47 protein-coding genes, 3 pseudogenes and 1 other annotated feature (1 of these 51 cut by a window edge) are annotated in these 57,671 nt (G+C 61.1%); of the genes and pseudogenes, 14 read left to right on the forward strand and 36 right to left on the reverse strand.

The window, feature by feature from the left end; genetic code table 11:
- Positions 1–350, reverse strand: partial view of an SH3 domain-containing protein gene (locus ACOJB8_RS15305; protein ID WP_342946468.1) — the beginning only. It extends 604 nt beyond the left edge of the window; the window shows 350 of its 954 coding nt (coding positions 1–350); it begins with the start codon at positions 348–350; its stop codon lies off the left edge, out of view.
- A 520-nt stretch (positions 351–870) separates the two neighbouring features.
- Here ACOJB8_RS15305 and ACOJB8_RS15310 point away from each other — a divergent pair.
- Positions 871–1,275, forward strand: a complete 405-nt coding sequence (locus ACOJB8_RS15310) for a DUF934 domain-containing protein (RefSeq protein WP_342946469.1) — start codon at positions 871–873, stop codon at positions 1,273–1,275.
- 4 nt (positions 1,276–1,279) lie between these two features.
- On the opposite strand, the gene ACOJB8_RS15315 is transcribed toward ACOJB8_RS15310, so the two are convergent.
- Positions 1,280–2,881, reverse strand: coding sequence for an MFS transporter (locus tag ACOJB8_RS15315; protein ID WP_342946470.1), 1,602 nt, complete (start codon positions 2,879–2,881; stop codon positions 1,280–1,282).
- 99 nt (positions 2,882–2,980) lie between these two features.
- On the opposite strand from ACOJB8_RS15315, the gene ACOJB8_RS15320 reads away from it, so the two are divergent.
- The 7 genes from ACOJB8_RS15320 (at position 2,981) to ACOJB8_RS15350 (ending at position 9,610) form a co-directional block, all read left to right on the forward strand.
- On the forward strand, positions 2,981–3,877 hold the full coding sequence (locus ACOJB8_RS15320; RefSeq protein ID WP_342946471.1) for a LysR family transcriptional regulator: 897 nt from the start codon (positions 2,981–2,983) through the stop codon (positions 3,875–3,877).
- Between the two features lie 126 nt (positions 3,878–4,003).
- Complete coding sequence (locus ACOJB8_RS15325) at positions 4,004–4,963, forward strand: AraC family transcriptional regulator (protein ID WP_475013190.1); 960 nt, start codon at positions 4,004–4,006, stop codon at positions 4,961–4,963.
- A gap of 105 nt (positions 4,964–5,068) precedes the next feature.
- A complete protein-coding gene (locus ACOJB8_RS15330) occupies positions 5,069–5,635 on the forward strand; it encodes a carboxymuconolactone decarboxylase family protein (protein WP_475013192.1) in 567 nt (188 codons plus the stop codon).
- Positions 5,632–6,735: an acyl-CoA dehydrogenase family protein gene (locus ACOJB8_RS15335; RefSeq protein ID WP_475013194.1), complete on the forward strand. Its 1,104-nt coding sequence runs from the start codon at positions 5,632–5,634 to the stop codon at positions 6,733–6,735. Before ACOJB8_RS15330 ends, ACOJB8_RS15335 begins: the two co-directional genes overlap by 4 nt.
- Positions 6,736–6,791: 56 nt before the next feature.
- The gene (locus tag ACOJB8_RS15340) at positions 6,792–7,556 is read left to right on the forward strand and encodes an ABC transporter ATP-binding protein (protein WP_475013293.1); all 765 of its coding nucleotides are present in this window, start codon (positions 6,792–6,794) and stop codon (positions 7,554–7,556) included.
- Positions 7,557–7,608: 52 nt separating this feature from the next.
- Complete coding sequence (locus ACOJB8_RS15345; protein ID WP_475013196.1) at positions 7,609–8,799, forward strand: ABC transporter substrate-binding protein; 1,191 nt, start codon at positions 7,609–7,611, stop codon at positions 8,797–8,799.
- Positions 8,800–8,851: 52 nt separating this feature from the next.
- Positions 8,852–9,610, forward strand: a complete 759-nt coding sequence (locus tag ACOJB8_RS15350; protein ID WP_475013294.1) for an ABC transporter permease — start codon at positions 8,852–8,854, stop codon at positions 9,608–9,610.
- A 72-nt stretch (positions 9,611–9,682) separates the two neighbouring features.
- Here the strand turns inward: ACOJB8_RS15350 and scpA are convergent, their stop codons facing one another.
- From scpA to ACOJB8_RS15395, 9 genes are read right to left on the reverse strand one after another with little or no spacing between them, the layout of a single operon-like run.
- Positions 9,683–11,746 (reverse strand): methylmalonyl-CoA mutase, encoded by a 2,064-nt coding sequence (gene scpA, locus ACOJB8_RS15355; protein ID WP_475013198.1) that lies wholly within the window; start codon positions 11,744–11,746, stop codon positions 9,683–9,685.
- A complete protein-coding gene (locus ACOJB8_RS15360) occupies positions 11,739–12,620 on the reverse strand; it encodes a Pnap_2097 family protein (RefSeq protein ID WP_475013199.1) in 882 nt (293 codons plus the stop codon). The genes scpA and ACOJB8_RS15360 overlap by 8 nt, the downstream gene beginning before the upstream one ends.
- Entirely contained in the window at positions 12,604–13,872 is a 1,269-nt protein-coding gene (locus tag ACOJB8_RS15365) for an MSMEG_0569 family flavin-dependent oxidoreductase (protein WP_475013201.1), read from the reverse strand. The genes ACOJB8_RS15360 and ACOJB8_RS15365 overlap by 17 nt, the downstream gene beginning before the upstream one ends.
- 53 nt (positions 13,873–13,925) lie before the next feature.
- On the reverse strand, positions 13,926–14,207 hold the full coding sequence (locus ACOJB8_RS15370; protein WP_342946478.1) for an MSMEG_0570 family nitrogen starvation response protein: 282 nt from the start codon (positions 14,205–14,207) through the stop codon (positions 13,926–13,928).
- A gap of 20 nt (positions 14,208–14,227) precedes the next feature.
- Positions 14,228–15,223 carry a sll0787 family AIR synthase-like protein gene (locus ACOJB8_RS15375; RefSeq protein ID WP_475013203.1) on the reverse strand — a complete coding sequence of 332 codons (996 nt, stop codon included), beginning with the start codon at positions 15,221–15,223 and terminating at the stop codon, positions 14,228–14,230.
- Positions 15,220–15,759, reverse strand: coding sequence for an MSMEG_0567/Sll0786 family nitrogen starvation N-acetyltransferase (locus ACOJB8_RS15380; protein WP_342946480.1), 540 nt, complete (start codon positions 15,757–15,759; stop codon positions 15,220–15,222). The genes ACOJB8_RS15375 and ACOJB8_RS15380 overlap by 4 nt, the downstream gene beginning before the upstream one ends.
- Positions 15,756–16,877, reverse strand: coding sequence for an MSMEG_0568 family radical SAM protein (locus ACOJB8_RS15385; protein ID WP_342946481.1), 1,122 nt, complete (start codon positions 16,875–16,877; stop codon positions 15,756–15,758). The genes ACOJB8_RS15380 and ACOJB8_RS15385 overlap by 4 nt, the downstream gene beginning before the upstream one ends.
- Positions 16,828–17,862: a Nit6803 family nitrilase gene (locus ACOJB8_RS15390; protein ID WP_475013205.1), complete on the reverse strand. Its 1,035-nt coding sequence runs from the start codon at positions 17,860–17,862 to the stop codon at positions 16,828–16,830. Before ACOJB8_RS15390 ends, ACOJB8_RS15385 begins: the two co-directional genes overlap by 50 nt.
- An 18-nt stretch (positions 17,863–17,880) precedes the next feature.
- Positions 17,881–18,363: an MSMEG_0572/Sll0783 family nitrogen starvation response protein gene (locus ACOJB8_RS15395; RefSeq protein WP_475013207.1), complete on the reverse strand. Its 483-nt coding sequence runs from the start codon at positions 18,361–18,363 to the stop codon at positions 17,881–17,883.
- Positions 18,364–18,729: 366 nt separating this feature from the next.
- Here ACOJB8_RS15395 and ACOJB8_RS15400 point away from each other — a divergent pair, with 366 nt between their 5' ends.
- Positions 18,730–20,121, forward strand: a complete 1,392-nt coding sequence (locus tag ACOJB8_RS15400; RefSeq protein WP_342946483.1) for an aminotransferase-like domain-containing protein — start codon at positions 18,730–18,732, stop codon at positions 20,119–20,121.
- A 64-nt stretch (positions 20,122–20,185) separates the two neighbouring features.
- Here ACOJB8_RS15400 and ACOJB8_RS15405 read toward each other — a convergent pair whose 3' ends face one another.
- The 3 genes from ACOJB8_RS15405 to nthA are packed head-to-tail and all read right to left on the reverse strand — an operon-like array spanning position 20,186 to position 22,784.
- Entirely contained in the window at positions 20,186–21,427 is a 1,242-nt protein-coding gene (locus ACOJB8_RS15405) for a GTP-binding protein (RefSeq protein ID WP_475013209.1), read from the reverse strand.
- A complete protein-coding gene (gene nthB, locus ACOJB8_RS15410; RefSeq protein ID WP_475013211.1) occupies positions 21,424–22,134 on the reverse strand; it encodes a nitrile hydratase subunit beta in 711 nt (236 codons plus the stop codon). The genes ACOJB8_RS15405 and nthB overlap by 4 nt, the downstream gene beginning before the upstream one ends.
- Before the next feature lie 50 nt (positions 22,135–22,184).
- Positions 22,185–22,784 carry a nitrile hydratase subunit alpha gene (gene nthA, locus ACOJB8_RS15415; protein ID WP_475013213.1) on the reverse strand — a complete coding sequence of 200 codons (600 nt, stop codon included), beginning with the start codon at positions 22,782–22,784 and terminating at the stop codon, positions 22,185–22,187.
- Positions 22,785–23,191: 407 nt separating this feature from the next.
- Between nthA and ACOJB8_RS15420 the strand changes: the two genes are divergently transcribed.
- Positions 23,192–24,589, forward strand: coding sequence for an amidase (locus ACOJB8_RS15420; RefSeq protein ID WP_475013215.1), 1,398 nt, complete (start codon positions 23,192–23,194; stop codon positions 24,587–24,589).
- A gap of 89 nt (positions 24,590–24,678) precedes the next feature.
- Here the strand turns inward: ACOJB8_RS15420 and ACOJB8_RS15425 are convergent, their stop codons facing one another.
- The gene (locus ACOJB8_RS15425; RefSeq protein ID WP_475013217.1) at positions 24,679–25,626 is read right to left on the reverse strand and encodes an AraC-like ligand-binding domain-containing protein; all 948 of its coding nucleotides are present in this window, start codon (positions 25,624–25,626) and stop codon (positions 24,679–24,681) included.
- 622 nt (positions 25,627–26,248) lie between these two features.
- On the opposite strand from ACOJB8_RS15425, the gene ACOJB8_RS15430 reads away from it, so the two are divergent.
- Positions 26,249–26,920 carry a GntR family transcriptional regulator gene (locus tag ACOJB8_RS15430; protein ID WP_342946489.1) on the forward strand — a complete coding sequence of 224 codons (672 nt, stop codon included), beginning with the start codon at positions 26,249–26,251 and terminating at the stop codon, positions 26,918–26,920.
- A gap of 97 nt (positions 26,921–27,017) precedes the next feature.
- Here the strand turns inward: ACOJB8_RS15430 and ACOJB8_RS15435 are convergent, their stop codons facing one another.
- A complete protein-coding gene (locus ACOJB8_RS15435) occupies positions 27,018–28,325 on the reverse strand; it encodes an MFS transporter (protein WP_475013219.1) in 1,308 nt (435 codons plus the stop codon).
- Between the two features lie 128 nt (positions 28,326–28,453).
- A complete protein-coding gene (locus ACOJB8_RS15440) occupies positions 28,454–29,296 on the reverse strand; it encodes a class II aldolase/adducin family protein (protein WP_475013221.1) in 843 nt (280 codons plus the stop codon).
- 182 nt (positions 29,297–29,478) lie between these two features.
- Here ACOJB8_RS15440 and ACOJB8_RS15445 point away from each other — a divergent pair, with 182 nt between their 5' ends.
- Positions 29,479–30,366: a LysR substrate-binding domain-containing protein gene (locus ACOJB8_RS15445; RefSeq protein WP_475013295.1), complete on the forward strand. Its 888-nt coding sequence runs from the start codon at positions 29,479–29,481 to the stop codon at positions 30,364–30,366.
- A gap of 65 nt (positions 30,367–30,431) precedes the next feature.
- Here ACOJB8_RS15445 and ACOJB8_RS15450 read toward each other — a convergent pair whose 3' ends face one another.
- The 16 genes and pseudogenes from ACOJB8_RS15450 to ACOJB8_RS15525 all read right to left on the reverse strand — a co-directional run bounded on the left by ACOJB8_RS15450 (position 30,432) and on the right by ACOJB8_RS15525 (position 53,206).
- Entirely contained in the window at positions 30,432–31,145 is a 714-nt protein-coding gene (locus ACOJB8_RS15450; RefSeq protein ID WP_475013223.1) for a GntR family transcriptional regulator, read from the reverse strand.
- A 77-nt stretch (positions 31,146–31,222) separates the two neighbouring features.
- Complete coding sequence (gene ilvC / locus ACOJB8_RS15455) at positions 31,223–32,236, reverse strand: ketol-acid reductoisomerase (RefSeq protein ID WP_475013225.1); 1,014 nt, start codon at positions 32,234–32,236, stop codon at positions 31,223–31,225.
- 105 nt (positions 32,237–32,341) lie between these two features.
- Positions 32,342–33,352, reverse strand: coding sequence for a PDR/VanB family oxidoreductase (locus tag ACOJB8_RS15460; protein ID WP_475013227.1), 1,011 nt, complete (start codon positions 33,350–33,352; stop codon positions 32,342–32,344).
- A gap of 86 nt (positions 33,353–33,438) precedes the next feature.
- Positions 33,439–34,983 (reverse strand): Rieske 2Fe-2S domain-containing protein, encoded by a 1,545-nt coding sequence (locus ACOJB8_RS15465; protein WP_475013229.1) that lies wholly within the window; start codon positions 34,981–34,983, stop codon positions 33,439–33,441.
- A gap of 592 nt (positions 34,984–35,575) precedes the next feature.
- Positions 35,576–40,075 (reverse strand): two-partner secretion domain-containing protein, encoded by a 4,500-nt coding sequence (locus ACOJB8_RS15470; protein ID WP_475013231.1) that lies wholly within the window; start codon positions 40,073–40,075, stop codon positions 35,576–35,578.
- Positions 40,076–40,249: 174 nt separating this feature from the next.
- Positions 40,250–42,028, reverse strand: coding sequence for a ShlB/FhaC/HecB family hemolysin secretion/activation protein (locus ACOJB8_RS15475; protein ID WP_475013233.1), 1,779 nt, complete (start codon positions 42,026–42,028; stop codon positions 40,250–40,252).
- Between the two features lie 203 nt (positions 42,029–42,231).
- Positions 42,232–43,056 carry an SDR family NAD(P)-dependent oxidoreductase gene (locus tag ACOJB8_RS15480; RefSeq protein ID WP_475013235.1) on the reverse strand — a complete coding sequence of 275 codons (825 nt, stop codon included), beginning with the start codon at positions 43,054–43,056 and terminating at the stop codon, positions 42,232–42,234.
- Positions 43,057–43,741: 685 nt separating this feature from the next.
- Positions 43,742–44,788, reverse strand: a complete 1,047-nt coding sequence (locus tag ACOJB8_RS15485; RefSeq protein WP_342946499.1) for an AraC family transcriptional regulator — start codon at positions 44,786–44,788, stop codon at positions 43,742–43,744.
- Positions 44,789–45,605: 817 nt separating this feature from the next.
- Positions 45,606–45,743: pseudogene (locus ACOJB8_RS15490) on the reverse strand (acetoacetate decarboxylase); the annotation flags it as partial.
- 353 nt (positions 45,744–46,096) lie between these two features.
- Complete coding sequence (locus ACOJB8_RS15495) at positions 46,097–47,716, reverse strand: GMC family oxidoreductase (protein WP_475013237.1); 1,620 nt, start codon at positions 47,714–47,716, stop codon at positions 46,097–46,099.
- Positions 47,717–47,740: 24 nt separating this feature from the next.
- On the reverse strand, positions 47,741–48,985 hold the full coding sequence (locus tag ACOJB8_RS15500) for an NADH:flavin oxidoreductase/NADH oxidase family protein (protein WP_475013238.1): 1,245 nt from the start codon (positions 48,983–48,985) through the stop codon (positions 47,741–47,743).
- Positions 48,986–49,236: 251 nt separating this feature from the next.
- Positions 49,237–49,416: a hypothetical protein gene (locus tag ACOJB8_RS15505; RefSeq protein ID WP_475013240.1), complete on the reverse strand. Its 180-nt coding sequence runs from the start codon at positions 49,414–49,416 to the stop codon at positions 49,237–49,239.
- A 52-nt stretch (positions 49,417–49,468) separates the two neighbouring features.
- Positions 49,469–50,518, reverse strand: coding sequence for an alpha/beta hydrolase (locus ACOJB8_RS15510; RefSeq protein WP_475013241.1), 1,050 nt, complete (start codon positions 50,516–50,518; stop codon positions 49,469–49,471).
- A complete protein-coding gene (locus ACOJB8_RS15515; RefSeq protein WP_475013242.1) occupies positions 50,515–51,978 on the reverse strand; it encodes a flavin-containing monooxygenase in 1,464 nt (487 codons plus the stop codon). The genes ACOJB8_RS15510 and ACOJB8_RS15515 overlap by 4 nt, the downstream gene beginning before the upstream one ends.
- Before the next feature lie 60 nt (positions 51,979–52,038).
- Complete coding sequence (locus ACOJB8_RS15520; protein WP_475013297.1) at positions 52,039–52,737, reverse strand: type 1 glutamine amidotransferase domain-containing protein; 699 nt, start codon at positions 52,735–52,737, stop codon at positions 52,039–52,041.
- 181 nt (positions 52,738–52,918) lie between these two features.
- On the reverse strand, positions 52,919–53,206 hold the full coding sequence (locus tag ACOJB8_RS15525) for a hypothetical protein (protein ID WP_475013244.1): 288 nt from the start codon (positions 53,204–53,206) through the stop codon (positions 52,919–52,921).
- 360 nt (positions 53,207–53,566) lie between these two features.
- On the opposite strand from ACOJB8_RS15525, the pseudogene ACOJB8_RS15530 reads away from it, so the two are divergent.
- Together ACOJB8_RS15530 and ACOJB8_RS15535 are read left to right on the forward strand one after the other, a co-directional pair.
- Positions 53,567–53,783, forward strand: a pseudogene (locus tag ACOJB8_RS15530) (transposase); the annotation flags it as partial.
- 5 nt (positions 53,784–53,788) lie between these two features.
- A pseudogene (locus tag ACOJB8_RS15535) lies at positions 53,789–54,187 on the forward strand (IS3 family transposase); the annotation flags it as partial.
- Positions 53,922–54,038, forward strand: a sequence feature (AL1L pseudoknot). Its footprint overlaps the pseudogene before it by 117 nt.
- 428 nt (positions 54,188–54,615) lie before the next feature.
- Here the strand turns inward: ACOJB8_RS15535 and ACOJB8_RS15540 are convergent.
- The 3 genes from ACOJB8_RS15540 to ACOJB8_RS15550 all read right to left on the reverse strand — a co-directional run bounded on the left by ACOJB8_RS15540 (position 54,616) and on the right by ACOJB8_RS15550 (position 57,643).
- Entirely contained in the window at positions 54,616–55,125 is a 510-nt protein-coding gene (locus tag ACOJB8_RS15540; RefSeq protein ID WP_475013246.1) for a peptidase dimerization domain-containing protein, read from the reverse strand.
- Positions 55,126–55,356: 231 nt separating this feature from the next.
- Positions 55,357–56,685 (reverse strand): DUF3100 domain-containing protein, encoded by a 1,329-nt coding sequence (locus ACOJB8_RS15545; RefSeq protein ID WP_475013248.1) that lies wholly within the window; start codon positions 56,683–56,685, stop codon positions 55,357–55,359.
- Positions 56,686–56,740: 55 nt separating this feature from the next.
- Positions 56,741–57,643 carry an NAD(P)-dependent oxidoreductase gene (locus tag ACOJB8_RS15550; RefSeq protein ID WP_475013249.1) on the reverse strand — a complete coding sequence of 301 codons (903 nt, stop codon included), beginning with the start codon at positions 57,641–57,643 and terminating at the stop codon, positions 56,741–56,743.
- Between the last annotated feature and the right edge of the window lie 28 nt (positions 57,644–57,671).

Raw genomic sequence — 57,671 nt, forward strand, 5'->3', positions numbered from 1 at the left:
ACGATCGGCAGGCCGATCTGCGCGCCATAGTCGGTGAGCGGCACGTAGCTGCCCTGATACGGATAACTGAGATACCCGCCGTAGACCCAGCCGCGCAGACCGGGCACGGTGACGTCACACCACGAATAGTCGCCCACGCAGCCCATCACGGTGACGGGCTGGCCGGGTCCCAGTTCGGCTACGACGGGATAGTCGCCTGAAGGCCCCGCGTACAGATCCACCGGTTCGCTCGTGTAGGCCGCGGATTGCGCGCTGGCGGCGGACGACGCGAGCACGAGACCGGTTGCGAGGCACGCGCCGGCGAGCGCAGGTACGACCGCGCGCAGGCGCGTGTTGAAGCGCTTGGACATCGTTTCTCCCTGTTCCAGCTAGTTTGTTTGCCGCTGCGCAATTGCCGTGCCCGGCCCGTCGTGACGACGATTCGAGGTTATTCGTTTTCTTCGAAGTAATGAAGCAGCTATGCCTGACGGCCCTCTGCTTGCAAACCTACGCCAAAGCTTACGCCGGACTACCTCGCAAGCCCTTTGTATATACGTGTTGCATTATCGCAACAGGGGAACGCGTTGACTTGCCGTTGCATGGTCAGGCGGTCGGGCACTGGGCCGAATGTGTTCGGCTAGGACTCGATACCCACTCGATTGTCAATCCAGTGGCTGGAGCCTTGTGTAGACGGCCTCTCCGTGTTTTGCCATTGTAACGATACCGCCAGCGATACCGAAAAACATGTCGACCGTCGCAAGCAGGTCCATCGCGTCCGCCGCCTTCGAAAGCGGTATCCAGTTGAATTGAACGTTGGTGCGTGTCGTGAAGTGGGCTCGAACCGTTCAAGGCGGCCGCCGATGGGATTCGAGCCACGACGGAGGGCACGGCATGAAAACCGCCTCACGCATACGTCTTCTGGACGCTGAGGCTCATGCCGGCGATGTTTCGGCATCCACCTTGATCCTCCCGAACGATGCCGATCCGCTTGCCTACGCCATCGAAATTGCAGCTGCGTCGTGCCTGGAACTTCAATTCCCGTCGTTCACCGATGGGCGCGCCTATAGCCAGGCCTACCTGATCCGGCGACGGCTCGGCTTCGAAGGCGACCTGCGCGCGACGGGCGAAGTGCTCGTCGATCAGTTGCTCCAGATGGAGCGCATGGGGTTTTCGAGCGCCGTGTTGAGCGCTGACGTGTCCATGGCGGATGCCCTTCGCCAGCTCGAACGCTTCCCCGCGTTTTATCAGGGTGATGCCCTGCGCGAGGCGCCGTGGCGCGGGAACGCGTTGGACTGACCGCCTAAAGTCGCAGTGCGTTTGAGCGCGCGGACGCCCTGTTGCGTCCTGCGAGCAGCCAGATCAGCGTGGCGACCGCCAACGCGAGGCAGCCGGCGACATCCAGCGCCGCAGCGAATCCTGTGGCGAAGCCGGCCGGCGCAATCGATGCCATCGCGAGACGAATATCGGGGGCGACACGCGCAAGCGCGTGACCGAGATCGCCCGCGAGCAGATTCGACATGAACTGCGGATCAGTACTCGCGTTCGCCGATCCATGACTTGCGATGGCGGCATCGATCGCTGCGCGCGTGCGCGTGGCGAGCACAGCGCCCAGCACGCCGACCGACGTGACGATTGCCGTGAAGCGCGTCGTCGTGCTGATGCCCGACGCCATGCCGGTGCGATGCGAGGGCACGCATGCCATGATGGCTTTCTGCGTATCGCCATTGAGCACGCCTGCCCCGAGGCCCGTCACGATCATGCCGAGCGCGACCCAGCCGTACTCGCCTGAAGGCACGACAGCGGCGGTAAGAAGATTGCCGGCGCCGACGAGACAGAGGCCAACCGGGAGCGTCGACGTGGCGCCGTCGAGGCGCCGCCCGATGCGTGCGCCCAGATACGGGCCAACGATCATCGAGAGCGCGAATGGGAGCATCCCGACGCCGGCGCGCACAGGCGTCCACTCGAACGCGTTTTGCAGATACAGCGGCAGAAACGTCATCATCACCTGCGCACAGGCTGCGTAGCCAAACATGCCGAGCACCGCAGCGACGAAACGGGCCTGCGAGAACAGCGACAAATCGATGACCGCATGCGCGAGCCGCTTTTCGACCGCGATAAAGCACCCGATCAATAGCACGCATGCGGCAAAGCGCGAACCAGTGGCCACGCTGTACCAACCGTTGTCCTGCGCGCCGATCAACGCCCAGATTCCGCTCGCGAGCCCGATGCCGAACAGCAGGCTTCCCGCAAAATCGACGCGTTGTGCGTGCGGATTGCGGGACTCCGTTACCGCACGCTGCGCGCAGAAGACCAGGCCGGCGCACACAGGCAGATTGAGCAGGAAAATCCACCGCCAGCCGACCCATTGCGTGATCACGCCGCCGACGAGCGGTGCGACGGTGGTCGAGATGCCCATCGTCATTCCCCAGATCGCCCATGCCCGGGCGCGCTCGCGCGGGCCGGGGAACGCGTTGGCGATCACTGCGAGCGCCGCCGTCAACAGCATCGCAGCGCCCACGCCCTTCACCGCGCGGAAGATATTCAACGACGTCACGCTGGGCGCCAGCCCGCAGCCAAGCGATGCGAGCGCGAAGACGAGCAAGCCAAGCACCAGCATCTTCTTGCGCCCGTAGCGGTCCGCGAGGCCGCCCATTGGCAGCAGACACGATGCGAACGACACCATGTACGCGCTCACGACCCATTCGACGTCGGCGAATCCCGCGTGGAACGAACGCGCGATCGACGGCAGCGAGACCGCGACGATGTTCGTGTCCAGCGAGATCAGCGCGCAGGTCGCGGATGCCGTGGCAAGCAGGAAGCCCGCCGACCGCGGCTCGATATCGAGTCCTGGGTCTTCGACAACCGCTTCCCCAACCGCTTCAATACTCCGTTCGTTCCCCATGCGCGCTCCTCAAGCGAATTTCAGGCTTGATGCTAGCGCGCGCTGTGTTGTCAATCGATAGCAGATAGAATCACATTTATTCATTCGTGGATGAACACGATGACACTGGAACTCCGTCACCTGCGTTGCATTCTCGCGGTCGCCCGGCATCTGCATTTCGCACGCGCGGCTGAAGAGTTGGGGCTTGCGCCGCCTTCGCTCACCAAGCAGATTCAGGACGCCGAGCGCCTGCTGCAGTTCCGGTTGTTCCACCGCACCCGCCGGTCCGTGTCGCTGACAACTGCAGGGGAGGCTTATATTCCGCGCGCCACCGCCGCGCTTGCGCAGCTCGACGAGGCGCACGAGCACGGGCTGCTGGCCGAGCGCGGACAGCTGGGGCGCATCCAGATCGGCTACGTCGCCTCGGCGGTATTTGCAGGCATCATGCGCAGGACCTTGATGCAATTTCGCGATCTGCGTCCCCGGATCGACGTGGAGCTTTCGGAAGTCCCAATGGACGATATCCCGGCGCGACTCGTCGGCCGGCAACTCGACGTTGCCTACGTCAGACCCCCGATGTCCTGGCCCGAAGAGTTGCAAGCGAGCCGCGTGCATCAGGACGAATTCGTCGTCGCGCTGCCCGAAGACTCCCCGCTGGCTGCACAGAAAACCATTGCACCGCAGCAGTTGCGCAACGCACGGTTCGCGGTGCCCGAGCAGGAATTTGGCACGCTTGAAGTGGCTCGGCGCGGACGCTTTTCGCCTCAGATCGAGTTGCGGCCGGGCCCGCTGGTCGCAGTCGTCGCGAGCGTGTCGCTCGGTAATACGGTGGCAATCGTTCCCGGCTCGCTATGCACGTGCGTCACGCTGCCGGGCGTCGTCTACCGGCCACTGGGCGGCAAGCCCATCCCTTCGGAAATCGCCCTCCTTTACCGCCGGCACGAGCGCTCCCGTGCAGTGCGAGCATTCCTGCAATACGCACGCACTGAAGCCGCGCGCACAGGAACTGGTCAGTGACCGTCGAGCCCGCTCTGCAAGGCGAGGAATAAGCATGTGAGAATTCGTTCGTTATGCCGGCACCAACACCGGTTAAGCTGAGCGACCGTGCGATACCTACGCCCACGCCTTAGCTATCTGGAATTCATGCTGTCACACGCCGATGCTTTTTCCGACTGGCTGCTTGAAGATCTCGAACTGCACAGCACGCTGTTTCATGTTGGCCAGTATTGCGGCGCCTGGCAGGCCTCCACGAGCGGCCATCGCCGCGCCAGTTTTCATGTCGTTCTGCATGGCAGCTGCTGGCTACATCTGCCAGCTGGAACCACCCGGCGCGCGCGTAGCGTGGCGCTCGCGGCCGGCGACGCCGTCTTCCTGCTAAATGACCAGCCTCACTGTCTCTCTCCCGACCCGCAACCGCCCGCGCCGGGCCGCGAGAGTGTGCGCGATGGCCAGATGACACCGCTAGATGCACCAGGCCAAGAAGCGCCGGACAGCCTCGGCCTCGCCTGCGGCTTCTTCGAGTTCAAATCGGGGCTCGACGATCTCGTTCTCGGCTTGCTGCCGGATCATGTCATCGCTCGCCACGATCAGCCCACGCAACATGGGGCGCGCCAGATCTTCGAACTTATCCGCGCCGAAGCGCAACTCGACCCGCATGCGCCATCGCCGCTGATCGCGCGCCTGACCAGCCTCTTGTTCGTCTACACGCTACGCGCGCTCGATAGCAACGACGAACTCGCCCCTTGCTTCTTCGCGCTGCTGCGCCGTCCTGCGTTCGCGCCGCTCATAGCGGCGATCGTCGCGACGCCCGGTGAACGCTGGACCACTGCGCGCATGGCCGATTTCGTCAATATGTCGCGCGCGCGCTTTTGCAAGCAGTTTGCCGAACTCGCGGGACAGCCGCCCGCCCAATTCGTGACGCTCGTGCGCATGAAATTCGCCGCGTCGATGCTGAGCACCGGCGCGAGTACACCCGATGCGGCCGAGCAGGTGGGGTATCAATCGGAGTCGGCATTCGCGCAGGCGTTCAAGCGTGTGACCGGTCTGCAGCCGGGCGCATGGCGCCGCACGGCTGGCGAGAGCGCGCGCGGCGTGCTGCACTGAGCGGTGCGAGACAAATCCGCATGATTCGCAGACGCGCGCGCATTGTCCGCCGCGGCACGCATCGCCACAATCGAGCTCACTATTTCGAATCTGTGAGGAACCGCCATGAGCCGCCTGCCGTTACATACCGTCGAGAGCGCGCCTGAAGCAAGCCGCCCGTTTCTGGAGCGCTCGCAGGCCGCGAACGGCTTTCTGCCGAACCTTGTCGCCTCGCTCGCAAACGCGCCCGCCGCGCTCGAAACCTATCTGACCGTTGGCGAAATCAATGGCCGCAGCGGCCTCACGCTCGCCGAACGTGAAGCAGTGCAAATTACGGCCGCAGTCATACACGGCTGCGGCTTCTGTGTCGCCGGCCATACGGCCGTCGCCCTCAAGAAAGCGCAACTGCCGTCCACCATCGTCGACGCGCTGCGCGACGGTGTAACGAGCGGCGATGCACGCCTCGATGCCGTTGCCGCGCTCACACGCGACGTGATAGCGACGCGCGGCGCAGTCGCCGACACGTCACTCGCCGCGTTCCGCGCGGCGGGTTTCAGCGACGTCAACGCGCTCGAAGTCGTGCTAGGCGTGAGCCTCGCCACGCTTTGCAACTTCGCGAACAATCTCGCGCAAAACGAACTCAATCCGCAACTGGCCGCGTTTCGCTGGGAAGCGCACGCGCGCGTCGCATGATGGTCGCGCGCCGCCACGCTCTGCCATCCGAACTCGCGATCTGGCTCGACGCGCACGCCGAGGCCATTGACACGAGCGCCGCCCACGCGAGCGAGATCGTGCCGCGCCTTGCGCGCGCTGGACTCTTTCGCGTCGGCGTGGCGAGTTCGCTTGGCGGCAGCGGCGGCACCACCGTTGATGCCATCGAGGCTATCGCGATGGTCGCGCAGCACTCGCTCGCGAGCGCATTCGTGTTCTGGGGCCAGCGCACGTTCATCGAATATATGCTGCAAACCGACAACGAACCATTGCGTGCACGCTGGCTGCCCGCGCTGCTCGCCGGCGAGCATGCAGGCGCGACGGGCCTTTCGAATGCCATGAAGTACCTGTCCGCCATCGAGCCGCTACAGATGCGTGCGGCGGCGCGCGATGCACAAGCAACGCGGTTCGCACTCGACGGCGCGTTGCCCTGGATCACCAATCTGCGCCGCGAAGGCTTCGTGGTGGCAGCCGCGTTCGATCGTCACGACGGTGCGCCGCCCGCAATCTTCGCCGTACCGCACAACGCGCCCGGCGTCACACGCAGCGACGATCTCGACCTGATCGCGCTGCGGGGCAGCAACACGGCGGCGCTCACGCTCACGGACACCGAACTCGACGCAGGCTCGCTGATCGATGTCGATGCGCGTGCCTTCCTCGTCCGCGCACGGCCCGCCTTTCTGGGTCTGCAATGTGGCATGTCGATCGGGCTCGCGCGCCGTGCGCTCGACGCCGTGGCACTCAGCAGTCCGGCCGTGCGCACCGCGCTTGCCGATGACGCTAACGCCTTGCGCAACGAACTTGACGGGCTGAGCGCGCGTCTCTACGAAGGCGTAACCTGCGGCGCTTTTGTCGCAAAGCCGGCTGCGCAGTTCGAATTGCGCATCGCGCTCGCGGACGTGGTCGATGCCGCCGTGAGGCTCGACGTTCAGGCAGCCGGCGGGCGCGGCTACCTGCGCTCGACCAGCGCGACTGGCACGGCGCGCCGCAGTCGCGAAGCCGCGTTCGTTCCAATCGTCACGCCGAGCATCGTGCAATTGAAGCACCAGCTCGCGCAGGCCGGGCGCGGCGTGGCCGCATGAGCACCGCCGCTCACATTCGCGGCGCCGATGCATTTCCGGCAGAACACGACGAGCACATGCCCCGGATCGAGCTTCGCGGCATCGGCTTGCGCCGCGGAGCGCGTAGCATCCTCGACGGCGTCGATCTCGCCGTGCGTGCGGGCGAGATCGTCTCGATCCTCGGCGCGAGTGGCGCGGGCAAATCCACGCTGCTGCGCATTGCCGCCGGACTGATCGCGCCGCACGCGGGCGACGTGCGCGTGGACTGCGCCCCCCTGACGAGCACTCGCGCCGATGTCGCTCTGGCGTTTCAAGACCCCTGCCTCTTGCCGTGGCTCTCGGTTGAACGCAATGTGGCGTTCGGTCTTGGCTTCCGGCGCCAGCCGCAGCTCGCACGCAGTGAGCGCGAAGCGCGCGTGACTGCCGCCCTGCGAGCCGTCGGCCTCACTCATGCGGCTCGGCTCGCGCCACGCCAGTTGTCAGGCGGAATGGCGCAGCGCGCCGCCCTCGCTCGCGCGCTCGCGCGCGAGCCGCGCACGCTGCTCCTCGACGAGCCGTTCGGCGCGCTTGACGAACTCACGCGCGCCGACATGCAGCGCTTGCTCGTGCGCGTCGTGCACGACACGCAAGCGGCCACGCTGCTCGTCACCCACGACATCGACGAAGCGCTGCTGGTGTCCAATCGCGTGACCGTGCTGGGACGGCGCGGCATCGCGCTCGATCTGCCCATCAGCCTTCCCACGCCGCGCGAGGCGCACGTCGAGGCGCTAGGCGCCCTGCGTGTGCGCCTCGTCACCGCGCTGCGCGAGACGGTGGCGGACAGGACAGCGGCCGCCGCGTGACGGACGCGCCCACTTCGCAATCGACAATTCATTACACGAGGACGACCGCCATATGTGCCAGCTTCCGATGACCCGCCGCGAGTGGCTCAAGCTCGCATCGCTCTTTACCGTCGCGGGCGCCGCGCCGATGCTCGACGCACTGAACGCGCGCGCGGCCACCGAAGCGGACGCGCCGCTGCGCATCGGCTACCTGCCCATCACCGACGCGGCGCCACTGCTGGTCGCACATAACAACGGGTACTTCGAGCAAGCGGGCCTCGCGGTCGAGAAGCCCACGCTGCTACGCAGCTGGGCGCAGCTTGTCGAAGCGTTTCTCTCCGGGCAGGTCAACGTCGTGCATTTGCTCGCGCCCATGACGATCTGGGCGCGCTATGGCAGCCGCGCGCCCGCGAAGGTGGTGGCATGGAATCACGTCAACGGCTCCGCGCTCACGGTCGCCCCGGAGATCGGCAAGGTCGCAGACCTCGGCGGCAAGTCGGTCGCCGTGCCATTCTGGTATTCCATTCACAACGTCGTCGTGCAGGACATGCTGCGCGCGCAAGGCCTCACGCCCGTGCTCGGCAAGGACGGCACGCTCAAGCCCAACGAGGTACGCCTCGTCGTGATGGCGCCCGCCGACATGCCGCCCGCACTGGCCGCGAAACAGATCGCTGGCTTTATCGTCGCCGAGCCGTTCAATGCGGCGGCGGAGGCGCTCAAGGTCGGCAAGGTGCTGCGCTTCACGGGGGACGTCTGGCGCGATCACGCGTGCTGCGTGGTCTTCATGCACGAGCGCGACCTGAACGGGCGGCCCGCGTGGTCGCAGAAGGTCGTCGATTCGATCGTGCAGGCGCAGGTCTGGACACGTGAGCATCCGCAGGAAGCCGCGCAACTGCTTTCGAAGAGCGGTGCAAACCATTACACGCCGCATGCGGCCGGCATCCTGCAAAGCGTACTCGCCCCCTCTCCCGCCGACGAGGCGCGCTACCTTGCCGATCGCGCAATTCAGCACGGCGACTGGCATGAGAAGCGCATCGACTTTCAGCCCTATCCCTACCCGGCTTTTACGGAGGAGCTCGTTCGGCGCCTCAAGACCACGCAGGTCGAAGGCAACGCACAGTTCATCACGGCGCTCGATCCAGCTTTCGTCGCGCGTGACCTGGTCGATGACCGCTTTGTGAAGAAGAGCATCGCAGCGGCAGGCGGCATGAAGACGTTCGGCTTGCCCGACTCCTACGCTCGCTCGGAGAGCATCGTTGTCTAGCCTGCCCGCCCCCACGGAACTTTCCAGCAAGCAATCGCGCGTGCGCAACAGCATGCCCACGCGCGCCGCGCTCGGCGTGCTGGGTCTCGCCGCAATCGTGGCGTTATGGTGGCTAGCGGTGGCAGCGCTCGCGCGCCACAATGCACTCGCCGCCCAATTCGGTCCACTTGCTGCATGGCAAGCGCTTCCCGATTTGATCAGCGAAGACCGGTTGCTTGCGCACATCTGCGCGAGCCTCCGGCGCATCGGCGTGGGTCTCGCATGTGCTATCGCACTCGGCGTGCCGCTCGGGTTCGTGATCGGGCGCATCAAGGCGATCGAAGCCGCGCTTTCGCCTGCGCTGCAATTCTTGCGGATGATCTCACCGCTCTCGTGGATGCCGATCGCTGTCATGTCGCTCGGCGTCGGCGATCCGCCCGTCTACTTTTTGCTCGCGTTCGCCGCCATCTGGCCCATCGTCATGAGCACTGCGGCGGGCGTGCAGCATATCGATACGCGCTGGGTGCAGCTTGGCGAGAGTCTCGCCGCGACGCATGCCGAAATGATCTGGCATGTCTATGTGCCGGGCATCGCCGCACACGTCCTGACCGGCGTGCGACTCGCGGTCGGCGTGCTGTGGATCGTACTCGTGCCCGCCGAAATGCTCGGTGTGAGTTCGGGCCTCGGTTATCTCATCCTCGATACGCGCGACCGGCTCGCGTACCCGGAACTCGTAGCCGTTGTCCTCGTCATCGGCGCACTGGGCTTCATGATTGACTACGCGGCGCGTACCCTTTATCACCGCTTCGGTGCGCAGCCGACGCAGGACTAGTGCACGTCGCTTCGGATGTTCGAGGCCGCTTTCGCGCCGAGGGGCATGCCACAGGAGACGTGCTCGGCGCCCTCAAGCAGGCGCGTTAGTCTCGTGTCTCGTTACGCTTAACAGCTTGCGCACGATGCTGTCGAGTGGCGTGTCCGGGCCGAATTGCGCCGCCACGCCATGCGCCATGAGCCGCGCATGATCTGCGCGCGGGACAATCCCGCCCACGACGACTGGCGCGTCGATATCGGTCGCGCGCAGTGCGTCGATCAGCGCCGGAACGAGGCTCAGATGCGCGCCCGCGAGCGTCGAAACCCCGACGATGTCGGGCGAGCGCGAGGTCGCCCATTGCGCGGCCTGCCCGGGCGTCACAAAGAGCGGACCAATCTCCGTCTCGAAGCCTGCGTCGGCGAGCGCGGCGGCCACCACGCGCACGCCACGATCATGGCCGTCCTGGCCGAGCTTGAGCAGGACGATGCGAGGCGTACGGCCGCGCGATCGCCGCCACTTCGCTACGGCGTCCTTCGCCGCCTCCCAGGCGGCATCGCTTGCACGAGCTTGTGCCCAGGCGCGCCGGTCCGCACGCACCGGCGCGCTCCAGCGCGGCCAAACCTGTTCGAGCGCCGATGTGCATTCGCCAACCGTTGCGCGCGCTCGCATTGCGTCGATTGTCGCCGCGAGCAGATTGCCCTCGCCGCTTCTAGCAACTTCCGCGAGCCGCTCGAGCGCGGCGCGCACTCGCTGTGGATCGCGATTCGCACGCAGCCGCCGGAGCCTGTCGGCCTGAAGTGAGTGTATCCGCCGTGCATCGACATCGAGGCTTTCGCTTTCGTCGTCGTGCGGCACCTGGAAGCGATTGACACCGATAACCGCGCGCTCACCCGAATCAGTCTGCGCCTGAATCCGCGCCGCGCCCTCGTGTACGCGCGCCTCGACCCAGCCCGACTCGACTGCCGCTATCACGCCGCCTTGCGCGGCGATTTGCGCGAGCATCTCGCGCACCGCGTCGGCGGTACGCGCCGTGAGCGCTTCTATCAGATACGAGCCTGCCCAGGGGTCGACTACGTCGCACAGGCCCATCTCGTGTTGCAGGATCAGTTGCGTGTCGCGTGCAAGCGTCGCGGCGTCCTCGCCGGGCAACGAAAGCGCCTCGTCCCACGCGTTCGTATGCAGCGATTGCGTGCCGCCGAACACGGCAGCCATCGCCTCGACTGTGGTACGCACGATGTTGTTCTGCGCGCGCCGCGCAGTCAGGGTCGAACCGGCAGTCTGACAATGCATGCGCAACTGCATGCCACGCGGATCGCGCGCGCCAAACGAACGCGCAAGCTCGGCCCACAGCACGCGCGCGGCGCGCAGCTTGGCGACCTCGCCATAAAAGTCGCGCCCGACCGCGAAGAAGAAGCTCAACTGGCGGCAAACGCGGTCGACGTCGACGCCGAACCCGATCAGCCGCCGCACATACTCGCTCGCATTCGCGAGCGCGAGGGCGAGTTCGAGCACGCCGTCCGCGCCGGCTTCCTGGATGTGGTAGCCGGAAATCGACATCGCATTGAAATGCGGCATGTGCTCCAGCACGTAGCGAACGACGTCCGTCGCGATCCGCATCGAAGGCTCGGGCGCAAAGATGTAGGTGTTGCGCACCATGAATTCCTTGAGGATGTCGTTCTGGATAGTGCCCCGCAATTGCGCCGCGTCGACGCCCGCCTCCTGCGCCGCAACGATGAATGCCGCCAGCACCGGCAGCACCGCACCGCTCATTGTCATGGAAACGGAAACGCGGTCGAGCGGAACGCCCTCGAACAGACGCGCCATGTCTTCTACGGAATCGATGGCGACACCGGCCACGCCCACGTCAGCAGCAATATCTGCGTGATCGGAGTCATAGCCGCGATGAGTCGGCAAGTCGAAGGCGACCGACAGCCCCATGGCGCCCGCCTCGAGCGCGCGTCTGTACGCCAGATTCGAGACGCCGGCGTCGGCTCGACCCGAGTATTGCCGGATTGTCCACGGCCGCTCGGTGTACATCGTCGCGTGCACGCCACGCAAATAAGGATATTCGCCTGGCCGCGCGTCGAGCCACGGCACGCCTTCGAGATCGGCGGCGCTGTAGAGCGGCTTGCGCGGCAGGGATGTCGTGTCATTCATGCGACCACCGTTTGTGCGTAACGACATCGGCAATGCGCACGCCGTCCGCCGCGCGCGCTATCGAGCACCAGTGCGAAAGGCCGCCATGACTGGTGTGACGCGCGCCGAACGAAAGGGTCAGGCGATCGCCCACGTTTGCGTTGCCGTAGAAGGCCATGTCTCGTTCGACGAGCCACGGTGGCGCAGAATTCGACGCCGAGCGCCAGTGCCATTCGGCGCGCTCGACCATCGACTGAAAGCTTGCGAAGTAAAGGAGATGCGCGCCGTTGAAATCGAGCGACGGGCACGGCAGGTACTCGACAACATGCTGCGCGGCGTGTTCCGCCCGGTCGAGCCGGCCATGACGCGTCCACTCGCCAGTGCGGAAGCGCTTCGCCTGGGCGGCGAGTTCCAACGCCGCATTCGGCGTCGCTCGCGGTGGCGCGCCACAGAACATCGCCCGGCACACCGAACGGTTGTCGCCAATGCGTTCGCGGCGCACGAACGTCGAAATCATCTCCACGCTTGCGATGGCACTCTCGGGCGTGAACACGCGAAAGACGCCAAAATGCCGCGCGAGCGCGATGCGTTGGACGTCGGCTTCGATCGCGAAGCGCTGATGCTCGCCAACCTCTTCGAGTCGCGCCTCGCGCACGCGGATCGCCGTGAACGCGGCATACGACTTTTGCCCTTCGTCGTCGTAGAAGTCCGGTGAAGCGAGACCTGCCTGCCGCGCGAGCGCGTTCCAGTGCAGTTGCGCGCAAGTGCGCAGAAGCCACTGCTCCGAGAGGCCCGCGAAGGCCAGCTCGGGCATGCCGGCGACGTACTGCGTGCGCGACGCGCCCTGTGTCTGCATGCGCACGGGTTCACGCGTCTTTTCAGGCCGCGCGCGCATCGGGCCTCGCCTGCGCGGCAATGAGGTCCGCGAGATACGCGGCGTCGCGCGCAACGCCCGAGAAGCGCCCGGAACCCCACGTATGCAGCCACGGCAGGCCGAGAAAATAGAGGCCGTTCTGCGCCGTGACGCCGCGTACGTGGCCAGGATAACCGCGCCCGTTGAAAACCGGCAGGTCGATCCAGCCGAAGTCCGGCCGAAAGCCGATGCACCAGACGATGCTGCCGATACCGCTCGCCGCGAGATCCAGCAACTCGCGCTCCGCTTGCGGCGCCCAAATCGGTTGATAAGGGCTGCCATGCGGTGCGCTGATGCCCTGTTGCGCGATGAACCTGTCGATCGACGCATTGATACGGTTATACGTGGCGTCTGCACTGTCGAGATTCTCTTGCAGGTTCGGCGCGAATCGCAGCATCCCGTCTGCATAGTCCTCGAGCACGCCGTAGAGCTCCATGCCTTCGCGCGCGAACTTGCGCAGGTCGATGTCGCGTCCGCCGTCACGACCCGTCACGTAGTGGTTAGTGTTGTCGCGCACGCCCTCACGCAGCGGATGTTCTTCGACCGGCATGTCGTAGTACTTCATGTCGGCAAGCCAGTCGACCACGTCGCGGCCGCGATAGAAGCGCGCGCAGCGCGGCGCCTCGCCCACTGCGAGCACGACCTTGCGGCCAGCGAGATGCAGGTCTTCGGCGATCTGCGCGCCCGACTGCCCCGAGCCGACCACCAGCACGGCACCTTCGGGCAAAGCTTCCGGCGTGCGATATTCCGACGACTGGATCTGTACGACATGGGCGGGCAGCCGCTCGGCCATGCGCGGCACAATCGGTGTGTGGTAGCCGCCCGAGGCCACCACTACCTGGTCGGCGCTCAGTGCGCCGTCCGAGGTCTGCACGAAAAAGCCGCCCTGTGGACGGCGTGCTACGCGCGTCACGGCCACGCCTTCGCGCACGGGCGCATCGACGTGACGCACGAAGCCGTCGAGCCACGCGATGATCTCGTCCTTCTTCATGAAGCCGTGCGGATCGTCGCCGCGATAGGGATAGTCTGGCAATGCACACTGCCAGTTCGGCGTGACGAGGCAGAACGCATCCCAGCGCTGCAGGCGCCATGTATGCGTGACGGAGCGCTTTTCAAGCACGACATGATCGATGCCGGACTGCTTGAGGTAATAGCTCATCGAGAGGCCGGCTTGACCGCCACCGACAATGGCGACGCTGACATGGGCCTCGGCGGCAGGTGCCTGAATGGACATAGGAATCTCCTTAAGCAACGTTCGCGGCGGTCACGCCACCGCGACGCTGTGAATCAATCGACGCTCACGACAGTGACAAGCGCCGCCGGTTGCGAATGGAATGGCTGTGCTGTGCGTTCGATCACGTCCCACTGATCGAGTGCGGACGAACACGCGTAGCCGAACTTCTGGCGCACGCGCTCTGACGCCGCGGCCAACGCGTCGTGCGTCGCATCGAGAAAGGCGTCGAGCGGATAGTCGCCGGGTTGCAGATAATCTCGGACAACGGTCGAGGGCGAATAGCAACGCGCTTCGGTGCCGTCCGGCCAGCGCACGACGAAATGAGTGACGGGCATGGTGGTGTCCTGGTCGGGTGCTACGAAGATAGGCTTGCGAATGCGCGCGTTGCGCGGCGGTCCGCGGGCACGATGAAGGGCTGCGCGTCGAACCGCCAGACGGTGCGCGTTTCGCCCTGCCAGCGCACGTCTACCGAGGGCTCAGGCTGCATCTCGCCGATCCCGGCGCATGCAATGCCGCGCCCCTCGAACCGTGCGATCACTTCGGCTACATGCTCTTCGCGCACGCTCAGCAAATAGCCGTAGCTCGGAAAGATCTGGAGCCAGTGCGAAAGCGGTACGCCGTCGGGCTTCGGCAAGTGGGCGAGATCGATCACGACGCCCACCCGAGAGCACTCGGCCAGCATCATCGCGGTGCCGACGATACCGGCCATACTGATGTCCTTCGCCGCCACGCACAGGCCGTCTTCAGCGATCTGCGCGAGCAGCGCGAGATCGCCGCGCAGACGTTCGGCCGGCGCTTCGGTGGCCGCGTTCCAGTAGGGATACGGTTCGACGAATGCGCCGCGCAAATCGACCGCCATCAGCAGCCTGTCGCCCGAGCGTGCCTCGAAGCTCGATAGCAGGCGCTTCGCGCGGCCAAGGATCGCGACTGCGAGTTGGGTGCGGTCGCTGCGCGCGTTGCTGTGGCCGCCCACAATAGGCACGCCGAGCTGCCGGGACGCCGCCGCCATGCCTTCGAGCACCTGCGCAGCGGGTGCGATGCCCTGGCTCCAGATCACGTCGACGACCGCAATCGGCCGCCCGCCCATCGCGCAGACATCGCTCACGTTCACGAGCACCGAGCAATAGCCCGCGAACCACGGCATCGCCTCGATCAGGTCGCTCACCATGCCCTCTGCGGCAAACAGCAGGTAGCCGTCGCCGTCGGGAATCGCGGCGCAATCATCACCCGCGGCCATCACCACGGATGCGTCGTGGCCAGCGTCGAGCGCGGCGAGCATCGGCGCGATGTCGGTCTTGTGCGCAACGCCGCGGCTCGCCCGGATCGTCTCCACGATTGCGTCGAGCGTCATGCGGCCCTCCGCTGGTCAATGGTGAATCCCGCACAGGGCGTTGCGCACGGCGGATAGTGCGCAAGATCGGCCCGCATGACGTGATGCGCGCGCCCGAACACGATCACCTCTTCGAGCGTGCACCAGTGCAAACGACGGAAGAGTGGCGCGTTCTGTGCCTGCACGCGCGCGAGAAACGTCGTGCAGCCGAGCGCGTGGGCGCTGCTCACGGCGAGACGGATCAGTGTCGCGCCGATGCGCCCGTGCCGGCGAAAATCCGCGCGCACGGCAAGCCGCGAGCCGTACCAGACCGATGCGTCGGCCGGATCGCGATGAATGCGCACGGTGCCCACCACGCAAGGCGCCGCTCCGTCCGCGCCTTGCACGGCAACGAGCAGTTGCGCAGTGTCGTCAGTTTCGTCTCGATCATCTCCGTCGAAAATGCCTTGCTCTTCGCAAAACACGGCACGGCGAATCGCCAGCGCTCCTTCGTGCTCCCACGGTTCGCCGGCCCAGCGCACGACGATCTTGTCGTCGGTATGAAGCGCCGCGTTCATGCCGCCACCTTTTCGAACGAAGCGAGCGACGAGCACGCGCCGCACTTGCCGCAGCCCGCCTTGATGTCGTCGGCACGCAGGCCCGCTTCGCGCACCATCGCGCCGAGCGGTGCGAGAATCGAGCGCATGAATTCGGGCGTAGGCGGCGCGTGATCTTCGAGCGGCGTGCCCGCAATGGGCACGAACGGCACCACGAACGGATAGACGCCGATACGCACGAGTTGCTGCGCGGTATCGAGGATACGCTGCGGCGTGTCGCCCAGACCCGCGAGGAGGTACGTGCTCACCTGGCCGCGCCCGAACACCCGCACGGCCGCTTCGAACGCTTCCATGTAGCGGCTCACGGGCACCGACGCCTTGCCGGGCATGATGCGCGCGCGTTCGGCCTCGCCAACAACTTCGAGGTGCATGCCGAGCGTGTCGACGCCCGCTTCGCGCAGGCGCCCGAACCAGGCATCGTCGTCGGGCGGCTCGCATTGCGCCTGAATCGGCAGATTGACCGCGCGCTTGATTGCCCGCGCGCTTTCGCAAAGAATCGCCGCGCCGCGGTCGGGCGTGGCTGGCGTGCCAGTCGTGAGCACCATGTGCTTCACGTTGTCGAGCAGCACCGCCGCGCGTGCCACTTCGGCGAGCTGCTCCGGTGTCTTGTGCGCAATCGTGCGGCCCGCCGCGAGCGACTGGCCGATTGCGCAGAACTTGCAGGCCTTCTTACGGCTCTCATAGCGGATGCAGGTTTGCAGCACCGTAGTCGCCAGCACATCGGTGCCGTGCAGCGTCGCGATATGCGAGTACGGCACGCCATCGAGCGTCTGCAGCTTGTAGAAGCGCGGCGTCTTCGCAAAGGCGATCTGCGCAACGGGAATGCTGCCGCGCCTGAGCACGCTCACACCGGCATCGTCGGGCGCATCCGCAACGAATGCAGACCGGTGCGCGCCGTGCGTATGGACCGGCACCATGAGCGCAACGCCGTCGATCACAACGGCCTTGTGGTCCGACGGACCCGCGCCTCCGCGGCGCGACAGGCCCGTCGACTCCGGCTCGGCCAGACGGAGCCCGCTCGACTGAAGTTCAGTCAAGAGTTGCAGGTTCGATTCCGGCAGGTTGACGCTGGCATTCATCGTGGGCACTCCTGGTGGGGACGACTGGGGCGACGCTCGCCTCGTCGAGAGAAAACACGGGCGTGGCGGGCCGCTCGTTGATCGCGAGACTCAACAGCTCGGGCCGCGCATAGTGGCCGACCGAGTCCATCATGCGTTTGCGCTTGGTGATGAGCGCCATGTCGAGATCGGCGATCACCATGCCTTCGCCTTCGCGCAACGGCGCGGCGAGATGCTGGCCCTCCGGCGAGACGATCGCGGCATTGCAGCCGCCACGCAGCGCTTTTTGCAGCTTTGGATCCGTCGTGATCGATTCGATCTGCGCGTCGCTGAGCCATCCCGTTGCGTTTACAACGAAACAGCCCGACTCCAGTGCGTGATGACGGATCGTCACCTCGATCTGCTCGGAGAAAATCGGCCCGACGAGCGAGCCCGGGAACTGGCTGCAGTGGATCTCTTCGTGCTGTGTCATCAGCGCGTAGCGCGCGAGCGGGTTGTAATGCTCCCAGCACGCGAGCGCACCCACGCGCCCCACGGCCGTTTCCGCGACCTTCAGGCCTGCAGCGTCTCCCTGCCCCCATATCATGCGTTCGTGGAAGGTGGGAGTGATTTTGCGGCGCTTCACCTTGATCTGGCCGTCCGCGTCGAAAATCAGCTGCGTGTTGTAGAGGCTGCCGTGATCGCGCTCGTTCACGCCGAGCACGATCACCATGCCGTACTGGCGTGCAAGCGAGGCCACCGTGTCCGTAACGGGCCCGGGTATTGCCACCGCCTCCGCGTACAGCCGCAGATGCTCGGCGCCCGATTGCACGGGTGGCAGTACGAACGAGAAATACGGGTAGTACGGCAGAAACGTTTCGGGAAACACGGCAAGCTGCACGCCCTCGCGTGCCGCGGCGACGATGGCCTCGCCCACGCGCTCGAGCGTTCCCGCGCCCGATTCGAGATCCGGCGCAATTTGCACCGCCGCCGCGCGGACAATGCGCTTCGTGGATGTGATCGACATGGCGATACCCGTGTGCGTTCAAACAGTCCAGGTATCGATCACGAGCGCGTTCGACTTTCGATGCAGCAGCTTCAGGTCGAGCACGTCGAGCGGATTGATGGGCCGCACGCCTTCGATCAGCGCGGACTCGCTCTGGCCATAGAGCGCCTGCAGCGCGAAGCGGCACGCGTAGACCTTGCCGCCTTCGGCCATGAACTTCATCAACTGGTTGTTGAAGTTCAGGTGGCCCGGAAACGCTTCGGCGCCAAGCGTGGGAAAGCCGCGCTGCACGCCCAGCATCACACCGGGACCGTAAAGCAGGATCGAGGTTTCGAAGCCCTTGCGTTGCAGCCGCGTGGCCTGGAGCATGTTGACGAAGCCGATGGATCCTTCGAACGCGACCGTGTGGAACGTGACGAGCGCTTTCTCGCCGGATTCAGCCTTGACGTCCTCGAACACCTTCTCTTCGTAATCGACGAGGAAGTCGCCGGTCTTGTGGGCGGGCGTGGTGATGGCGGGCATTGCGTGACTCCGTTCAATAATTGAGGACTGTGGCCGACCGGTGGCCGGCGTCTCTCTTATCGCAACGGGTATGCCATCAAGCGGCATGCTTCATGCGATCAATTGACAATCAATGCCATGTGCCGCGAATGATCCAGGCAATTTTTTTCGTGAAGCGCGTGCCAGGCGCGTATGCACGCCGCGCCCCGGCGTTGTCGTGATCTGGCACACGCCCTGGCTCGGGGCAACGCGCATTCGCTTCAGGTGCATGCATGCATCAATTCAGATCATTCAACGCGATCGCATGCGATCAATTGTTTATTTTTCCGGCGCCCGTTCTCACTAGAATGAATGGGCCCACTATTGAAGGCGCCTGCGCGCACGTCCATGACGAACGTCACTGCCCATTGGCTCAAGCGGCTCGCCGAGAGCGACAAGCCCGTTTATCAGACCATTCCCGACCTCATCGAAGAAGATGTGGCGAGCGGCCGTCTGCGCCCGCGCGACCGCCTGCCTGCGCTGCGCGATCTTTCGGATGCGCTGAAGATCAATTACACCACGCTCGCGCGTGGGTATGCCGAGGCGCGCAAGCGCGGCCTGATCGACTCGCGCGCAGGCAGCGGCTCGTATGTGCGCGGAAGGCCGCCCGCGGTGCCGCTGCGTTCGGGCACCTCGCTCGAAATGACCATGAACATGCCGCCGGAGCCGCCGGAAATGACTGCACTGCTCGCGGAGTCGGCGGCACAGATCATTGGCGCGGCCGACCCGTGGTCGATGTTGCGCTATCAGGATTTCGGCGGCTCGCAGTTCGAGCGCAGCATGGCGAGCCAGTGGCTGCGTCACACCCTGCCTGCGCACCGCGCGGATGCGCTGCTGGTGTGCCCAGGCATACACAATGCCCTCGTTGCGCTGCTGCTGCGGCTCGTGAAGCCCGGTGAAGCGATCTGCACTGATTGCCTCGCGTATCCGGGCTTGAAGGTGATCGCGAATCAGCTTGGCATGCCGCTCGCGCCGCTGCCGCGCGATGATGAGGGCCTGAGTGCCACGGCGTTCGAGGTGCTTTGCAAGACGCGCAGGCCGGGCGTGCTCTACTGCAATCCCACGCTGCAGAATCCGACCACGCGCACGCTCTCGCAGAACCGTCGCGAACATGTCGCCGATATCGCGCTGCGCTACAACGTGCCGATTATCGAGGACGACGCCTACGGCATGCTCTCTGAAATGCCGCCCGTGGCGCTCGCGACGCTCGCACCGGAGCTGACCTACTACGTGACCGGGATGTCGAAGTGCTTTGGCGCGGGATTGCGTGTGGCCTTCGTCGTCGCACCGAGCGCCCGGCATGCCGAACGTCTCTCCGGTGCGTTGCGCGCGACCACAGTGATGGCAAGCCCGTATATGTCATATCTCGCGGCACGCTGGATCGAGAGCGGCGTGGCGCAACAAATGCTGAAGGCAATTCGGGGAGAGTGCGAGGTGCGCCAGCACATGGCGGCGCAAATATTCGCCTCGCGCGAAATCGAGGGATCGAGAGACTGCTTTCATCTGTGGCTAAGAGTGCCCGCCGAAACCGGCTGGAGCGCATCCGAACTCGCTTCACATTTGCGCACGAAGCAAATCGGCGTGGTCTCCGGCGCGGCATTCAGTACAGACGGCAATCCGCCAAATGCCGTTCGCATCTGCCTTGGCGGTCCCGGCGACGCGTTCGCGATGGAGGAATCGCTGCATCTGGTGGCAGACATGCTGGATCATCCGGACAATCTTCATTCCCCGATGTTGTAAGCAGTCAGGCGCTTGTCTTCGAGTCGCCGGGGCACGCCGCGTAATTTCGCACGGCATCGCGAGATCAGTACTGAGCAGCGGCTCCGGCGTCGAAATCGGCTGCACCCGCGAGGTTTGCCCAGAACTCCGGGCCTTGCTCGATTTCAGCCATGGTCAGAAGGCATGCGTCCAGTTCAGTCTTGAGTACATCCCAATCGATCGACTGCCCGATGAAGACGGTCTCCTGCCGGCAATCGCCCACGGGTTCTTGCCATTTTTCAACGATGCGTTGCCGGCGATAGTCATCTTTAGGCCATTCGGACTCGGCAATAAAGCGCCACCACCGCCCGACGTAGCCCCACTGAAACCGGCCTCCGCTTTGCACCAGCATGCCGATGTCGGGATACCGGTTCGCGAGCCAGACATACCCTTTGCATCGCAACAGACGCCCGTTTGTCCACGGACGGTGCAGAAAGGCAAGCAAGCGCCCCGGATGAAACGGCGCGCGCTCGCGGTACACCCAAGACGCTATGCCATAGGTGTCGGATTCGGACGGACGCTCGTCATCCTCCATACGTTGCATCCATCCTGGAGTATGCGCAAGGCTCGGCAGGTCGAACTTTCTGGTATTCAGAATCCGGGCTGGATCGACCTTGCCGTGCTCCATCGGCAGGATCTCCGCCTGAGGATTCAGCCTGAAGAGAAGCGCCCGCAATCTGGCGAAACCTTCCTCGCCGATCCGGTCGAGCCGGCTGACCAGGATCACGTTCGCATACTCAACCTGCTCGACCAGCAGATCGGACAGTTTATGCTGCGCCTGCGCACCCTTGCCTTCATCCTCGAAGGAGGCTTCAGATTCGAGCATTACCTCGAAACTTTCCCCGTCAACCACAGTGACCATCGTATCGAGCCGAGCCAGCTCGCTCAGGCTGAAGCCCTGTTGATCAAGGAACGCGAACGTCTCTGCCACCGGCATCGGTTCGGAAATACCAGTCGATTCAATCAGCAGATAGTCGAACCGACCCTCACGCGCCAACGCGCCAACCTGCTCGAGCAGATCGGCGCGCAACGTGCAGCAGATACACCCGTTACTCATTTCCACCAATTCATCGCTGCCCCGATGCAGTTCGACATGACGCCGGACGTCTTCGGCGTCGATGTTGACCTCGCTCATATCGTTGACGATGACGGCGACTTTCATTCCGGCGCGGTTGCGCAGCACGTGATTGAGGAGCGTGGTCTTTCCCGCACCAAGAAATCCCGACAACACAGTCACCGGGATTCTGGGTGTAGCGGCTCCCCGAAACAGGGAATCGACCGAGGTCACGCCGTCACGCCTTGCTCAGCCGATCTGGCGATCAGACTCGTCGTCACGTCAGATGCGGCGGAACGCTGTGTAGCCTTATCCAGGTAGCCCTCCCACAGATCGACCACCACAAGGCAATCGTCGGCGGCATCGCCCCACAGATCCTTGACCTTGAATTCAACGTGATAGGTGGGCTGGTGCACCGCGGTCTGGTCGCCATGGCCAATCGTGTCGGGGTACGGCCACTTCACTGTCGTGCGATGCAGCACCACGCCTTCCTTGCCGCGGATGTAGCCTGGTACACGGATGTGCCCCGCCACGTATTCGTCGCGCACCACGACGCGGTCGCCAACCTCGAACGGCGGCCGGCCCGTGATGGCGGGGCGCCCTTTATTGATGGTCGGCACGGCGAGCTGGAACTTCGAGCCGAGCGCGCGATCGAGTTCCTCCTGCGTCAGCACGCCCTTCTCAACCAGCAACGTGGCTGTCGCGATGACGTAGCGCTCGAAATACAGTGTATTGGCCTGCTGGCGAAACTCGATGCGCTCCACCGCGTGCCGCGCCTCGTCGACGCTGAACAGTTTCAGATGATCTGCGCCGACAAACATCAGGCTGTAGGCCAGGTGCTCCCAGTCGTCGTGAAAGACCGGCTTGTAACTCTGGCTGTTGATGGTGTGGCGCACCCTGCCAAAGCCTTGAACGCCGCCGAGGTCGTGAAAGCCGTCCATGTTGAGTCTCCTGAATGAAATCGGGCAGAAGAAATGCGGGCCAGCGGCCCTTACTGCACGCGTGGGAGTGCCACACCGATCAGCACGTCCTTCGTGACCAGTTTTTGCAGTTCATCCTCGCTCATATGTTCGGTGCCCGCCGGCCGAACTGGCAGCACCAGATAGCGGCTTTCCGCCGTGGTGTCCCAGACCTTCACGACCACGTCCTCGGGCAACTCAGTCCCCAGTTCACGCAGCACCGTGCGGCCCTCGCGCACCAGACGCGCTCGGTACTCGAACGACTTGTACCACTCGGGCGCGAGCCCCAGCACCGGCCAGTTGGTGCAAGAGCAGAGGCTGCAGACGATCACGTTCTTCAGCGTCGGCGTATCTTCCAGCGCGACCGCATATTCGCCTTGCGGGCCGGTATAGCCGAACTGCGCGCAGGCGGCCGTGCCGTCACGCAGCAGCAGCTCCCGGAATTCCGGGTCCACCCACGCCCGCGCCACGATCCGTGCGCCATTGGACGGGTCCCACTGGTTCTCCATCAGGTCGGTCATACTCTCGACGTAGCCGTCCGGAATGAGATTCTTGCCCTTCAGAACACGGAACAACGCCCACGCCCGCTCCGCGGGCGTCGACGTGAGTGCCTGGGTTTCGTGCTTGCTCATGTTCGGGACTCCTTGTGGAAGCTGCAATCTTCGAAGGCTGAAAGCCGGACGTGCCACCGACACGTTGCATTCGTCCGCGCGGCCAACCGTGTATGAAACATCTTAGGGCGAACCGCGCTTTCCGGCTTGACTCGCGTTGCCATCCGGCTTGCCTCGGACAGACAGTCTCTCCGCGGCGGCCGTGTATGTGACGAGTTCGCGCATTGCTGCTCCGCCCCGTAATCTCGCCGCCGAGCAAACGAATACTGCCCCGCTCTACGCCTTCCGAACCCCGAACATGGCGACACGAAGTTGTCCCTTCGAGCAAATCGGATTGGCAAACGTAGACAAATTCCCCGATGAACGCACTGCTAGAGTCCAGGATGAATGCGCCTTCGCCTTCATCCGAACAAACCGTGAGAAAGCCCATGGAAACCGATCTGCATTACCTGGAACTGCTCGACGTAGCGCACCGCATCCAGACCCGGAAAATCTCGTCCACCGAAGTCACGCAGGCGCTGCTGGAACGCATCGGCACGGTTGACCGGGAATTGCGCAGCTACGCGACCGTTATGGCCGAACAGGCGATGAGCGATGCGAGGCAGGCGGACACGGAGATCGCGGCCGGCAAGAGGCGCGGCCCGTTGCATGGTGTGCCGATCGGCGTGAAGGATCTGTGCTGGACAAAGGGCGTGACGACCATGGCCGGCATGCCCATCTATCGCGATTTCAAACCGACCGAGGACGGCACGGTGGTCGAGAAGCTTCGCGCGGGAGGCGCAGTGATTCTCGGAAAATTGCAGATGACGGAAGGCGCTTATGTCGATCATCATCCGGACATTCGGCCGCCGATCAATCCGTGGGATCCGACCCGCTGGACGGGCGTGTCGTCGAGCGGCTCAGGCGTCGCAACGGCTGCAGGTCTTTGCTACGGATCCATCGGGACAGATACCGGTGGATCGATCCGTTTTCCGTCCGCCGCAAATGGCGTCACCGGACTCAAACCCACCTGGGGCCGTGTCAGCCGGCACGGCTCGTTCGAACTGGCCGCCACACTCGATCACATCGGGCCAATGGCACGCAGCGCCGCCGACGCGGGCGCCATGCTCAGCGTCATCGCCGGCGTCGACCCCAAAGACCCGACCGCGAGCCGCGAGCCGGTGCAGGACTATCACGTAGCAGCAAACCAGGGGGTGCGCGGGTTGCGAATCGGCGTCGACAGGCGGCTCAATCAGCACCCCGTTGACGAACCCACTCGGCGCACGCTCGAAGCCGCACTCGAAGTGGTCATGTACCTTGGTGCGCAGATCGTCGACATCCGCTTCCCCGATACGACCCAGGCATTCAAGGACTGGGTAAATCTGTGCGCTATCGAAGTCGCGGTAGCGCATGAGAAGACGTATCCGAGGCACAAAGAGCAGTACGGCCCGTCGCTCGCCACCGTGATCGAGCAGGGCCGTGCCCTGAGCGCGATGGAATACCAGCGCATCGTGCTTCGACGCCACGCATTCGCTGGACACGTGCAGGCCGTGTTTGACGACATCGACGTGCTGCTGATTGCATCCACGGGCGTCGCAGCTCCGACGCTCGAGCGCGTGTCGAAGATCGGTGAGGAAGAGGAACTGCTTGGCGCGATGCTGCGATTCACGTGCCCGTTCGACATGACCGGCAGCCCAACCATCACGCTGCCAGGCATTCCGGCTGCAGGAGGCCTGCCGGTCGGATTCCAGTTCGTCGGGCGGCATTTCGACGAAGCCGCTCTAGTGCGCGCCGGTGGTGCCGTGCAAAGCGTGACAGACTGGCATCGCCGGCATCCGCCCGTTTGAGTCACGGGCGGGAAAGGTTGAGTCCGCGACTGCGGTGCGGGTCGCGAAGCGTGCTGCAGGCAAAGGTTCGCGCACGCTTGCCGCGGGCGTCAGCCCGCTTCTCCGTGCAACAGACTGCCCGGCGTGGTACCGAACGCCTTCCTGAATGCCCGGGAAAAATGCGCGAGATTGTTGAATCCGCATTGCAACGCGGCTTGCGAAACTTGACGGACGCGGCGCTCCGTCAAGATCGAGAAGCTTGCTTCCAGTCGTCTCTGCCAGACGTGGTGCATCACGGTCGTGTTCCGGCTGGCGAACGCCCGGACCAACGTCCGGTTCGACACGTGCAGCGCCAACGCGATGTCAACACTCGTCAACGTACCGTCGTCGAGGTGTCCGCGAATGTATTTGTCTGCGCGATCGAACAGTGTGTCGTAGCGTGACGCGGCCTCGCAACCGCTGCCCGCTGCCTGCACCTCCATCGCCGCGGTCAACGTGTCCACCAGCGCGGACGCAAGCCGGGCCTCCGCGGCACCGCAGTCGGAATGACCTTGCCATTTGTACGCCTCTTCCGCCATCTCGTGCAGCAGACGGGCCATGGCCCTGCCCTCGGCGATGCGAACCGCCATCATCCGTTCCGCGCCGCTGAACCGCGAGAGCAACTGCGCACGCGGAATTCGCAGCAGGTAAGTCGAGTCCGACATCAATCCATTGATGAACGGCCGCGCCGCATCGCACAGGACGATGTCGCCCGGCAGCAGTTCGACCTCACGATCGTCCTGCATCATCGTCGCTGCGCCCGAGCGGACCATCAGCGCGACGAAATCCTCGTTTGGCATCGCCCGGATATTGGCTTCGGTGCGCAGGAACGTGTGCTCTCCCGAATTCATATGGCAAATCGTCAGGCTGCCCAGCGAATGGCCCGACAACGCTCCGGAAAAATCGGCCTGCGTGCCGAAGTTCGCATTCGCGGGAATCAATTGCTTGCAAACGCACTCGGCCCAGTAATCGAGCCGATGTCCGGCCCTCACCGCCGTGGTCGAATAGCTGAAGTTCATAATCCGTCTACTCCATGATCGGGATCGGAAGGCGGTCTCGAGGCGCGAATGAACCGCACCCCTTCCGCCTAATCTGGCTTAGCGGCATGCAAGACCCATACCATTCACGCAAGACCCATACCATCGCGATCTACACGACCGGGCGGGTACGACCGTCATTCCAGCTTCGTTGTAAGCGGGGTATGCACCAACCTCGTCTGCCGATGGGCCACCCTGGTGCGTGGCGCCTCTGCGAACTCCGTACTCTGTATTCAATTATATTGAAGACATCCTGGACCCAAAATACTGCTAAACACTGATAGCTTCCGACAAGTGGCCAATCTAATATTGAATACAGTGTTCAAACTTCCGTAGTCGAGATCCGATTTCTGCGTCCGACTGTCTGGCAACAAAAACCGATCCGCCAGCATGGTCGCCACACTTTCTTCCGGTTAGCGGTCGCACGCACGCTGCCCTGAACTCTCCGCCGTCGCCCCGGCCCTTTTAACGTCCCGCGCCTTTTCCCGGACCCATTGCCTGTCGCCGATCTTTACGCACTTTGATCTCGCCCGTGGTGCACGACTTCGCGTAGCTATCTTGTGCTGGTAAGCTACAGTATTCAGTATCCACCGAAACCGTTGCCATGCCAGCGAAACTTCTGAAAATCCAGGCCCGAACAGATTATGTCGACGAGGTCTACCGTATCCTCCTCGACGCCATCAGCGAGGGGTCCATCGCCCCCGGGACACGTATTGTCCAGGAGGAAATCGCGGAGCAGCTGGCAGTCTCCCGGTCCCCCGTCTTGCAGGCGTTCCGTCTGCTAAAGAAGGATGGACTGGTGGAAGACGCCCCTGGCCGGGGACTTCAGGTGACACCTCTGGACGCGGAACGGATTGGCCACCTCTACGAACTGCGCGGTGCGCTCGACAGTCTTGCCGCCCGCCTCGCGGCCAGGAAGCAGGTGAAGCTGGACAAGTCGCTGATTGCGAATGGCAGGAAGTTATCAAAGGGCTCAGACATCAAGGCGATGATTGAAGCCGATATGGCATTCCATCTCGCCATTTACGCCGCCTCGGGCAATCCGCTCATCGTCGAGAACGCACGCCTGCATTGGATGCACCTGCGGCGTGTCATGGGAGCTGTTCATCAAGTTGTCGGCCAACGCAAGACTGTTTGGGACGAACATGCCGCAATCGCAGATGCCATCGCCAGGGGCGATGAAGAACTTGCGGCGAAGCTCAGCCTCCAGCACGCGGACTTTGCTCGAGAGAACCTGGTCCGGCATATGAGTGAGGCCGTCATCCCAGTTGAATGAAACGTGCCCCGCCAGGCATGTCCACGCTAGAGGGGCGCCCCGACCACTACACCACCGGCCGAAGGCTCGCCTTCGGCCGGCTCGTTTATTCCAGCGATTACTTCGGGTTGGAGTTGACGAGAGTCGGCGGAACGAAAAGTACCAGCGCACCCCCAACCAGAAGGCTGACCGAGAGTACCAGTACGCCCGCACCGGCCGAGCCCGTTGCGTTCTTGATTACCCCAATCAGCGACGGGCTGACCACACCCGAAATACTGCCGACCGAGTTTGCCAGCGCGAGACCGGCTGCCGCGGCGGCACCGCCCAGGAAAGCGGGCGGCAACACCCAGAACTGTGAGATCGTCGTCATCACGCCCATTGTTCCAATCGTCAGGCCGACCATCGCAAGGGTAGTCGAGTGCGCGAACGAAACGCTCATCGCGAGGCCGAGTGCGCCAACCAGACCCGGCACGATCAGGTGCCAGCGTCGCTCTCCGGTGCGGTCGGAGCTTTGACTGACCACGATCATGGCAAGGGCGCCCGCCGCATACGGAATCGCAGTTAGCAAGCCAACGTCGAGCGGGTCCGATACACCGCTTGACTTGATCAGCGTCGGGAGCCAAAAGCTCACGCCGTAGAGCCCCATCGTGTAGAAGAAGTAGACGCCGCTGACGAGAAGAATCTTCGGATTCAGCAAGCCGTCCAGCGCAGAATGGAGCGCGCCCTTCGGCGCCTCATCTCGTAGCTTTCGCTCGATCGCAGCCTTTTGACTCTCGCTAAGCCAGGTCGCGTCTTGAACCTTGTCATCGAGGTAGAAGAATGCAATTACGCCGAAGACGACGGTCGGAATGCCCTCAAGCAGAAACAGCCACTGCCATCCCGCCATCCCGTGCACACCACCCAGCTGTGTCATGAGCCAACCCGATAGAGGGCCGCCGATAACGCCTGACATCGGAATACCCGTCATGAACAGCGCCGTTACCTTGGAGCGCCTCGACGAGGGGAACCAGTAAGTCAGGTAAAGAACGATTGCCGGGAAGAATCCGGCTTCAGCAACGCCCAGCAAAAAACGCATGACATAAAACTCGACCGGGGTCCGGACAAACATCATGCACGCCGAGATAATGCCCCAAGTCACCATGATTCGTGCAATCCAGCGCCGTGGGCCTACGCGGAGAAGCATCAGATTGCTCGGGACCTCGAACAACAGGTAGCCGATGAAGAACACACTTGCGCCGAACCCGTAGATGGCCTCGTTGAGGCCAAGATCGTTGAGCATCTGCAGCTTGGCAAATGCAACGTTGATTCGGTCCAGATATGCGGTTAGATAGCACACGAAGAGGAACGGCACGAGTCGCATCGTTGCTTTCGCAAATGCAGACGACTCACCGCCTTCCATATACGCGACGGGGCTGTGGGAACTCATTGTTGTCTCCTGATGGGGGGCCTTTCTTGATTGGCGGGTGCTTTATGCGCTTTGTCTCCGCCACGTCGGTGACCCCAAGAGGAGCAGCTCTATGCTCCTCGGGAGGTCGAGTGTTCGCTCCGCGCTGGTTAGTCGAACATGTCGTGCTGCGTCGCGATGAGGTCGTTCCAGATGGTCTGGAAATGCAGCCAGCCGATGTAGTCGCTACCGACATGTTCACGGCTATAGCGGGCACGCTCCGGCGTCACTTCTTTTGGCGTCACGCCCGTCGCTTCAATCATGAGCTGTTGCTGGCAGCAGCGCTCGAGAGCGATGAACCAGAAGGCAGCCGAGTCGATGCTGTGACGGCTCGCCGTGAGCAGACCGTGATTCTGGTGAATTGCAGCCTTGACACCGGCGAAGGCGTTCGCGACCTTGTTGCCACCCTTTACCTCGACCGCGACCTTTCCCGCTTCATCGCCGATGACTACGTGGTCTTCGTAGAAGGCCGCTGCATCCTGCGAGATAGGCGCGAGCGGCTTGCCAAGCGAGGCGAACGCTGTGCCGTACACCGTGTGCGCGTGACACATCGCGACGATGTCCGGATGCTGCTCGTGCACCGCCGCGTGAAGAACGAAGCCTGCGCGATTGAGGGCGTACTCGCCCTCGACGACCTTGCCCTGGTGGTCGGCGCAGATGAGGTTCGAAATCTTGACCTGTGAGAAGTGCACCGCCATCGGATTCGTCCAGTAGAGGCTGGGATTTCCCGGGTCTCGCACGGTGAGATGGCCGGCAAATCCGTAGTCGAAGCCGTGGATAGCAAATGCCCGGCATGCGGCCACGAGGCGTTGCTTCAGATGCTGTCTATGGTCTTCCACCGTCTTGAATGTCGGAAGCTCAGGGAAAATAAGTCCCTCCTGTTCCGGTTGATAAATCGAAACCTTTCCTGCTTTAACGATCGAATCGGCAGGGCGTTCGGCGACTGTGGACATGGTCATTCTCCTTCTACAGGATTTGATGATGGAAACTGAAAGTGGATTGAAATCACCTTCGCAACTTATGCTTCTGTGCCTGGAAGCAAAGACCGATAACAACATCGTCGGTCTTCGCGGAACAGTTGACAAACAATAGCTGTTCATACAACCATGAATCAGGTTCATGCATGGAGACGAACATGAGGCGCCTTCCAAGTTTCGTACTACTTAGGGCATTTGAAGCCACTGCCCGCCTAGAGAGCTTTACACGTGCTGCTGAGGAACTGCACCTAACTCAGTCTGCAATCAGCCACCAGGTTCGCGAACTGGAGGACTACTTCGGGCGCCGGCTATTGGCACGACGCCACCGAACGGTGCAAGCGACGCCAGAGGGACTTCGTCTCCAGCAAAGCCTTGGCCGCGTTTTTGACGTCGTTGAAGCTGCCTGCAACGAAGTCAGCCTGGCTCCCACTGCCCAGGTGCTCGCGCTACATTGCGCTCCCAGCTTTGCCGCCAAATGGCTCGGCCCGCGCTTGCCGGAATTCATGCGCGAAAACCCTGACATCACAATCCGGCTCTCATCGGGCGCGATTCCCATTGACCTCACCAGGGATAGGGAAGTTGACGTGGCGATCTCCTATGGCCGCGCCGTCCAAAGAACCGGCATCGTCGCGCTCCCGATGGGTGAAGAACGAATTGTGCCCATGTGCTCTCCATCACTACTGCGCTCCGGCAGCGAGCCGCGTGAACTGATACAAAAACTCACCCTTATCGATTCGCAACTCAGCGGCGTCACGTGGCCTCACTGGTTTAAGCTCAACGACATGCCGCTCCCGCATACAGTCCGTCCTTCATTCGACCGCGCGGCTCTCGTGCTCTCAGCCGCGGTTGACGGTATGGGCGTGGCACTCGAAACCACACGGCTCGCCGAGCGTGAACTTTCCCGTGGAGACCTCGTCATCGTGGGGGACGTCGAGTTCGTAAGACTCAGCCGCGAGACGCACTTTTTCTCCTACCGCGAAGACGAGCAAGAAGTCGACAAGGTCAAACGCTTCAGACTCTGGCTCTTCAAGACAGCCTGCCTTTAGAACTCATCCCTTACAGGCTGAGCAATGTGCCGGGCTCGGAAAGCCCGGCGCTCTCCGATGCTGACTCAAACGGACACGGCTTTGACAGACTCCCGGATCGTCCTCCTATCACCATCTCCTTTGAGTACGGCTGTGAGTTCGGCAACGAGGTGCTCGTGAGCACGTTGAGTATGGAAGTCTGAAAACTCAACCGCTGCAGCAGCTTTCCCGGCCTCGATGGCTTCGGCAATGGCCTCATGCTCATCCCAGATCGACGCTCGCTGACGCGACGCTTGAAGCATTGCACCCATGACCCTTCGCAGGTGGACCCAATGAACGCGCGCCGTTTCGGCGATTAACGGATTGCCAGACGCCGCGTAGACGGCAAAATGGAACTCCATGTCCGCGTCAATCATCTCTCTGATATCGGCATTCAGAGACGACTGGCGCCCGCGAACAATAAGTACAGGGTCTAGCCTTGCGCGCCTGTTGGCGGCAAGCTTTGCCGCCAGCGAATCCAGTGTTCCTCGTATTTCGTAGAGGTTGCTTAGCCACTGCAAGTCGAGCGGGGCAACCAGAACACCTCGACCTGGCGCATCATGAACTAGCCCGTCCTTCTTCAACAGCCGCAGCGCCTGAAGCACAGGAGAACGAGATACCGAAAGCTGCTCCGCTATTTCTTCCTGAGTCAGACGGGTACCGGGCCCCAGTGAGCCTTCACAGATGGCGTCCACCAGCACCTTATAGACCTCTTCGACGTAGTCGGTTCGCGATGGAATCTGAATCAACCTCGAAGTCATGATGCATACACCCCCACTGCGATAGGAAGGACCGCCTGAACCGTCGACACGTCCAGGTTCACGCGGCCTTTCCGTCCTTAGTTCCTGGAGCGGTCTACCAGTGCGTCTTTGCTGATCCACGGCATCATCGCCCGCAACTGTGCTCCCACAGTCTCAATCGGATGCGTGGCGGTCAGACGACGCCGCGACTGAAGCGTCGGCGCGCCAGCCCGGTTCTCGAGGATGAAGCTCTTTGCATACTCACCGGTCTGGATGTCGTGCAGGATCTCCTTCATGGCTTGCTTCGTCGCATCCGTGATGATCCGCGGACCTGTCACGTATTCGCCAAATTCGGCATTGTTCGAAATGCCATAATTCATGTTCGCAATGCCGCCCTCGTAGATGAGGTCCACGATGAGCTTGACCTCATGGAGGCATTCGAAATAGGCCATTTCGGGCGCGTAACCCGCTTCGACCAGCGTCTCGAAGCCAGCCTTGATGAGGTCGACCAAGCCCCCGCACAGAACGGCCTGCTCACCGAAGAGGTCCGTTTCGGTTTCTTCGAGGAAGCTGGTTTCGATAACGCCCGCGCGGCCGCCGCCGTTTGCTGCTGCATAGGCGAGCGCGATATCACGGGCGCTGCCGGATGGGTTTTGCGCGACCGCTATGAGGTGCGGAACACCGCCTCCGGCGGCGTAGGTGCTGCGCACCGTATGGCCGGGTGCCTTTGGTGCGACCATCATCACGTCGAGGTCAATGCGTGGCACGACCTGGCCATAGTGGATGTTGAACCCGTGAGCGAAGCCGAGTACCGCGCCCTTACGCGCATTCGGCTCGACTTCGTTGCGGTACACATCAGCGATGTGCTCGTCCGGAAGGAGCAGCATGACGATGTCAGCTTCCTTGACGGCGTCAGCGATACTCAAGACCCTCAGGCCGGCATTCTCGGCCTTTTCCCAGGACGGCCCCCTGCGCAGGCCGACCCTGACATTGATGCCACTGTCCTTCAGGTTCAACGCGTGAGCGTGCCCCTGCGAGCCATAGCCGATTACCGCGACGCTGCGGCTCTTGAGAAGGGAGAGGTCGGCGTCTCTATCATAGAAGACTTTCATACTTGTTCCAGTTGTTTGCGCCTTCGGCGCTTTTACGCGAGGCGCGTCGATAAATCAGCTGTGATCGTTTTGAAGCAGCCAAAAGGCAAACCCACCGCAAGCTGCTCAGAGGTCGATTACGAGTGTCTTGCCGGCAGGCCTTGAAACACAGGTCGTCAGGTACGCCTGGCGCTCTTCGTCGCTGAGGATGAAGTCGTTGTGCTCGACCTCGCCTTCGAGATATCTGACTTTGCAGGTGGCGCACAGCCCGGCGCAGCATGACGTCGCAACCGCGACGCCCGCTTCGTTGAGCGCATCGGAGAGACTTTGCTCCGGCTTGAGCTGAATGACCTGGCCGGTGCTCGCAATTCTCACTTCGCATCCATCGGAAGGCTCGGCGCCGCTCGGCGCGCGCTTCGGTTGCTCCGGTGCCTTGAAATGCTCGAAGTGCACCGTGCCCTTGGACCAATGACTCGCTGCATCCGCACACGCGGCCATGAATCCACCGGGTCCGCAGTAATACACATGTGTCCCCGCGGTTGGCTGCGCAAGAAGCTGCTTGATGTCGAGCTGGTTGCTAACCGCTCCGTTGTCGAAGTGATAGTGCAGCTTTCCTGCCCGACGCATGCCATCGAATTCCGGACCGAACGCAGCAGCTTCAGGACTGCGGGCACAGTAGTGCATCTCGAAGTCGATGCCGCGCTCTTCGAGTTCGTGTGCCATCGATTTCAGGGGCGTGACGCCGATGCCACCGGCGATGAGGATGACTTTCTTGGCCTCGCGCGTGAGTGCGAAGTGATTCCGGGGTTTGCTGATGGTGACGATATCGCCGGCGCCGAGCCCTTCATGTACTGCGCGCGAACCGCCCCGGCCGTTCTCGTCTTTGAGCACGGCAATGACATAGCGGTGGCGTTCGGCGGAAGAATTGCACAGCGAATACTGCCGGATGATGCCGTTCTTCAGATGAATATCGATGTGTGCGCCGGCGTCGAAGCGAGGCAGTTTCTCGCCGGACGGGCTCGTCAACTCGTAAGAATTGATGCCTTTACCTTCGTAGCGAATCTGCCTGACTCTGACGTCAAGGGTTCCTGCGTCGATATCCTCGACCGCCTCATCTGCTTCCAGTACGGTTTCCATTTGATGTCCTTGCGCGGCAAACTACAGCCGTTCGCCACAGCCCTTGCGAGCGGGCGCGCACATTGATGTGTCCGCGCCACGATGGCTTAACGCTTGAGCGATTGCTCGAGTTCGTTGAACTTGCTACGCACGAACTCGGCGCGCTCTTTCCCCTTCATCGAATCACTCTGCGTCAGGATTTCGACGACCGACTTCAGTACCTTGCGGCGGCGAACCACCTCGTCTTCGACGGTTTCGCCTTCCGCGATTTCGAAGACGTTGCCTGAGCAAAAGCTGTTCGGTGCGCCGGCGAGTTCTCGCAGCCAGTCGGCGAATCCCTGGGCAGAAGAAGCCGGATTCGTGCCGCGCACCGCATCGCGCAACATCTTGCGGAACTGATACAAGCCTGCGTCGAAGCGCGTCGGATGCTCCAGGGCATGAACGGCAATGGGACGCTGGCTGATGATGGCTTCGTAGTCACCCGGTGCGTACTGCGCTTCCTTGTAGTTAGCGCGTTCGCGATGGTTGGGCGGAATCGGCGGCATGTCTTCGAGCTTGTACTTGCCGAAGCGCTCCGGACGTCGCATCGCAACCTGGCCTTCCAGGAAGTCGATGGTCTCGTAGCCAACCATTTCCTTGTTGCCGACGCCACGCGTGTCGATGCCAGGACCCATGACGCGCCAGCCAATCATTTTGCTGTTTTCGTCGTCAACCGGTACGGTCCAGCGGATGATGTGGAAGCGGCTGAAGAGCTTCTTCTTCGAGCCATCTTCCGATGTATAAGCGTGCAGACTGAGGTTCGGAAGCACCTGGTGCTGCACGCGTACGAACAGCTTGTCCTTGTCCACGCGGCGCGCACCCGCACACGCGAGGCTGCGCCCGCTTTGCACCGGGACGAAGTTCATGTCGGGCGCGACTTCCATCGATGCAGCGCCGACTTCGTCGAACGTGGTGCCCTGGAAGTTACCACCAACAACGTTCTTGCCGGCGTGGAGCGCTGTCGGATGATAGTTGTCCGCCGCGTTGTCCTGGACCTGCAGCCAGTTGCAGTGCTGGAAGTTGCTGTACGGCACGAGTTCATCACCTTCCATCACCGTGAAGTCGCCCTCCCACTCGGGGAACGGCGGCTCGTCTTCCGGCGGCCCCATATAGGCGAAGACGAGACCGTTGCGCTCGACCGCCTTGTATGCACCCTGACGAATAGAGCAGGCGAACTTTTCAGCCTCCTTCTCTTCTCCCTTGGGAAAAGGAACGTGGAGGCACTTACCGTCGACATCGAACACCATGCCGTGATAGCAGCACATGATGCCGTGCTCCTGGATGGCACCGTATTCGAGTGAGGCGCCGCGGTGCACACAGTGCGCGTGCAGCACGCCGACACGGCCGCTCTTGTCCCGGAAGGCAACAAGTTCCTCGTTGAGGATCTTGAGGAAGCGAGGGGTATCGGTCAGCTCCATCGACATGCAGACCGGGTGCCAGAACCGACGCATGAATTCACCCATTGGCGTGCCGGGGCCCGTTTCGGTGAGCTCGGGGTCATGCTCGGGCACCTTGTTCGTGTAGTACCCGCCATAGGGAATCAGCTTTTTAGCGACCGGGGCTGTGCCGCCCGTGCTTTTCTGCTCATCCAGCCTGTCCTCTTTGATGCTCATGTCCTGCCTCCATTGATTGATATGGACCGATTTTTCCAGTGCCGGCTAATTCCGAATACTGATATCCGTGTTCTGAACTCTGTATCCAAAGATTAGGCGCGTAGGGCGCTGTTGTCTCTATGGGTTAACACCAATGCACACCAAATGATGACATGAGCGGCGCTGATATTCTGCCTTTAGCAGTTGCTCAAGGGAGCCCGCCAGACTCGCATCGGTCGTGGCGGTGTGCTGCGCGAGCGCTCCCCGATCACTGGGGATGCGCTCGAGCTTCAACTGCTTGCACAGGCTGGCAATCCGTTCCTACTGGAGATTCATGCGGCGATCTCCAGCAGCGCGTCATACACCGCAAGCGAATGCTGGAGACTCACGCGCGCAGCACCTGGCGCAACTGCGAAGACACAGCCCCTGGTGCCGACATTGACGTGGGCGGTGGCAGTAGCGCTTCCTGCTCGAGTGCCAGCCTCGCTGTCAACCAGCATCACGGCGGCGACCGGTAATCTCGACAACAAACAGGATTACCACGCCCCGATGACGATGACATGCGTCGCGCTCGGTACGGCCTCGGCGAGCGCCTGGTCCAAAAAATATATGGCTACTTCAAATTAATCGAAGCACTTATTTCGGCGTCTTTCCTGCCCATGTTGAAGTTCCCGCCAATCGGCCAGTGGAATGGATAGCCATTGGCAGCCGAACCGGACGTCGGAACGCTGAGCAGTGCGGACACAGCTCCACTGAAATCTACGTGGTACGCGTATGCGTGGTCGCTTCTCGTTATAACCGCCGCCCCGCCGAAGCCAGAGCCACCGTCGCTGCTCACGTTCGCAGCGCTTACCGTGACTTGCCCTCCGCCTGCAGTCACATTCATCTGCGCGGCTTGAATGGTGCTGACCTGCGTGTTCGCCGCGCTATCGATCGTCAGGACCACATTTCCGTTCGAACTGAGCGCTGCGATTCCATTGGCCACGTTGTTTGCGATCGACTTGACCACATCGGCTGCGGTCGCCCCCCGGATAGCACTCGGCATTTCGTTGGTATTCGCCGAGAATTTGAATCCGAACGTGGTCGATTGATCCTCAGCGGAGGATACAGAAACGTTGCTACCCGCATTCACATTCAGGGCACTGGCCTCCAAGTTTGTTTGCAGTATGATGTCTTGCCCGGCAGTGAGTTTGACGTTTCCAGCGCTGATTTTCCCGATCTGCCAACCCGTCTTGTTCTCGTCAGAGATATCAACCTGCGCGTTCACGCCAGGTTCGACAACACCGTTGACGTTCCAATCCGCCTTATGCGTCTCACCTTTGGCAGCTGTCACGGACACATTGCCGGACAAGTTGCTGACGGTCAGGTTATTGGCGTCGATGTTCGCGCCGACGACGGAGAGATTTTCGCTGTTGCCGATCAGGTTGACGTCGCCAGCCACGATCGTGCCACCATGAGCTTGCGACGCGCTTTCGCTAACGACGCTTACGCCCGCGCCGTTCGCCCCGCCGCCGAGCGACGCACCGCTTTTGCCTGGAACAAGATTAACCGAAACACTGCCTTGCGTGGTGATGCCGAGGGCGTCGTGGTGGTCGTAGCCTGTGTCGAAATCCACTTTTGCTCCCTGCATCGTCACGTCATTCGCCATCAACGTTGCGCCTTGCGCCACGGCCGAGTCGCCCGCGACAACGGAGATGTGTTTGCCAGACAGGTTGACGGCCACAGACTGGCTGTCGCGTACAGTGGCATAGTTCGAGCTGCCATTGAACGAAAACGATGAAGGCGTGATCGCGCCGGCGCCTGGAACGACCGTCGCGCCCAAGCTGCCGCCGCCTGATACCCCTGCCTGGAATTGCCATTGGCGGTCATTGGCCTGTGCAACTGTGACATCCTGCCCCGCAGCCAACGTTACTTGATCAGTAGCCGCGATGTTCATCGCTGACGACAACGTATGGCCGGCCTGAATGGTTACGTTCTGCGCCTTGATGCCGCCGAATACCGCCTGCGCGCTACCGGTCTGCTGATACTGATACGCGCCATTGCCGCTCGCCTGAACTGTGAAATCTTGAAATGTGACCGTACTAGCGCCCACGCTTGCACCTGCGCTCCCCGTCTGAACGGTCGTGACCTGTGAATTTTCTGCGGCATTGCCCGCATACGTTCCAGCGTGAATGTTGACGTTGCCGGCAGCGGCATATTGCGTACCGGTATCCGTCACACTGTTGCTTCCGTTGACGTTGATCTGCCCGCCGGAAAGCTTGCCGCCGACTGCCGTGGTGTTGAGCCCGGTTGACATGGCGCCCTCGCCGGTCAATCCCAAGTCGGCAGACGGTTGGGGCAACCGCGCGGCATCCATCGCAAGCGTGACCTTTTGGTCGCCGCTGACAACCGTGTTGGTCGTCATGTTCGTTGCCGCGTCGTCGACGACATCGTGTCCAGCCAAATTGATCGTGCCGGGCGTGGTCACCGCTGTGCCCGTGTTTCGCAACATCTGATCGGCCTGCATCGTGACATTGCCAGAGGCGTGAACAGTCGACACAATCGCCTGATGTGCTTCGTCGTGGATGTTGGTCTGCTGCGAACCGGCCTGAACACCACCCACCACCTGGACGCCGTTGAACTTGCTGATGCCGTCGATGAACCTGAAGATATCGCTGGTATCGATGTTGGTGATCTTGCCACTTACGTAAGTGCCGGCCCCCGTGATGTTGGTGTCATCGAAGCTGTTAGTCACCTTGCTGTCACCAGCTCCAACGATCTCGTTATCGCCACCCAACCTGACGTCACCGGCCGTGGCGACAATATGACTGCCCTTCAGATTGATCGCCGTATCGCCCTGAAGTGTGACCGTCCCGCCGGTCAGTGTGCTGGCCGTGGCTGAGCCACTGCCATGGCCGACGGTGTGCGTCACACCCTGCAGTCCAATTCCCGCAGTCACGTTGAGGTTAGTTCCCGCTGTATCGTGCTGTACGTCCGGCACGACACCGAGCGAGAAGTCCTGCATGGTCGCCGAGGTCTGCGCATCGGCGATGTCGCTGCGAATCGTGCCGCCAGCGTGCACGTTCAAATCGCCTCCAGCAGCGATGCTGCTGCCAGTCAGCGAAACATCTTTCGCGCTGCTCACCTGAACATCGCCTTGCGACGCAATCGCCGATGCTACTGTAATGTCGGCTTCGGTTCGCGACCCATGACTCTTGTCGGTAATGTTAAACGCCGTACCATGCCTGTCGTTCTGCAAGATCTCGCTGTGATTGAACGTATGGTCGATGCTGACAGCGCCATCGGCGGACGCTAGTTGCACACCGCTTACGCCGGCCAGTGTGGTGCCAACGATGTTCACTCCGTCACGGCCCTGCACGGACAGGTTTTGTGCATTGACCGTGCTGCCGTGTTGCGTCGTGACAATCGTCTGCACGCCATGCGTCTCGCCGCCTCCAATCGCGCCCCAGTACACAAAATTCTCTTCCCGGCTGTCTACATTCTGGCTGGACTGCGCGCCGATGGTCGCCGTCCCCTGGCTGCCAATTGCAACCTGCGTCGCATTGACTTGCGCGCCGAGCAGATTCACGTCCGCTGCGCTGTCGATGTCAACCTTGTTGCCGGCCTGGATAAAGGTGCCGTGATACGTCTGTTCCGCGTCAGTTGTGACCTGTTGACCTGTCTTGAGTGCTGCGGTGTCGTTTGCGTAGCTGTTGGTGACGACTGAACTGATTTGGGTTGCGGTTCCACCCAACGTCACGCCCTGAACGCCGCCAATCCAGACCGATCCGCCCGCGGCGATCGCAGCGGCATTCGCAATCACCGCACCGTGCGTAGCGTGAATGCTCACGTTCTGGTCAGCTTGCCACTTGTTGGCGTACAGCGTTTGAGCCTGCGTGTCCGTCTGGGTCGAATTGCTCCAGAGTAGCTTGCGTTGCGTGTCGGTGCTCGAATCTGCATTGGTCGTCACGGTGCTGCCGAGCACGACGTTCTCGGCGGTCACGTTCACGTTGTGCGCGTCGATCTGGACGCCGTTCAGGCTCGCCGTGCCGGCCGCGCTTAAATCGATGTCGCCGCCGTGAATTTGAGTCGCGGCAAAAGTTTCCGAATGGTTGGCGCCCGACGTCGTGCGTGTCCCTCCAGTCCACGAGCCGCTGGAACTCGGTGCATTAACTATGTCCGTAGCCTGCACCTGCCCCTGCATCGTAAGATCCTTGGCCGAAACCGCGATCTGCGGCGCGGCAATCCGACTGGCGGTAACCGAAATATTCCCCGCCGAATGAACATTGACCCCTTGGCCGGCGTCGAGATTGCTCTGGATACTGGTGTTCCCCTGCGGATCGCTGTTGTAGATGCGGATCGTGCCCGCCGAAATACTACCGACGAGGGAACCGTCCATCGCGGGCACCGGTGCGTTTGCCATCTCACTTGCAGTCAGCTCGTGCGAGCCGAGACCATCGTAGTCGACGTGCTGACGCCCCGCGATGACGTTGATACTGTCGCTCGCCCGGAGGTTCCCGTTGATATCGACCTTCGGCGCGATCAGATCGAGCACAGCCGCGCCTGATACGTTGCCGGATACAGCAAGTTCATTGCTATTGCCGTTGGTTCCAACAGCAAAGCTTTTGATGCGGTCATTGGCCAGCTCTGGCGTTCCGACGACGAGCGAAGCGCGCGGCGTGTTGATGAAACCGCATCCCGCGCAGGAGATGCCGTTCGGGTTGGCAAGCACGTAGTCGGCCGCCATTCCGAATACTTCCTGCTTTCCGAGCAGCAGCGACGGATTCTTGCTGACCACTTCGTTAAGGATGACCTGAGCCGCTTGTCCCCGCAACTGGGGGTTTGCGCCCAACTGCCCAGCGAGTTGCGACTGTCCGGCTACAGTCGAGTTGTTCAGCACGGCGCCCCGCGTACCGACGTTATAGTTGTTATATTGATTGACCGACAATCCAGTGGCGTTCGGCGCCACGATGTTAACGACGTCCACGCCGTTGTGCTGGCCGACATTCGTATTCCCTACCGGCACAATGTTCTGGCCATAGGCTGCGCTCATGCCCATTGTGGCCAGTCCCACAAAGACAGACAGTCGCCCCGATGCAGACAAGATGCATGATTCCGTCAGGTGCTTCGACATACTTTCCCCCGTGTTTTCAAGTCCAATCATTGACCCCACCCGGACAACATTACGTCGCCTCCCTCTCCCTCAAGCCGCGACTCCTTAATGTAACTGTCGCCCCTTCGTAGTCTGCCCGGTTCTTTCGTCGGCTGTCTTCGATCCAGTGATTCGTGCACAAGGCGCTCAATTGCCTCAGAAGCTTGCATGGACCTGCGTCATGAATTCCGTTTCGCAGGCATCACCTGAGAACTGCGCGAACGCCCTGCCTTGGCTTAGCGCAATGTTGGCCGACCAGGGTTTCCTGTCCAATGTCACACCGATAGTGCCGCTAATGGCACCCTGCCACTCTCCACCACGCTGGCGGGCTCGGCCCGCGTCCAAACCGATGTACGGGCTGAGCGCGACGCTCGCGACATGCAACGGACTCGTCGCGGTCTGATGCAGATAGAACCCGTAGTCACCGGTCAAGTAGGTATCACGAAAGCCGCGGACGGTACCTCGATCTGTGATGCCGATCTGCTCGATCGAAGGAAGATTGTCCGCGCTGTATTGCGCCGCCAGTTCATGGTCGAAGCGGACCACCAGGCTGCTAATCCGGTACGCATGCGACCACGACAACGACGTCGCCAGCTTCCTGAATTGCGAAACAGGCAAACCGCTTCCCGGCACGTCCTTGTCCGCGCCGAGCCAAGGCAGTCCCTGCTTGTATTCGAAGTTCGCCCCAAGCGCGTTGCCGTCAAAGAGGGCCGTATGATTGAGACCGATAGCGACTGTACTCAGGGACGCGCCTTGCAGGGCCACCGCAGTACCCATGAAACGACTCTCAACGACCTCGCGCGTCAGCTGCCCATACGCGGAGCTGATATGCGTGCCGTCACGGGAAAGCACATATTCCCCTCTTAACCCTGCGAACCAGGAACCGCCGTCCAGCCGTACCGTGTGGATTGCTAGTGCGGTCGATGTGCGGTAAGCAGACGCGCCGCCCAACGCCGAGAACGTCCAGCGGCCATAGGGGACGGTATAGAGCGCACCTGCGCTGCGATTGTAATAAGATGGCTCAGTATGAAGCGTGCTGGTAACGTTAATCGTAAGACTGTCGGCCAAGCCGACAAGATTCGATAGGCTAATTTCCGCATCGACCTGCGCACGGCCGGTGCGGCCGGAGCCAAGGTTGTTCCAGCCCATCGAGCCGTGCACAGCCCCCGTGGTAACGTCAGACAGTGCAAGGATCACATCCCCGTTTTGGTCAGGGTACACGTCCATCGTCACCCGATGGCCGGGAAGCCGGTTGGCCTGCTCGAGGCCCTGATCGAGATCGTGTACGTTGACAGGCTTTCCTATTAGTCCTGGGAACAGGCTCGCGGTGTTCATCGACGTGTCGTTGCGTATCGCCGCGACCTTGGCCGTCCTGACCGTCCATATGAGTGCCCGGCCGACATGGTCCTGATCGAGGTTGATGCGGAAGTAGCCTTGTTCCAGGAACATCGCCGCGATCAGTCGTGTCAACCTTCCGAGCTTCTCCGCGGTCACGCAATCGGTATGCAACGCATCGAATAGCGTGCGCTTCTGTCTCGCACTTAGCAAATCAAGTCCTCTCACTTCAACTGTATCCCACGGTAGGCAAGCTGCGCCGTGCCCCGTTTCAACAGTCGGACTCTCGCTGGTCGGTACGGATTGTTGCAACGACTTCTGGCGCGATTCGTGCTGCTGCACCTGCCACAGGGCTTGCATGTCCTGCATTTGCTCTCTTGATGTTCGAGCCTCTTCGGGCGGCGGCGCGGCGGCAATCTTGCCAAGCGGAGCCACGCACAAGAGAGCGAAAATGCAGATCGGGCAGGCGTTGCCCATGCTTTTTGCGCTGCGCGTCAACGCTTCTTTTCTAGTAATGGCAGATCGGCCGGTAGAGCCATGCACCGCAAATTTGGCAACGCGGGAAATAATCGATCCATGTATCTTGAAACAATCGCGCATACTTTGCTTTCCGATTCCGCGATAATCTACGCGTAAATGCGATCAACCTCGCTCAACAAAGCCACGATGTGGCACCCTTCGCTTCTCACCCCGGAGATCGCGCGTGGGTCTATCGCAGGCAACGAAGGCAGGTCTGGTTTGCCTGACGAGGGATAAGCGCACAATACCGCGATGCTGCGACCCGCTGTTCGATTGGCCACCAGTTACTGCTCATCCCGTTGGCGTGGGTTCGAATTTTCAGGCAGCCGCCAATAGCTCACCGGCATGATGCGCTCGAGGCGGGAGGCAAGAATAGCGTCGAGGTCAACCAGCATCCGGCCTCGATCAGCTCCGACGCCGCGCATGACAAACTCGGCCGCTATTTGCGGCGGCATGTCGAGCAGCTTTTCCATGTCGGCACGAATTTGCTGCACGATTTCTTGTAAGACGGCGGGTGCTCCCCGGGCATTGCGAGCGATTGATGGGGCGATGCCATCAGGTTGATTAACGGGCACCTTCAACGGTGGATCTGCGGGTCCTCGGCGCCACGAGGTGAAGTATTCGCGCACCACAAAGTTGCTGGCTGAGCAAGCAAACTCGCCGGAGGGCGCAATGAACCCGAACAGGCTTGAGATGTTGACAACGCTTGCCTGCTTGCGCGTACGCAACAGGGGCAGAAAGGCACGAGTCACCGTCACCGCGCACTCGAGGTCGACCGCCATCAGCCACTCAAGGTCAACTACTCTGACCGGGTGGCACCCGCCGCCCACCACTGCACCTGCGTTGTTGATCAGCAAGTCGACGCGGCCATGCACGGGCACCACTTCCCCCGGGAATGCAGCGACTGAGGCACGGCTGGCGACATCGAGCAGGTGCTGGCTTGTCCGCACGCCCAACTCACCCGCCATCTGTGCAGTCATGTTGAGGGCACGTTCGTTGGTATCGGTCAACGCGAGATGGCAACCACGGCGCGCCAGCGACAGCGCAAGCGCGCGACCAATACCGCCCCCAGCACCGGTCAGTACGGCAACACGATCATGAAGTGTCATACTTAGGTCTCCGTGCGGAAGCGCCCGTGGCTAACTGGCCCGCCACAACGTGAGCGGATTGCCCGGCCAAGGTGATTTGAACAGCGTCTCAAACCGCCACACGCCAGATAATTTAGTTGCTCGTTCGGGAGTCACTCTACGCGACAAATACGCTATCGGCTTAACAAAATGGGACAATAGATTTACGATTTGAGACATGGCATCTGTAGCATTCGATTAGCACCGTTACGTGTGCGGTCATGGATGCAGCGCACGCGGCATGGGCAGACACGTCGCTCAGTTTCCGCCGGTTGCCACAGCATTCGTTCCGGTAGTCGAAGTCCATAGTCACGAAGCCCCACCGCAGCGAGGACGCCGACACACGCAATGGTTTCGGCGCGGTTGACTGTGCAGACGCCCAACAGCGTCACACTTAGGCTTGAATGCAGCGGCAATGACGTGTCGTTACTATCGGCAATGATCGAGGCGCTGGGACGGCGCGAGGTTCCGCCTGGACGATGCGCTGAAGGTCTATAAGCATTGCGATATCGTCGTTTTTTGCAGGAGTATCAACGGCGTTGCCGCCATCGTCGAGCAATCGATGAAGCTCGATCCATCCGAACGGGCAGATGGAATCTGCGACAAGCGGCTGAAGGCCCTCATTCCAATGCTGATCGATTGGAACAACCCGCTGCTGCATACGGCCCTAACCATCTGCAACGCTATCGGACTGGCGGAGCTTTTGATGATTCCCGCTGCGAATATCTGAAGGGGTCAGTCCGAACCACTCGCGGCACGCACGCGACAGTGACGATTGTGTAGGAAAACCAAGCATCATTGAAACCCGGCCAATCGTCAGTTTGGTCTCTCGCAGAAAATGCAGAGCAAGGTCCTTGCGCACTCCTTCCTTGATGTTTTCGAAACTGGTGCCCTCTTCCGCGAGACGACGTTGGAGCGTCCTCGGATGCAACACAAGCAATGAGGCAACAGTCGACTTGTCACTGCTTGATTCGCCGAGCGTTTGCCGTAGCACCCGGCGAACGCGATCTGAAACGGTGTTTCCTGCGTCTCCAAAGTTCCGGAAGATGTAATCTTCCGCGATCTGCCGAAGCATTCCGTTCGCGCCTTTAACTTCGGTAGCAAACGTTGCCCGACTGATGTGCAGGGTTGCAGTGGCGGCCTCCCTTAGAACGCGCACGCCAAAGAACCGCTCGTACACGCTGCGCTTGACGACCGGCTCATGCGGTATCGAGACTGCTCGCAGATCGTAACTGTCCCCGGCACCGAGGCGTATGAAATTATGTGCATTAGCCAGGCAATGATCGATCGTCTGACGCGTGACGACATGAGCGGGCAGGCGTAGCTCGAAGGACACCTCGATCGTATTCTCCAAGATCGGGGCGCTCTCGTTCAGCGTCGCAACGAGACCCGGACTGTAAACGAACAGATGACGCATTACATACGCAAGTCCGTCGCCGACCGTAGGCGCGTTCAGGGCCGCGATGGCCAACGGGCCGAGCAGATCGATGGTTTGACACCTGGACAGACGCAAACCAAAATCGCCACATCCCGTAGCTTCCGCACTGGCTTCTAGCAGATGGGCGACTGCACGCAGGGGGACCATCACGTCACTGCCATCGAGCGACGCCTCGGCAATGTGATGACGAGCCAGCAGAGGCACGGGATCAAATCCCATGGCGCGCATCAGCGAAGGATAGCCGCGAAGGCCACTTGCTCTCGTTAATGCAGCCATCTCTCAATATACGATAGTGTTCGCAAAGTCAATCTGCCCGGCGGCGTCGCGACCACAGACGTGAAGCCGCTGCGTGACGGTCCGAGTTAAGGGGGTCTACAGACCACTATTGTCGTTCGGTGAGATTTGATCAATCTCAATGCGCGTGCGACTCAAAGCTGGTCCACGCAATCTCGCGATCGCTCAATCTGAGCGTCTTACGCTTTCTACTAGATATAGCTGCGTAACGGAGCGTCCCTACCCACCTCCTTCTAGCGGCAGCTCATCTGCGATTCCTGGCACGACTTGAAGCCCCAGAACGTCATAACCGCTCCGCTTGAGCGAGAGCGCCATGCCGCACACCATATCGCTTAGGCCGATTGCACCAACAGTCTTCATGTTTGGCTTTATGTCTATTTGACTTCGCAGCTCGTCCGGATCCGACTATTCAGTTCATATACTGAACAGTCGGCGCCCTATACGCAATAAACGCCAATTTGCGAAGTGTTCTAACAATTCGAATGCCGAGGCTGTTCATTGCTGAGAGCTTACGGAAAGAAGCCAATTTCTATGACATGCGGTTCGGCAGGATTCGCGCAGCGGCTCATTGGCTCAACGTCGCCCTCTGCGGTCTTTCCGCGGATTCGGTTGCCGGGGTTGCGGGCGGGCGAAGTCGATGCAGTTCTCGTCGAACGGCACGCGCGTAGGGCGTGCGAAGGGACCGAATCGGAATCGCAGCAATGCACGCTACGCGCCCCATACTTCAGAACCGTCGACTCGCACTTCTCAACCTCCCGAAGCAACCAGTTGTCGTGAGTCCTGTGGGAATAGTCGATATTCCCGCGGCAGGATCGCGAACCACCTCGTCGAGATCGGGGTTCGTCCCGTAGCGGTCGCAGTAGCCACCTTCCGGCACTTCGACGTTGTGCGGTCCGAATTCGACCGGTGTGTGCCGCGCGCAGGTGTTTGTTGACATTTCTCGATGTACAACCCGGCGGGCGAGCGTGATTGCCGGCATTTTAAGGTTCAACTCCGCTTGAAGGTCAAGCGTCCAAATAAGGGTAGTTCGGACTGCCGGTGTGTCAGCAATGTGATGGTCATTCATCCCATCAGAGGCCGCGCATTGCCGTATGTGCTGTGGTGGATCATCGAGACGAAACGCTAGCGGTGCCGCCAACCCCGACGCATCGGACCCGATCTGCACGCAAAATCATGGCGCGGCAGTAGCCGCGCCCGCGTTGATCGTCCAAAGCAAAATCGAATCTACGCCTCCCTGCGAGCGCGACGAAAGCGTGCCAGTCGTAATGCGCGATACGGCAGGATTTTGCTTTAAAAATAAGGTTTCTCGCTCCGGCGGATCATGTCTGCGGCTTTTTCACCAATCATGATGGAAGGTGCATTGGTATTGCCTCCAATCAACGTGGGCATGATGGACGCATCTACAACGCGCAATCCTTGCAAGCCATGCACTTTCAGCGTTGCATCCACAACGGCCTGTGCGTCGTGCCCCATCTTGCACGTGCCTACTGGATGATAAACCGAGTCCACTCGTTCGCGCAGCTTGGCCCGGATGTCGTCATCGGTCTTTACGTCGGACGTGAACATATCGCGAGTGATGAAAGGCTTAAACGCCGGTGCCTTCATCAACTTCTCCGTCATTTTGTAGCCCGCGACCAGCGTTTCCATGTCATCAGGATGGGCAAGGAAAGCAGGATCAATCAGCGGTGGTGTGTCCGCATCGTTGTTCTGCAACTTCACAGCTCCGCGACTCTTGGGACGCAACACGCAAACATGGCAAGACAAGCCATGTCCGGCATGTAGCTTGCGCGCATGGTCATCCACCAATGCCGTGAGGAAATGCAGTTGCACGTCCGGCGCTTCGAGTTCCGCACGCGTTTTCAGGAAACCACCGCCTTCCGCGAAGTTGGACGTTACCATGCCACGGCGCTCGCGGTGATAACGCCGGAATTCACTTGCAACCCGCGCGATGCCAGGCAGTGAAATTCCGAACAGATCCCGGCTTCTGGATTTGTAGCCGAAGATGAAATCAGGATGATCCTGCAGGTTCTTGCCGACGCCCGGCAAATGATGCAACACCGGAATGCCGTATTGCTGCAATTCTGCCGCATCGCCAATGCCGGACAGCATCAGCAATTGCGGCGATTGAAAGGCGCCGGCGCTCAAAATCACTTCACGCCGCGCACGCAGGGTTTTCAGCACGCCCCCTTGCCGGTACTCCACGCCGGTCGCACGCTTGCCATCAAAAAGGATGCGCTGCGTCATCGCGACGGTTTCAATGTGAAGGTTCTTGCGTTGCTCTACATGCGGTTGCAAATAGCCACGATACGCGCTCCAACGCTCCCCGTGGTCTTGCGTGACCTGATAAATGCCAATGCCTTCCTGCTCCGTACCATTGAAATCGTCATTGAGGCGATAACCCACCTGACGCGCCGCTTGCAACCAGATTTCCTGAAAAGGATTGTCCGTGAAGGAGTTGCTGACACGCAGCGGACCGCCTTGCCCATGCCACTGGTCATAGATGTCGTTGTTGTGCTCGGACTTCTTGAAATATGGTAAGACTTCATCAAACGACCAACCGACATTGCCCAAGGCGGCCCAGTGGTCGTAATCCGTTTTATGTCCACGGATATAAGCCATGGCGTTGACAGCCGAGGAGCCACCCAGGACCTTGCCACGCGGCTGAAACCCGCGGCGCTGGTTGAGGCTCGCCTGCGGCACCGTCTCGAACATCCAGGCATTCCGTCGGGCGGGCACCAGGAGCACGATGGCTGCCGGAGTGCGGATCAGGAACCGGTCACCGTCGCCGCCGGCTTCCAGCACCACCACACTGATATCAGCGTCTTCACTCAAACGCCCCGCCACTGCACAGCCGGCAGAACCGCCGCCGATAACGACATAATCCACTTCTTGCGCGTTCGCAGTGTTCATACCTCTCCGTCCGTCTTCTTAGAGTTATTGAAGTGAAGCCTCTGAACGGCGAGCCATCCAGCGCCGATAACGGCGTGCACGGAACAACATCTCTGCTTGCGAGACAAAGAGCGCCCATGCCGGCGATACATTGGGCTCGGTCGGCTTGCCGCGACTCAATCTGGCCATCTGGTACTTCGCGGCAGCCAGCAGGGCTGGGGCCGCCAATGCCTTGTTCTTCCAGGTGATCGGACGCAGCGCAGGAGCCGGCGAATGGCCGGCCCGCCATTCGCGCGGCAGGTAGGGGTTTATAGACAAGGCGGTTGCGATCCCTGCCATGTCGATGCCACTGTCGATGACCTGTTCGGCGATCTCTCGGCGACGAATACCCCCCGTTACCATCAAGGGCATGGTGGCCGTCGCTGCGATGTCGCGGGCAAATTCCAGGAAATAGGCTTCCCGTGCCAACGTGCGCCCATCGCGCGCATCCCCCGTCATCGCAGGCGCTTCATAGCTACCACCCGAAAGCTCGACGAGATCAACACCCAGCGGAGCCAACATGCCAATCACCGCTTGAGCATCTTGGGGCGAGAAGCCGCCGCGCTGGAAGTCTGCCGAATTGAGCTTGACTGATACCGCGAAACCACTTGCAACGGCTGCACGCACGCCGCGGACAATTTCGAGCAGCAGTCGCACCCGGTTTTCCAGGCTGCCCCCCCATGCGTCGTTGCGCCGGTTCGACAGCGGCGACAGGAACTGGCTCAGGAGATAGCCATGCGCCGCGTGGATCTGCACGCCGGTGAAGCCGGCGCGCTCGGCCAGTCTGGCGGTTGCCACGAAGCGCCGTTGCACCTCGGCAATGTCGGTTGCGGTCATTTCCCTTGGAACTGCAAACCCATTGGAAAGCGAGCCGAGTTCCAGCGCCACCGCCGACGGTGCCACGGTTGCCTGACCGAGCGCGGCGGCCATCTGCCGGCCGGGATGATTGATCTGCATCCAGACTTGAGCGCCTTTCGAGCGTGCCACTTCGGCCCAGCGCGCAAAGCGATCGAGGTGGCGATCCTCTTCGAGGACTACACCTCCTGGGCCGGTCATCGCCCGCGCATCGACCATCACGTTGCCAGTGAGAAGTAGTCCAGCTTCTCCATCCGCCCAAGTTCGATAGAGGTGCAACAAGGCGTCGGAAGGCGCGTGCTCCGCATCGGCCATGTTTTCTTCCATCGCCGCCTTGGCGATCCGGTTTGGAATCGTCTCGCCATTGGGCAGGATCAAGGGAGTAAAAAGCTTCATTGAGGCCACCTTTCGTTTGCTATCCTAAAAGACTAAGATTAAAGATAACTTTAATGTCAAGCCTTCATTACCCAAAACCATGAGGATCGGCGAGCTTTCCCAAACGATTTTTTGGGAATAGATGCGCGAAGCGGTCGATCCACTTTCCTTTGCGAACCGATCGGCTCGCATGCGCGCATCCAACTTCATCGGCTGCTGTGTCGAGATACTGGTCGCCGGCAACCTGAAGTCGAGCGTAGGGCCGACTTCTACTATCCGGTTCTCAACCGGAGCCACCCGCGCCATTTCGTCGAGACGCTTTTTTTCGGCACTGTGCGCAGGCGTCGCAGGTCGTCGATGCGCTGCTCATCATTGATGTGCCTGCCACGCTGAGCGTACCAATCGAGCGTCGGGTGTAATTCGGAAACGGAGGTATCGGCGATCATGTCCACGGGCGCTCCAGCATCATTTCTTCTTGGGACGCTACTAGATTTTTTGCCGCTTTTAAGAATGGCTTTGTTCCGTCTTGCTCACTTTGAGCGTCACTTCGGAAAGTGACCGCCATGCGCATGCCGCTTCGATGACCGCGTGCTCGGATTCACGATGCGGCCCGACCAGATTGCCAAATCCATGATCCAGACGCGCGAAGTGCAAAGGAATCACCTTGTTGCCATGTCGCGCCAATGCTGCGCTATAGGCTTGCCCTTCGTTTCGCAGGATATCGAATCCTGCCGTGACCAGCACGGCAGGCGGCATGTCGGCCAACGATTCCGCATTTAGCGGCGACACCAGTGGGTTCCGGGCCTCATGCTCGCCCCTTCCCAAGTATTGCAAGTAAAACCAGTTGCGGATTTCGGGCGTAAGGAATGCTTTCCTTCTGCTGCCTGGCGGCACGGAGTTCGGCATGCGATCTGTGCCCGGATAGAACAGCAGTTGACTCAGCGCAGGTCGGTCCTGTCGAGCCATCAATGCCGTGACCGTTGCAAGGTTGGCACCCGCGCTGTCGCCACCTACGGCGACAGCGGATTCATGCACACCAAAATCTTCGGCGTGTTCTTGCGCCCAACGGAATGCATCGAGGCAATCCTCGGGCGGCCCGGGAAATGGATGTTCCGGGGCACGCCGGTAATCCACGGACAACACTTGGACTCCCGCCGTTCGGCAAATCAGCCGGCACAGATCATCATGGGTTTCGATATCACCCATGACGAACCCGCCCCCATGAAAGAACACCAGCAATACGGGCAAGGAGTTCTCTTTCAAAGGCAGATAGCGCCGCGCTGGAAGCCGGGTGGAAGGCGTGTCGATCAGCAAGTCGCGCGTACCTTCAATGGCATATCCCGCTCGCAGCCCAATCATGTCCTTGCGGAAGCCCTCGCGCATCGCGGCCACACCCAGCCGGTTGAAATCCGTTTCGAGCCTGAGCTTTAGAATCCAGTGAAGCAATGGCGACAGCGCAATACCGTCGCCGCTGCAAGGTGTCCCTGTCAGCGAGTCGGGGAGATTCCTGGCGATGAAGTCCATCGCACGCAACAGGCACAGGCGCGGCGTCATTCAGGAACCCTCGCATCGCTCAGTGCGTAGGCATCTTCGGACACATGCCGCGCCCGCTTTGCGAACGTGAAGGTGAAGCTTGGCCACAGGCTGGAATTCCTGCCGGTCTTGTCCAGATACCAACTCTCGCAACCGCCGGCTGTCCAGACCGTTCCCTTCATCGCGCTGTCGAGGAAATCGACAAACGCAGCTTGGGCCGCACGCTTCGGCTCGATGATACGCTTGCCCGCCCTGTCGGCGAATTGGATCACCTTGACGATATGCTCGGCTTGAGCCTCAAGCATGTAGATTACCGAGGTGTGGCCCAGCCCTGTGTTAGGGCCATGCAGGAGGAAAAGATTTGGGAACCCCACTATGGTCGTTCCCATGTAAGCCTTCGGGCTTCCGGCCCAGGCGCTTGAAAGGGTTTCGCCCTTGGCGTCGAAAATGTAACTGGCGAACGGTGGCTCCTTGGTCTTGAAGCCGGTGCCGAAAACGATGAAATCCACTTCCCGCAGAGTTCCCGTCGCGTCCACCACGCCGGTTTCCGTCACTTGCCTGACCCCGGCATTCACCACCTCGACGTTCTTCTTGGCGAGCGCGGGATAGTAGGTATTCGATATAAGGATGCGCTTGCAGCCCAACGCGTAGTCCGGGGTCAGCTTTGCGCGAAGCTCGGGGCTGGAAATGGCACCGTGCAAGTGAGCCAACGCGGTCTTCTGGGTTCGACGCATGAGCGCAGGATTGCGGAACCCGAAAACGAACAGCTCGCGCTTGGTGTATATCTTCAAGCGGTTCCACTTCATTGCCAGTTTCGAGCGCCGATAAAGGTTCTGCCTTTGCGCCGGAATTGGCTCGTCATGCCGGGGCAACACCCACGGTGCCGTCCGCTGGAACAGCACCAGACTGCTCACTTCCGGCTGGATGGCAGGAACGATCTGAATAGCCGAAGCCCCCGTGCCAATGACGGCTGCACGCTTGCCTGCATGGCGAAAGGCAGGGTTCCACGTCGCAGAGTGGAAAACCTCGCCGCGGAAGGATTCAAGTCCGCGCAACGCCGGAATGTCGGGATCGCTCAACGAACCGAAAGCGCCCGCAACGAAGCGGGCCCGGTAGTTGCCTTGGGTTGTCGTCACCAACCATTCGCCGGTGTCTTCGCGCCAGTCCATGCGGGTGACTTCGGCATTGAACACGATGCGATTCCGGATGCCGAAACGATCAACGCAATTATTCAAGTAGGCATGGATTTCCGGCTGCGAGGCAAATTCCCGGCTCCAATCGGGTTTGGGCGCGAAGGAAAAGGAATAGAGGTGCGATTGCACGTCGCACGCGCAGCCCGGATAGTGATTGTCTCGCCAGACGCCACCCACCCCGGAAGCACGCTCGATCAACAGGAAGTCCTGTTCACCCGCCAGTTTCAGCTTGATGGCCGTCGCCAATCCGCCGAAGCCGGTTCCCACAATGATGGTCTTAACTTTCAACTGAGTCTCCGTGAAACCGGGTGTCAATGGCGTTCCGCCATCCCCGAAAAGGCATCCTGTTCAAAGGATGCGCGCGATCTCTCTAGCGGTTGCTTTTGCCGACTGCGGATTCTGTCCCGTGACCAATCGTCCATCGACAACGACATTTGACGTGAACGGCAGCAGGTTCTTTTCATAGAGCGCCCCACGCGAGCGCATCTGCGCTTCCACGTTGTAGGGAACTTCCTTGGCGACACCGGCCAGAATTTCCTCAGTCCACGAATACCCGGTAAGGTGCCGACCTGCGACCAGCAGGCGACCATCTGAAAGCCTTGTGTTGAGCAGGCCCGCATAGCCGTGGCAAACGGACGAGACAACGCCGCCACACTCATAAATCTCACGCGTTATCGCTTGGAGTCGCGCATCGTCCGGGAAGTCCCACATGACACCGTGGCCGCCGGTGAAATAGATGACGTCGAAATCTGCAGCGTTTATTTCGTCAGGCGCGGCTGAAGTTTTCAACAGCGAGGACAACACCGGGTCTGCATAGCCCTCTCGCGCCGATTTGTCGAAGTGCGGCCACTTAAGCGAACGGGGTTCGATTGGCACTGTTCCGCCCCGCGGGCTGACAATCCGCTGTTCGTACCCCTCGGCCGAAAACACGTCATAGGCGTGCGTCAGTTCGGACAGCCACAAGCCGGTCGGATGCGAGACATCGTTGTAGTGGCTGACGTTGGTGACGACATGAAGGATGCGCTTCCTCCTGGCCTTCTTCGTCACTCGGTTGTCCGCTTGCGACTGCGCGGAATTTTGGATGCGGCTGTTGCGCATATTGGAATCGGTTTGATTCACGGTCGTTTCCTCTATGGGGCTCTGGCATCCGGCCAGCCCGACCAGGCTAGCGGCAGCGATCGAAGCCACCAGTTCACGGCGCGTCATGTTCATGGTTTCTAGTTCGTGCCTAAAAAATTTCCATCGTCGGCTTAGCCACGGCGGGGTCATTTTTCAGATAGCCGTTGCGTCTGGGGAAGTCGTCGATCAGGTCCGCCCTTCGGTAGATATGAAAGGCTACTGCGCTGGCAATAAATCCTGCCGCGGGAAATTCACTCTCGGTATGCAGCCGACTTTTGCCAGCCCGGAAGCCGCCAAATTCAATTGCCGGCTTGCCGCAGCGTTTGCAGAGACTGCGATTGATGGTGAGAGAAAGGCGATAACTCTCGAACGCGAAATTCTCTTCCTCTGCACGCACCGTTGGCGCGCAAGTTGGTCACATCGCCAAATCGCTTGCCGGTGTGGGCGTGGCAGATCGTGCTGTGGCAGATGAACGGGGCGGCCGCCACCGCTTCAATCGGGAACTGACAAGCACGACATTCGCAAGCGGCACGCTGCGGTCTGAGCATGGTCTTTGTCATGTGGCTGGCATCCTTGGAGTGGTATCAGCGTACGCGCCCTTTTCGGGACCTCACACTTTGCTTACTCCTGGACTCTATCCTTGAAGTTGACTTTAAGGTCAAGCGTCTCCCCTTGCGACTTAACAGGTCGCTGGAGTACCGGCGGTAGAAGGCTCCTGAAACGTTGATAGAAGACCTCCGCTTGCTCCCCGGAGATCATGCGCGGCGGCGACACGTTCACAGAAAGTCTGTTTCCATGCGCGAGCTGGACGACTTTGTTCCGGAGTCGCATGCATTGCGTGCGATACGCGTGATGGCGAACGAAAATGTGGAGAAGACGGATCGGCTGTTGGAGTTCACGAGCCGGACATCCAGGGTGGGCAGCCGAGCATCGCACCGCAGAAGTTGCTGCGCGCCATGCTGATTCAGGCTCTATAGGAGGTTACACGCCGCAGACGCTACATTGATGGATCAAGCGCGACCAGATCGACCATAGCGAGCGCGATGGCGTGACACGGATGAGCGCGAAGTCAAGGAGTCGCGTCGTGGCAACGAGATTCTCAAGGCAGCGAGCGCGTTTTTCTCTGAGGCGGAGCTCGCCCGCCGTTTCAAGTCCTGAAGGCTTTCGTAGATAAGCGTCGCGACACCTCGGGGGGCGAGCCGATCTGCAAGGTCTTGGAGATCGCTCCGTCGGGTTACCGACGCCATGCGGCACAGCTTCGAGATCCATCCGGACGCCGCGCCCGCGCAAAACGAGACGAGAATCTGCAACCGGAGAACAAGCGTATCTGGCAGACCAACATGCAGCTCTACGGTGTGCGAAGGTCTGGAAGCAGTTGATTGGGGCGCAGATCAGTCTCTACTCTGGTTCCCCGTGGCCTTGTTCATTTGAGCGTCCGACCAACTGAATGAGAGCTTCGTATCAGTGGGATAACAGCCTGCTTGGGGCCCGTTTCGACCGGGAATAGCCAAGAGGGACTAGAGCCAAGGGGCTGCGCGCTCACGCCCTCTTTGAATCGTCTGTGAAATTCGCGAGGTCCCACCAAAGCCCTGCCATCAGCATAAGCCCTTCGCGCGCAACTGTTCCCAGCATGTGCTCATCGGGTGCATGTTGCGCACACCCCGGATACGAGTGCGGTATCCACACTGTTGGCAACTTCAAGATGTCCGAGAAGACATGATTAGGGATAGAACCGCCGATGTTCGGCAAGGTCACCGAGCTTCGTCCCAGTGTTGTCTCGACCGACGCTTCCACAAATCGAACCCATTAGTCGTTGGGACTCAATCGCGTCGCCGGCGAGTTGTCCCCAATCGATACCACCACGTCGTCATACCCGAGCTGGTCGAAATGGCTGCGAATGGCGGTCTCCAGATTCTCCCAGTCTGTGCCGACGACGAATCTCAGTTGACAGTGCGCCTGCGCTGTTGGCGGGATTGCGTTAACCAGCGCGACCGGGTTGCCTGCCACTATCGACAATACCTCGAACGAATTCCAACCGTACAGCTTCTTGGCGCGGGAAAGCCCTTTTTCGCCCCAACGTTCATCGACTTCGGGGTCACCAGCGCTGCCTCGCAGCGACAAGGATTCGAGCCTGCGTTTCACCTCATCAGGAATAGGACCAGGCTTCAAATGCGGAAGCCGAATTCCTCCTCGCTCGTCGACCAACGTGGCAATGGCATGGGTCAAGCGAACAACTGGATTTGTCAGCAAGCCGCCCCAGTTCCCTGAGTGATAGCTGCGCTCCCTGCGGCGCCATTTCGCCCTGCAGGTATTCAAGCAGGTCCGGCGCGCTTCCAGTGCGCTGGCTCTCCGTTCTCTTGCCGACGCGACGTCCTAGCTCATCGAGAAACGCTCCCGCGCGAAATGACGTGCGCTCGCCTCAATCAGCTCCCGACGCGCAGGCAGCTGTTCGCTCGATGCAACATTGGAATCGATCTCCGTACTCATGTTCCTTCTCTATTGGAGTGGCGCGATAACGGAATCGCACCTCGTCGACGTCGGCGTTGGTCAGTGATGGAAGAATTGCGCAACAAGACTGGCGACCAGGAAACTGCCGGCGTTTGCGACGAAGGAGACCAGGACAATGCGCCACCCGAGCTTGCGGAAGGCAGGAATGTCCTTGGCGATGGACAAGCCAGCCAGCGCGAGCATCGGGGGCGTGACAGACAGAAAGTCCAGATGGCTACTCATCGCATTTATCGTCTGTGCCCAAGGACACCACGGCGACGTGAGAGCCATCGCGACCAACGACACGATGCAGACAGCAGGCAACCGGCCACCGATTATCTTGACGATGCCATTGCTGACCGCGAGGACGACAAGAATAACCAGCATGCAGGGCACACTCCCCAGGGCGTTGGTACCGGTCAGAATTGCATTGCATGTAATTGCAACCGCGCCCACCATAAGCCACGTTACCCACTTCTCCAACAGAGAGTACGTGCCCTCTTCAATTTTTGCGACAGCTACACGACTGCTTGCAGCTCCGGACGCCTTGGTCGCGCGACCAATCTTCGGCTCGAGGAACTCGTACAGCCGCACTGCGCACGGCAGCGAGATGAAGAGAGTGAAGTAGACGCCAAGCGTGCTCGTAATCAAATTGCTGGCCGCGGCGAACGTTGCCACCTGTTTCGCAACCTCGGGGGTTTGCAGGGCAGCGATTGCGCCTGACGCTGCCGCCATCATGCTCCCAGAACCAACCCCCGCGCCCATCGCGAGTGCAACGGGGTCGAGGATGCCGAGTGACGTAACGAAGCCTGCGAACAACGCGATAAAAACTGCGCCGAAGATGGTTCCCGTCAAATACTCGGCGAGAACGCCGCAACCCTCTGGAGAGTTCATTCCGTAGCGGTCACCGATGATGGCGAGACTCGGTTCTCGACCAACTGAGAACGTCGCACCAATGGCCTCCCGTTTGATACCAAGGACCAGTGCCAGAGGTAGGCCGACCAGGATGGTTCCGAGGAAATGCCCGAATTCCTGGAACGCCAGCGCCCATCCTGCATGTACGACCTTGGGAAGCGAGTAGCCCACCATCAACCCGAGCTTGGCCGTAAACATGAGCAACGCCGGTTGCAGCAGCGCCCCCGCCTTGAACTGCAGTTCCGCATCGAATCTGCCAAACCACTGCTGTCGCGTTCCGACAATGCCGACGACCGCGCCGAGAATCATCGCCCAAACCATGGGTAGTAAAACGACCTTGCCGAAGCCCAAGGAAATCTTCAGCGGCCCAATCAGTGATGCGACGATTGCCAGAATAGCGACAATAAAGATGAGCTTGGTGAATTGGCCTCGTTTGGTCGCCGTCTCCTGATGAACGACGGAAATGTGTTGCATGGTCTTCTCCACTGCGACGACTTGTAAGGGGAACGCTACCGGCACTTCTGGCGAATCAACTCTCAGCAAGCTGCGCCGACGGCTGCCGGGCATCTGAGGACACGAACTGAACGATGCGGTTGAAGTCCTCGCCGTCGGCTAACACTGCTTCGCTTGCCTGCCAAACATCTGCGATATTCTGGCAAACCGGCAAATCGAGCCCCTTCGACTTCACGAGAGCCATTGCAAGGCGTACGTCCTTGCGCATCAGTTGCATCGTGAACCCAGAGTTGAACGCGCCATTCATAATCCGCGACGGATAGTTGTACAGCGTGACCCCACTTCTTCCCGAACCCGCGTTAATGGGCTCCAAAAGGTCTTCTACCGTGACACCTGCGGCCTCCGCCATCTTGAAGGCCTCGGCTGCGATGACGAGATGAGACGCGCAAAGCAAATTATTCACAACCTTGGCAACGTTGCCTGCGCCCGAGGCACCAATATGGAAGCGATTTTTCGCGAGTGCATCCAGCACAGGGCCAGCTTTGTCAACATCGTCCGCCGCACCGCCAAGGAAAAAGGTGAGTTCACCGTTCTGCGCGCCGCGTGGGCCACCACTGACTGGGGCATCGACGAATCGAACCCCGCTCCCGTTCAATTGCGCAGCAAGTCGGCGGGACACATCCGGGTCCGATGTGCTCGTATCGATGATAAGCGTACCCGCACGCATGTGTTTGCTCAGACCGTCGACGCCATTGATGACCGTCTCGACAATATGCGGGTTGGGAAGAGAGAGAACCAGGGTCTCGCACATAGCGGCGACGGCCGCCAGGCTGGCAACCAGTTCGACGCCAGCTTCGCGCGCCAATGCTGCGGAATTCGGCGAAGCATCGTAGCCAATGACTTTGAAATCTCGGCGCAGCAGCGAAGCCGCCATTCCGCGCCCCATATTTCCCAATCCGATTACGCCTACGTTAGTCATGCTAATTTCCTACATTTGATTGATTGAT

Source organism: Paraburkholderia sp. BR10141, from assembly GCF_056155635.1.

What these genes read in the sequence shown, in the direction of transcription:
- ACOJB8_RS15330 (WP_475013192.1), top strand. Translation starts at nt 5,069, where the DNA reads ATGAGCCGCCTGCCGTTACATACCGTCGAGAGCGCGCCTGAAGCAAGC.
- ACOJB8_RS15360 (WP_475013199.1), bottom strand. Translation starts at nt 12,620, where the DNA reads ATGCGCGCGCGGCCTGAAAAGACGCGTGAACCCGTGCGCATGCAGACA.
- ACOJB8_RS15375 (WP_475013203.1), bottom strand. Translation starts at nt 15,223, where the DNA reads ATGACGCTCGACGCAATCGTGGAGACGATCCGGGCGAGCCGCGGCGTT.
- ACOJB8_RS15315 (WP_342946470.1), bottom strand. Translation starts at nt 2,881, where the DNA reads ATGGGGAACGAACGGAGTATTGAAGCGGTTGGGGAAGCGGTTGTCGAA.
- ACOJB8_RS15420 (WP_475013215.1), top strand. Translation starts at nt 23,192, where the DNA reads ATGGAAACCGATCTGCATTACCTGGAACTGCTCGACGTAGCGCACCGC.
- ACOJB8_RS15390 (WP_475013205.1), bottom strand. Translation starts at nt 17,862, where the DNA reads ATGTCGATCACATCCACGAAGCGCATTGTCCGCGCGGCGGCGGTGCAA.
- ACOJB8_RS15365 (WP_475013201.1), bottom strand. Translation starts at nt 13,872, where the DNA reads ATGTCCATTCAGGCACCTGCCGCCGAGGCCCATGTCAGCGTCGCCATT.
- ACOJB8_RS15380 (WP_342946480.1), bottom strand. Translation starts at nt 15,759, where the DNA reads ATGAACGCGGCGCTTCATACCGACGACAAGATCGTCGTGCGCTGGGCC.
- ACOJB8_RS15310 (WP_342946469.1), top strand. Translation starts at nt 871, where the DNA reads ATGAAAACCGCCTCACGCATACGTCTTCTGGACGCTGAGGCTCATGCC.
- ACOJB8_RS15395 (WP_475013207.1), bottom strand. Translation starts at nt 18,363, where the DNA reads ATGCCCGCCATCACCACGCCCGCCCACAAGACCGGCGACTTCCTCGTC.
- ACOJB8_RS15440 (WP_475013221.1), bottom strand. Translation starts at nt 29,296, where the DNA reads ATGTCCACAGTCGCCGAACGCCCTGCCGATTCGATCGTTAAAGCAGGA.
- ACOJB8_RS15350 (WP_475013294.1), top strand. Translation starts at nt 8,852, where the DNA reads ATGCCCACGCGCGCCGCGCTCGGCGTGCTGGGTCTCGCCGCAATCGTG.
- ACOJB8_RS15475 (WP_475013233.1), bottom strand. Translation starts at nt 42,028, where the DNA reads ATGCGCGATTGTTTCAAGATACATGGATCGATTATTTCCCGCGTTGCC.
- ACOJB8_RS15500 (WP_475013238.1), bottom strand. Translation starts at nt 48,985, where the DNA reads ATGAAGCTTTTTACTCCCTTGATCCTGCCCAATGGCGAGACGATTCCA.
- ACOJB8_RS15550 (WP_475013249.1), bottom strand. Translation starts at nt 57,643, where the DNA reads ATGACTAACGTAGGCGTAATCGGATTGGGAAATATGGGGCGCGGAATG.
- scpA (WP_475013198.1), bottom strand. Translation starts at nt 11,746, where the DNA reads ATGAATGACACGACATCCCTGCCGCGCAAGCCGCTCTACAGCGCCGCC.
- ACOJB8_RS15425 (WP_475013217.1), bottom strand. Translation starts at nt 25,626, where the DNA reads ATGAACTTCAGCTATTCGACCACGGCGGTGAGGGCCGGACATCGGCTC.
- ACOJB8_RS15385 (WP_342946481.1), bottom strand. Translation starts at nt 16,877, where the DNA reads ATGAATGCCAGCGTCAACCTGCCGGAATCGAACCTGCAACTCTTGACT.
- ACOJB8_RS15460 (WP_475013227.1), bottom strand. Translation starts at nt 33,352, where the DNA reads ATGGAAACCGTACTGGAAGCAGATGAGGCGGTCGAGGATATCGACGCA.
- nthB (WP_475013211.1), bottom strand. Translation starts at nt 22,134, where the DNA reads ATGGACGGCTTTCACGACCTCGGCGGCGTTCAAGGCTTTGGCAGGGTG.
- ACOJB8_RS15510 (WP_475013241.1), bottom strand. Translation starts at nt 50,518, where the DNA reads ATGACGCCGCGCCTGTGCCTGTTGCGTGCGATGGACTTCATCGCCAGG.
- nthA (WP_475013213.1), bottom strand. Translation starts at nt 22,784, where the DNA reads ATGAGCAAGCACGAAACCCAGGCACTCACGTCGACGCCCGCGGAGCGG.
- ACOJB8_RS15400 (WP_342946483.1), top strand. Translation starts at nt 18,730, where the DNA reads ATGACGAACGTCACTGCCCATTGGCTCAAGCGGCTCGCCGAGAGCGAC.
- ACOJB8_RS15435 (WP_475013219.1), bottom strand. Translation starts at nt 28,325, where the DNA reads ATGAGTTCCCACAGCCCCGTCGCGTATATGGAAGGCGGTGAGTCGTCT.
- ilvC (WP_475013225.1), bottom strand. Translation starts at nt 32,236, where the DNA reads ATGAAAGTCTTCTATGATAGAGACGCCGACCTCTCCCTTCTCAAGAGC.
- ACOJB8_RS15445 (WP_475013295.1), top strand. Translation starts at nt 29,479, where the DNA reads ATGAGGCGCCTTCCAAGTTTCGTACTACTTAGGGCATTTGAAGCCACT.
- ACOJB8_RS15325 (WP_475013190.1), top strand. Translation starts at nt 4,004, where the DNA reads ATGCTGTCACACGCCGATGCTTTTTCCGACTGGCTGCTTGAAGATCTC.
- ACOJB8_RS15495 (WP_475013237.1), bottom strand. Translation starts at nt 47,716, where the DNA reads ATGAACACTGCGAACGCGCAAGAAGTGGATTATGTCGTTATCGGCGGC.
- ACOJB8_RS15545 (WP_475013248.1), bottom strand. Translation starts at nt 56,685, where the DNA reads ATGCAACACATTTCCGTCGTTCATCAGGAGACGGCGACCAAACGAGGC.
- ACOJB8_RS15480 (WP_475013235.1), bottom strand. Translation starts at nt 43,056, where the DNA reads ATGACACTTCATGATCGTGTTGCCGTACTGACCGGTGCTGGGGGCGGT.
- ACOJB8_RS15370 (WP_342946478.1), bottom strand. Translation starts at nt 14,207, where the DNA reads ATGCCCGTCACTCATTTCGTCGTGCGCTGGCCGGACGGCACCGAAGCG.
- ACOJB8_RS15320 (WP_342946471.1), top strand. Translation starts at nt 2,981, where the DNA reads ATGACACTGGAACTCCGTCACCTGCGTTGCATTCTCGCGGTCGCCCGG.
- ACOJB8_RS15470 (WP_475013231.1), bottom strand. Translation starts at nt 40,075, where the DNA reads ATGTCGAAGCACCTGACGGAATCATGCATCTTGTCTGCATCGGGGCGA.
- ACOJB8_RS15340 (WP_475013293.1), top strand. Translation starts at nt 6,792, where the DNA reads ATGCCCCGGATCGAGCTTCGCGGCATCGGCTTGCGCCGCGGAGCGCGT.
- ACOJB8_RS15465 (WP_475013229.1), bottom strand. Translation starts at nt 34,983, where the DNA reads ATGAGCATCAAAGAGGACAGGCTGGATGAGCAGAAAAGCACGGGCGGC.
- ACOJB8_RS15450 (WP_475013223.1), bottom strand. Translation starts at nt 31,145, where the DNA reads ATGACTTCGAGGTTGATTCAGATTCCATCGCGAACCGACTACGTCGAA.
- ACOJB8_RS15345 (WP_475013196.1), top strand. Translation starts at nt 7,609, where the DNA reads ATGTGCCAGCTTCCGATGACCCGCCGCGAGTGGCTCAAGCTCGCATCG.
- ACOJB8_RS15335 (WP_475013194.1), top strand. Translation starts at nt 5,632, where the DNA reads ATGATGGTCGCGCGCCGCCACGCTCTGCCATCCGAACTCGCGATCTGG.
- ACOJB8_RS15430 (WP_342946489.1), top strand. Translation starts at nt 26,249, where the DNA reads ATGCCAGCGAAACTTCTGAAAATCCAGGCCCGAACAGATTATGTCGAC.
- ACOJB8_RS15485 (WP_342946499.1), bottom strand. Translation starts at nt 44,788, where the DNA reads ATGGCTGCATTAACGAGAGCAAGTGGCCTTCGCGGCTATCCTTCGCTG.